The 51,840-nt window shown below is 44.1% G+C and carries 39 protein-coding genes and 3 pseudogenes (1 of these 42 running past the window's edge); 30 read left to right on the top strand and 12 right to left on the bottom strand.

From position 1 onward, the window contains the following. The 6 genes from ACESTK_RS02755 to ACESTK_RS02780 all read left to right on the top strand — a co-directional run. Positions 1–227 carry the 3' end of a carbohydrate ABC transporter permease gene (locus ACESTK_RS02755; protein ID WP_270413668.1) on the top strand. Its footprint begins 634 nt before the window's first position, so the window shows 227 of its 861 coding nt (coding positions 635–861); its start codon lies beyond the left edge, outside the window; the stop codon is at positions 225–227. 97 nt (positions 228–324) lie between these two features. Next, a complete protein-coding gene (locus ACESTK_RS02760) occupies positions 325–1,818 on the top strand; it encodes a glycoside hydrolase family 32 protein (protein ID WP_347160917.1) in 1,494 nt (497 codons plus the stop codon). 73 nt (positions 1,819–1,891) lie between these two features. After that, positions 1,892–3,700, top strand: a complete 1,809-nt coding sequence (locus ACESTK_RS02765) for an amylosucrase (RefSeq protein WP_373118576.1) — start codon at positions 1,892–1,894, stop codon at positions 3,698–3,700. Between the two features lie 297 nt (positions 3,701–3,997). Then, a complete protein-coding gene (locus ACESTK_RS02770) occupies positions 3,998–6,517 on the top strand; it encodes a glycoside hydrolase family 2 protein (RefSeq protein WP_373118526.1) in 2,520 nt (839 codons plus the stop codon). Between the two features lie 275 nt (positions 6,518–6,792). Beyond that, positions 6,793–8,157: a GH1 family beta-glucosidase gene (locus ACESTK_RS02775; RefSeq protein ID WP_373118529.1), complete on the top strand. Its 1,365-nt coding sequence runs from the start codon at positions 6,793–6,795 to the stop codon at positions 8,155–8,157. 132 nt (positions 8,158–8,289) lie between these two features. Then, on the top strand, positions 8,290–10,680 hold the full coding sequence (locus tag ACESTK_RS02780; RefSeq protein WP_373118532.1) for a TIM-barrel domain-containing protein: 2,391 nt from the start codon (positions 8,290–8,292) through the stop codon (positions 10,678–10,680). Between the two features lie 135 nt (positions 10,681–10,815). On the opposite strand, the gene ACESTK_RS02785 is transcribed toward ACESTK_RS02780, so the two are convergent. Next, complete coding sequence (locus tag ACESTK_RS02785) at positions 10,816–11,451, bottom strand: GNAT family N-acetyltransferase (RefSeq protein ID WP_204452393.1); 636 nt, start codon at positions 11,449–11,451, stop codon at positions 10,816–10,818. A 43-nt stretch (positions 11,452–11,494) separates the two neighbouring features. Continuing rightward, a complete protein-coding gene (fliB, locus tag ACESTK_RS02790; RefSeq protein ID WP_195590326.1) occupies positions 11,495–12,661 on the bottom strand; it encodes a flagellin lysine-N-methylase in 1,167 nt (388 codons plus the stop codon). A gap of 405 nt (positions 12,662–13,066) precedes the next feature. Here fliB and ACESTK_RS02795 point away from each other — a divergent pair, with 405 nt between their 5' ends. Then, on the top strand, positions 13,067–15,493 hold the full coding sequence (locus ACESTK_RS02795) for an HD domain-containing phosphohydrolase (protein ID WP_373118535.1): 2,427 nt from the start codon (positions 13,067–13,069) through the stop codon (positions 15,491–15,493). Positions 15,494–15,581: 88 nt separating this feature from the next. Here ACESTK_RS02795 and glgD read toward each other — a convergent pair whose 3' ends face one another. From glgD to ACESTK_RS02810, 3 genes are all read right to left on the bottom strand, one after another. Beyond that, entirely contained in the window at positions 15,582–16,697 is a 1,116-nt protein-coding gene (gene glgD / locus ACESTK_RS02800; protein ID WP_373118537.1) for a glucose-1-phosphate adenylyltransferase subunit GlgD, read from the bottom strand. Position 16,698: 1 nt separating this feature from the next. Then, positions 16,699–17,841, bottom strand: a complete 1,143-nt coding sequence (locus ACESTK_RS02805) for a glucose-1-phosphate adenylyltransferase (RefSeq protein ID WP_187565796.1) — start codon at positions 17,839–17,841, stop codon at positions 16,699–16,701. A gap of 155 nt (positions 17,842–17,996) precedes the next feature. Continuing rightward, entirely contained in the window at positions 17,997–18,227 is a 231-nt protein-coding gene (locus ACESTK_RS02810) for a hypothetical protein (protein WP_207728031.1), read from the bottom strand. Between the two features lie 340 nt (positions 18,228–18,567). On the opposite strand from ACESTK_RS02810, the gene ACESTK_RS02815 reads away from it, so the two are divergent. Next, positions 18,568–20,598, top strand: a complete 2,031-nt coding sequence (locus tag ACESTK_RS02815) for a diguanylate cyclase domain-containing protein (RefSeq protein ID WP_373118540.1) — start codon at positions 18,568–18,570, stop codon at positions 20,596–20,598. Positions 20,599–20,706: 108 nt separating this feature from the next. On the opposite strand, the gene ACESTK_RS02820 is transcribed toward ACESTK_RS02815, so the two are convergent. Then, positions 20,707–21,846, bottom strand: a complete 1,140-nt coding sequence (locus ACESTK_RS02820; RefSeq protein WP_373118543.1) for a glycosyltransferase family 2 protein — start codon at positions 21,844–21,846, stop codon at positions 20,707–20,709. A 38-nt stretch (positions 21,847–21,884) separates the two neighbouring features. Between ACESTK_RS02820 and ACESTK_RS02825 the strand changes: the two genes are divergently transcribed. Both ACESTK_RS02825 and ACESTK_RS02830 read left to right on the top strand, forming a co-directional pair. After that, the gene (locus ACESTK_RS02825; RefSeq protein ID WP_368072598.1) at positions 21,885–21,995 is read left to right on the top strand and encodes a DUF6783 domain-containing protein; all 111 of its coding nucleotides are present in this window, start codon (positions 21,885–21,887) and stop codon (positions 21,993–21,995) included. 898 nt (positions 21,996–22,893) lie between these two features. Continuing rightward, the gene (locus ACESTK_RS02830) at positions 22,894–23,376 is read left to right on the top strand and encodes a hypothetical protein (RefSeq protein ID WP_373118578.1); all 483 of its coding nucleotides are present in this window, start codon (positions 22,894–22,896) and stop codon (positions 23,374–23,376) included. A 1,266-nt stretch (positions 23,377–24,642) separates the two neighbouring features. Here ACESTK_RS02830 and ACESTK_RS02835 read toward each other — a convergent pair. Beyond that, positions 24,643–25,041 (bottom strand): annotated as a pseudogene (locus ACESTK_RS02835) (glycosyltransferase family 2 protein); the annotation flags it as partial. Between the two features lie 214 nt (positions 25,042–25,255). On the opposite strand from ACESTK_RS02835, the gene ACESTK_RS02840 reads away from it, so the two are divergent. Genes ACESTK_RS02840 through dprA form a run of 3 tightly spaced genes read left to right on the top strand, consistent with a single transcriptional unit; the run spans position 25,256 to position 27,188 of the window. Then, positions 25,256–25,858 (top strand): GTP pyrophosphokinase family protein, encoded by a 603-nt coding sequence (locus ACESTK_RS02840; protein WP_270413682.1) that lies wholly within the window; start codon positions 25,256–25,258, stop codon positions 25,856–25,858. 51 nt (positions 25,859–25,909) lie between these two features. After that, entirely contained in the window at positions 25,910–26,449 is a 540-nt protein-coding gene (locus tag ACESTK_RS02845) for a phosphoribosyltransferase (protein WP_173772530.1), read from the top strand. 13 nt (positions 26,450–26,462) lie between these two features. Then, the gene (gene dprA / locus ACESTK_RS02850) at positions 26,463–27,188 is read left to right on the top strand and encodes a DNA-processing protein DprA (protein ID WP_270413683.1); all 726 of its coding nucleotides are present in this window, start codon (positions 26,463–26,465) and stop codon (positions 27,186–27,188) included. Between the two features lie 290 nt (positions 27,189–27,478). Here the strand turns inward: dprA and ACESTK_RS02855 are convergent, their stop codons facing one another. Together ACESTK_RS02855 and ACESTK_RS02860 are read right to left on the bottom strand one after the other, a co-directional pair. Beyond that, entirely contained in the window at positions 27,479–27,997 is a 519-nt protein-coding gene (locus ACESTK_RS02855) for a transposase (RefSeq protein ID WP_187565857.1), read from the bottom strand. A gap of 230 nt (positions 27,998–28,227) precedes the next feature. Continuing rightward, a complete protein-coding gene (locus ACESTK_RS02860; RefSeq protein WP_373118546.1) occupies positions 28,228–29,193 on the bottom strand; it encodes a hypothetical protein in 966 nt (321 codons plus the stop codon). A 154-nt stretch (positions 29,194–29,347) separates the two neighbouring features. On the opposite strand from ACESTK_RS02860, the gene ACESTK_RS02865 reads away from it, so the two are divergent. The 8 genes from ACESTK_RS02865 (at position 29,348) to ACESTK_RS02900 (ending at position 38,156) form a co-directional block, all read left to right on the top strand. Then, a complete protein-coding gene (locus tag ACESTK_RS02865) occupies positions 29,348–29,782 on the top strand; it encodes a recombinase family protein (RefSeq protein WP_207748695.1) in 435 nt (144 codons plus the stop codon). A 525-nt stretch (positions 29,783–30,307) separates the two neighbouring features. Continuing rightward, the gene (locus ACESTK_RS02870) at positions 30,308–30,556 is read left to right on the top strand and encodes a hypothetical protein (protein ID WP_226854216.1); all 249 of its coding nucleotides are present in this window, start codon (positions 30,308–30,310) and stop codon (positions 30,554–30,556) included. After that, positions 30,553–32,655 (top strand): hypothetical protein, encoded by a 2,103-nt coding sequence (locus tag ACESTK_RS02875; RefSeq protein ID WP_373118550.1) that lies wholly within the window; start codon positions 30,553–30,555, stop codon positions 32,653–32,655. The genes ACESTK_RS02870 and ACESTK_RS02875 overlap by 4 nt, the downstream gene beginning before the upstream one ends. 368 nt (positions 32,656–33,023) lie before the next feature. Then, positions 33,024–33,896, top strand: a complete 873-nt coding sequence (locus ACESTK_RS02880; protein WP_373118553.1) for a hypothetical protein — start codon at positions 33,024–33,026, stop codon at positions 33,894–33,896. Between the two features lie 329 nt (positions 33,897–34,225). Further along, positions 34,226–35,041, top strand: a complete 816-nt coding sequence (locus ACESTK_RS02885; RefSeq protein ID WP_204452410.1) for a prepilin-type N-terminal cleavage/methylation domain-containing protein — start codon at positions 34,226–34,228, stop codon at positions 35,039–35,041. A 424-nt stretch (positions 35,042–35,465) separates the two neighbouring features. Then, the gene (locus ACESTK_RS02890) at positions 35,466–36,377 is read left to right on the top strand and encodes a type IV pilin protein (RefSeq protein ID WP_272066898.1); all 912 of its coding nucleotides are present in this window, start codon (positions 35,466–35,468) and stop codon (positions 36,375–36,377) included. Positions 36,378–36,635: 258 nt separating this feature from the next. Then, on the top strand, positions 36,636–37,268 hold the full coding sequence (locus tag ACESTK_RS02895) for a DUF5052 family protein (protein WP_173772516.1): 633 nt from the start codon (positions 36,636–36,638) through the stop codon (positions 37,266–37,268). Positions 37,269–37,337: 69 nt separating this feature from the next. After that, the gene (locus ACESTK_RS02900) at positions 37,338–38,156 is read left to right on the top strand and encodes a glycosyltransferase family 2 protein (protein ID WP_373118556.1); all 819 of its coding nucleotides are present in this window, start codon (positions 37,338–37,340) and stop codon (positions 38,154–38,156) included. Between the two features lie 4 nt (positions 38,157–38,160). Here the strand turns inward: ACESTK_RS02900 and ACESTK_RS02905 are convergent, their stop codons facing one another. After that, entirely contained in the window at positions 38,161–38,979 is an 819-nt protein-coding gene (locus ACESTK_RS02905; protein ID WP_226854220.1) for a helix-turn-helix transcriptional regulator, read from the bottom strand. Between the two features lie 164 nt (positions 38,980–39,143). Between ACESTK_RS02905 and ACESTK_RS02910 the strand changes: the two genes are divergently transcribed. Beyond that, on the top strand, positions 39,144–40,643 hold the full coding sequence (locus tag ACESTK_RS02910) for an alpha-N-arabinofuranosidase (RefSeq protein WP_373118558.1): 1,500 nt from the start codon (positions 39,144–39,146) through the stop codon (positions 40,641–40,643). Here the strand turns inward: ACESTK_RS02910 and ACESTK_RS02915 are convergent. After that, a pseudogene (locus ACESTK_RS02915) lies at positions 40,590–40,760 on the bottom strand (DUF6783 domain-containing protein); the annotation flags it as partial. The gene ACESTK_RS02910 and the pseudogene ACESTK_RS02915 sit on opposite strands and share 54 nt — an antisense overlap. Here ACESTK_RS02915 and ACESTK_RS02920 point away from each other — a divergent pair. Beyond that, positions 40,743–40,847: pseudogene (locus tag ACESTK_RS02920) on the top strand (DUF6783 domain-containing protein); the annotation flags it as partial. The pseudogenes ACESTK_RS02915 and ACESTK_RS02920 overlap by 18 nt on opposite strands. A 73-nt stretch (positions 40,848–40,920) precedes the next feature. Here the strand turns inward: ACESTK_RS02920 and tagD are convergent. Further along, a complete protein-coding gene (tagD, locus tag ACESTK_RS02925) occupies positions 40,921–41,310 on the bottom strand; it encodes a glycerol-3-phosphate cytidylyltransferase (RefSeq protein ID WP_118584161.1) in 390 nt (129 codons plus the stop codon). Positions 41,311–41,641: 331 nt separating this feature from the next. Here tagD and sdaAB point away from each other — a divergent pair, with 331 nt between their 5' ends. From sdaAB to ACESTK_RS02960, 7 genes are all read left to right on the top strand, one after another. Then, positions 41,642–42,301 carry an L-serine ammonia-lyase, iron-sulfur-dependent subunit beta gene (gene sdaAB / locus ACESTK_RS02930; protein WP_187566498.1) on the top strand — a complete coding sequence of 220 codons (660 nt, stop codon included), beginning with the start codon at positions 41,642–41,644 and terminating at the stop codon, positions 42,299–42,301. Positions 42,302–42,403: 102 nt separating this feature from the next. Next, positions 42,404–43,291 (top strand): L-serine ammonia-lyase, iron-sulfur-dependent, subunit alpha, encoded by an 888-nt coding sequence (gene sdaAA / locus ACESTK_RS02935; protein ID WP_187566496.1) that lies wholly within the window; start codon positions 42,404–42,406, stop codon positions 43,289–43,291. A 162-nt stretch (positions 43,292–43,453) separates the two neighbouring features. Continuing rightward, a complete protein-coding gene (locus ACESTK_RS02940; protein ID WP_373118560.1) occupies positions 43,454–44,623 on the top strand; it encodes an acyltransferase family protein in 1,170 nt (389 codons plus the stop codon). A 281-nt stretch (positions 44,624–44,904) separates the two neighbouring features. Next, the gene (locus tag ACESTK_RS02945) at positions 44,905–46,239 is read left to right on the top strand and encodes an adenylyltransferase/cytidyltransferase family protein (RefSeq protein ID WP_373118562.1); all 1,335 of its coding nucleotides are present in this window, start codon (positions 44,905–44,907) and stop codon (positions 46,237–46,239) included. A gap of 3 nt (positions 46,240–46,242) precedes the next feature. Continuing rightward, entirely contained in the window at positions 46,243–48,522 is a 2,280-nt protein-coding gene (locus ACESTK_RS02950) for a LicD family protein (RefSeq protein ID WP_373118565.1), read from the top strand. Positions 48,523–48,606: 84 nt separating this feature from the next. Then, positions 48,607–49,764 (top strand): LicD family protein, encoded by a 1,158-nt coding sequence (locus ACESTK_RS02955; protein ID WP_226854224.1) that lies wholly within the window; start codon positions 48,607–48,609, stop codon positions 49,762–49,764. Then, positions 49,761–51,647: a thiamine pyrophosphate-binding protein gene (locus ACESTK_RS02960; protein ID WP_373118569.1), complete on the top strand. Its 1,887-nt coding sequence runs from the start codon at positions 49,761–49,763 to the stop codon at positions 51,645–51,647. Before ACESTK_RS02955 ends, ACESTK_RS02960 begins: the two co-directional genes overlap by 4 nt. The last annotated feature ends 193 nt before the right edge of the window (positions 51,648–51,840 follow it).

Consider the following 51,840-nt stretch of genomic DNA (forward strand, 5'->3'; position numbering starts at 1 on the left):
ATGCAATGGCATTCTGGAATGATTACCTTCTTCCAAGCCTTGTTCTCGGACGTAAAGAACTGTATACTCTTCCGATTGCAACACAGGCATTCTATGGTACTTATTCAACAGACCTCGGACTGGTAATGGCCGCCCTCCTTCTGGCTATGCTTCCGATCCTGGTTCTGTATCTGTTCCTGCAGCGTTACATCGTTGAGGGTGTTACCTCCGGAGCAGTAAAAGGTTAAAACCAAAATGGGGTCCAATGATAGTAATATTTTTGGACCCCATAATTACTATCTTGAAATGTGTTTTGATTAATAAATAACAACAGGAGATATGATTATGATAAGTCAGACTTTAAGAGATGCCAGAAGATACGAAGATGCAATGGCTCAGAATATTACACCTTTGGAGAGACCGGAATTTCATTTATCTCCAAAAGTTGGATGGATGAATGACCCCAATGGTTTTTCTTATTACAAAGACAAATTTCATTTATTTTACCAGTATTATCCATATGATTCCCAGTGGGGACCAATGCACTGGGGACATGCGGTAAGTGATGACCTTCTTCACTGGGAATACCTTCCGGCAGCCATTGCCCCGGACATGCCATATGATTATGTGGGATGTTTTTCAGGAAGTGCCATTACGCTTCCAGATGGAAAACAGCTTTTTATGTACACCAGTGTGCGAAAAGAAGCACAGCCGGATGGAGGTGTCCGCGATATACAGACACAAAGCCTTGCAGTCGGTGATGGGATGGATTATGAAAAGGATGTACGAAATCCGATTCTTACAGCAGAAGACATGCCGGAAAACAGCAGCCCCTTTGATTTCCGTGATCCGAAAATGTGGAAATGCGAGGATGGCACTTACCGCTGCGTGATCGTAAATGACAGGGCGGACGGAACAGGCGGCCGTATTCTTCTGTATAGAAGTGAAGATGGGTTTAACTGGGAGTTTGAATCCGTAATGCTTTCTAATGATGGCAGATTCGGAAAAATGTGGGAGTGCCCGGATTTCTTTACCCTGGATGGAAAAGACGTAGTACTTGTAAGCCCTCAGGATATGCTTCCAAAAGGCTTTGAGTACCACAATGGCGATGGAACCCTTTGCCTGATTGGTAAATTTGATGAAGAGACCAAAACCTTTATTCCGGAAAAAGACCAGGCAGTGGACTATGGTATCGACTATTATGCAATGCAGACAGTGGAAGCACCAGACGGAAGAAGAATTATGATTGGCTGGATGCAGAACTGGGATACATGTGCGAATAACAGAATTCCGAAGGGAAAATGGTTTGGACAGATGAGCCTTCCAAGAGAGCTTTCCATTAAAGACGGCCGCCTGATCCAGAAACCGGTTCGGGAAATTGAGAAGCTTCGCACAAATAAGACAGAATATAAGAATGTTGCTTTTGAGGATGTAATTCGTCTGGATGGCATAGAGGGAAGATGCGTGGATATGGAAATCACTCTTCGCCCGGCAGATGCGCAGAATATTTATAAGAAATTTGCAGTGCGTTTTGCCCAGAATGATACGTACCATACAGCAGTAAGCTTTCGCCCTTATGAATCCGTATTAAAAATCGACCGCAAGTTCTCCGGCTCCAGACGCGCAATTATCCATCAGAGAAGAAGCCTTGTGAACAGTGAAAATGGAGAGATTAAGCTTCGTCTGATCCTGGATCGTTTTAGTGCTGAGATTTTTGTAAATGATGGAGAGCATGTGATGACTGCAACGATTTATACAGATCTGGAGGCAGATGGAATTTCCTTCTTTGCAGATGGGAAAGTGGAGATGGATGTTACGAAGTACGAGCTGAAGCTTTGAGAATTGCCGGCAGATACGAGGAGGATATAAAGTGAAGCAAAGAGAGAAAACAGATAAGATTTTTCAGGATCGTATGGCAAAAAAAACAGATGAATTACGCTGGCTGTACATGGAGCTTTATGGAAATGATTCCATGTTTTTCGAGTTATGCGATCAGCTGCACCGCTTCTATGAAGAACGAAGCAGCACATTGAAGGCACTGGATCAAAAGCGTGAAGCAGATCCGGGCTGGTATAAGAAAAATGACATGCTTGGCATGATGTTTTACATAGACAATTTTGCAGGAAACATGAAAGGTGTGGAAAGCAAGCTTGACTATCTGGAAAAAAACAACGTAAATTACATTCATCTGATGCCGTTTCTGGATACGCCGAAAGGCCGTTCTGATGGCGGTTATGCAGTGGCTGATTTCCGTAAAGTACAGGAAAATCTGGGAACGATGGATGATCTGGAGGCACTTGCCGGTGCCTGCCACAAAAAAGGCATCAGCCTGTGTATGGATTTTGTTATGAACCATACTTCGGAAGACCATGAATGGGCAAAAAAAGCCCGCCAGGGCGACGGGGAATATATGAGCCGTTATTTCTTCTACGACAATCCGTATATTCCGTCCCTCTATGAGAAAACAGTACCTCAGGTATTTCCAACTACTGCACCGGGTAATTTCACCTGGCTGCCGGAAATCGGGCATTATGTAATGACAACCTTTTACCCCTATCAGTGGGATCTGAACTATGGAAATCCGCGGGTTTTCAATGAGATGATGTATAATTTCCTTTTCCTTGCAAACAAGGGAATTGATGTAATCCGAATTGATGCAGTTCCCTATATCTGGAAAGAGCTGAACACACCATGCCGGAATCTTCCACAGGTACACACCATTGTGCGTATGATGCGTCTGATCAGCGAGATTGTATGCCCGGGAGTGATTCTTCTTGGAGAAGTAGTTATGGAGCCTGAAAAGGTTGTGCCATACTTTGGGACTGTAGAAAAACCGGAATGCCATATGCTTTACAATGTAACTACAATGGCAACTACATGGCATACCGTTGCCACAAGGGACGTGCGCCTTCTGAAAAAACAGCTTGATATTGTAAATGGTCTGCCGAAGGATTACGTATTCCTGAATTATCTGCGCTGCCACGATGATATTGGCTGGGGACTGGACTATGCTACACTTCAGCAGGAAGGCATTGAAGAACGTTCTCATAAGAAATATCTCAATGACTATTTCCAGGGCTTTGCAGGGGAGAGCAACAGTCGCGGAGTGCTTTACAATGAGGATCCGGTTACCGGAGATGCAAGATTCTGTGGAACCACCGCATCCATGTGCGGTATTGAGAAGGCAGGATTTGAGAAAAACAAAACGGCGATGGAAAAAGCAATCCAGCTGGATGTTATGCTTCATGCCTATATGTTCATGCAGTCAGGAATTCCTGTGATCTACAGTGGAGATGAAATCGGACAGGTAAATGATTATTCATACAAAAATGATCCGGACAAAGCACCGGATTCCCGATACATTCACAGAGGGGCTATGAATTGGGATCGCGCAGCCATGAGCGGCAACGCCAGAACTGTGGAGGGTAAATTGAACAAACGTCTGCTCCAGCTGGAAAAAATCCGCAAAACAGAGAAGGCATTTATGACAAATGCGGATACCTGGACTGTGGATACATGGGATAACAGTATTCTCTGCATTGGCCGTTATTATGAAGGAGAGAAAATTTACGGCCTGTTTAACTTCAGTGAATATGATAAGACCGCATGGATTAATGAACGTGATGGAATTTATAAGGATCTGATCACTGGACAGGAGATGGAGGCTGCAGGTGTAAATGTGCCTGCATATGGCTTCTTCTGGCTGAAAAAAATTAACTGATGAAGAAACACCCGGGAACAGAGGATTGTCTCTGTACTCCCGGGTGTTTTTTGTGAACAAAGTTCACAGAAAACATGAGGATTAAGTTTGCGCAGCAAATGCTACTTCTTGTGCTTGTCACAAGAAGGTTCGTCTTTCTGTGCATCGCGAAGCGTGTTACTGGTCGGCGTGAACAGTAAATCATAAACAGTAACAATCTCCACTGGTATATGGTTGACATTGCTTCATAGGACTGTTAAATTATATTTACATATCTTAATATTTTTGAACGGCTTGCTGACAAGAAAGGATAACCATATGATAAAGCGAGACTTAAAAGACAATTTTCAGATATCCATCAGCGGCCAGGACACCTGGTATGACATGAATGTGCCCGGCTCCGCCATGGAGACTTTTTGCAAAGAAGGAATTCTTCCGGATCCATATTATGGAATGAATGAGTACAAATGGACAGAATTCTGGAAAAATGATTTTGACATCAGAAGCACTTTTTCTGTAAGCGCAGAAGAGATTGCCAGTGAGGAGATTCTTCTTACCTTTTACGGAATTGATACTGTGGCAGATGTCTTTTTAAATGGAAAGAAGCTTGGACATACTGAGAACATGCACCGCACCTGGGTCTACCAGGTGAAAGAACTGGTAAAAGAAGGCGAGAACCTTCTGGAACTTCATATCGCCTCTCCGGTAAATTTTATTGAGACTTACAAGCCGGAGAAAGGAAGAGAGATTCATTTTACCAACACCGGAACTACCCCTGGAAGCCAGTACATTCGTAAAGCACACTCCATGTTCGGCTGGGACTGGGGCCCAAAGCTTCCAGATGCGGGACTTTTCCGCGGTGTGGAGCTTTGCTGCTTTGATACTGCAAGACTGGGCGAATCCCTGATCCGCCAGGAGCATGTGGATGGAGCCGTGACACTTCATATTGGAAGTGAAATTGAGAAAGCAGATGGACAGGTTGTAAAAGCTGGAAATACTGCTATGCAGTCAAATGGAAATTCAGCAGCACAGCCAGAATCTGGCGGCAGCGCACAGCCCGGAGTCAGCGGCTTACAGCTTTTCTACGAACTCCGTGACCCATCCGGTGCTCTCATCTACACTGGCACCGATTCTGATATAAAAGTAACAAACCCTGCTTTGTGGTGGCCAAACGGCTACGGCAAACAGCCTTTATACACCCTGACGATCCAGCTGAAAGCCGGCGAGACCGTTCTTGATACCAGGGAATACCGCATCGGTCTCCGCACTGTCACGGTATCCCGTGAGGATGACCAGTGGGGCCAGGAATTTGCCATTATGGTAAACGGCGTAAAGATTTTTGCCCGAGGTGCAGATTATATTCCGGATGACTGCTTCTACCCAAGAATTACCAGGGAAATCCTGGAGCGCGATGTAAATGCCTGCGTATTTGCAAACTTTAACTGTCTTCGCGTATGGGGCGGCGGATATTATCCATCCGACGAATTCTACGCTCTCTGCGATGAATACGGAATTCTCCTTTGGGAAGATCTGATGTACGCCTGCAACATTTACGACGTAACACCGGACTTTGCAGAGAATATTGCAATTGAAGCAAAAGACAATATCCTCCGTTTCCGCAATCATGCCTGCCTTGGCCTGATCTGTGGAAACAATGAGCTGGAATGTGCATGGACAGACTGGAAGGATGTCCAGGGACATGCACCGTCTCTTAAGAGAGACTACCTGTATCAGTTCGAATTCCTCCTTGCAGATGTGGTAAAAGAAAATGCACCAGATGCATTCTACTGGCCGTCTTCCCCATCATCAGGAGGAAGCTTTGACAATCCATGTGATGAGAACCGCGGCGATTGCCATTACTGGGATGTATGGCATGGTCAGAAACCATTCAGTGAGTACATGAAGCACTATTTCCGTTTCTGCTCCGAGTTCGGCTTCCAGTCTCTTCCATCTATCAAGACAGTAGAGACCTTTACCGGGGAGAAAGACCGCAACCTTTTCTCCAGAGTTATGGAGAGCCATCAGAAAAATCCGGCGGCAAACGGTAAGATTCTATATTATTTATCTGAGACCTTCCGTTATCCGAAAGACCTGGAAAGCCTGATCTTTCTAAGCCAGATTCTTCAGGGATACGCCATGAAGGAAGCAACGGAGCATTGGAGAAGAAACCGCGGCAGATGTATGGGAAGTATTTACTGGCAGTTCAATGATAACTGGCCGGTTGCGTCCTGGTCCAGTATGGACTATTACGGAAGATACAAGGCCCTCCATTATATGGCAAAAGGCTTCTGCGACAATGTGGCAGGAAGCATTGAGAAAAAAGAGACTCACATGGGCTTCTGGATTTCAAACGAGACACTTGACCTGATAACGGTAAAAGCGAAAATCGCGGTGAAAACACTGGACTTCCAGGTGATCGAGGAGCAGGAAGTATCCAAAAAAGTACCTGCACTCAGTGCGGAATGCCTGTTTGAGAAAGAATACAAGGAATTGATCGCAGGTCGTGATGACAGCGTATTCTTTGTTGCCGAATATGAGTATGAACAGAACGGACAGAAGGTTTCCAAGAAAGAATTCGAGACATTTGTCCCAGTCAAATATCTGGAACTGAAAGATCCTGCATTTAAGGTTACTGAGAATGCAGACGGAAGCGTTTCCATTCAGACAGATACTTTTGTTCCATATTGCATGCTGGAGGGAATCAGCGCGGATACCATCTGGAATGAGAATGTGGTTGCATTTACAGACAAGGAAGCAGTCACACTTGTGCCGGTGGAAAACCAGAAGATTTCCAGAGACGGCGTCCGGATTTACGATATTTATCATACATATCATTAATAAAATAATATGGGTGTCAAAAGGTCTTTTGCCACTCATTTGATACCCGGATTGCTACGCAGCTACGCTGCTCCCGCAATCCTCCAAATATTCGAAATCCGCAACAAAACGTCAGATACGTAATTTTTGCTGGTAGACAGAGGTTTGTAGAATTAAGCAAAAGTAAAAATAGAGCGATCGCATAAAATGTTACGAGACATAGATCAACCAATCAGGAGAATCGAAACACGCATTTGAAAAATTCTCCCCTACATAATAGAGAAAGGAATTACACCATGGGATTTAAGAAAGATTTTATCTGGGGCGGTGCAACCGCTTCCTACCAAGTAGAAGGCGCTGCTTATGAGGACGGAAAAGGCTTGAATATCTGGGATATTTTCTGCAAAGACGGCGGACACATTTATGAGAACCAGACAGGTGATGTAGCCTGCGACCAGTATCACCGCTACAAAGAAGACGTTCAGATCATGAAAGAAATGGGCATGAAAGCATACCGCTTTTCTCTTTCCTGGGCGCGCATCATGCCGGAAGGCACAGGCGCAGTCAATGAAAAAGGTCTGAAATACTACGACAACCTGATCAATGAACTTCTGGACAACGGAATTGAGCCATTTGTTACCTTATATCACTGGGATCTTCCATACGCACTTCATTTACAGGGCGGCTGGATGAATCCAAATTCTCCATCCTGGTTTTACGAGTATGCAAAAGTAGTGGCAGAGCATTTCTCAGACAGAGTAAAGAATTTCTTCACCATCAATGAGCCGCAGTGCATAGTTGGCCTTGGATATCAGACCGGTGAGCATGCACCAGGCCTGAAGGTTGGCCCATCCGATTATTTCCGTATCTGGCACAACGTACTGAAAGCCCATGGACGTGCAGTAGAAGCGCTTCGTGAGTTCAGCAAACAGCCTGTAAAGATCAGTATGGCACCATGTGGAGCCCTTTATGTTCCGGAAACAAACAAGCCGGAAGATATTGAAGCCGCAAGAAAAGCAAACTTCAGTCTCCCGGAGAACTCCATCGGAGCCTGCAGCTGGGACGTTGCTCTTTGCTGTGATCCGGTTTATCTGGGACAGTATCCAGAGGATATTCTGAAAGAATTTGGACAGTTTTTCCCGAAAGTAACAGATGCCGATATGAAGCTGATTTCACAGCCACTTGATTTTTTTGGACAGAACATTTACAATGCCGTAACTGTTCGTGCCGGTGAGGATGGAAAAGCAGTCCGCGCAGCACGTTACGATGGTTTCCCACAGACTGCAATTGGCTGGCCGGTAACTCCGGAGGTTCTGTACTGGGCGCCAAAATTTATGCAGGAGCGTTATAAGAAGCCGTTTATGATCACAGAGAATGGCATGGCTTCCCATGACTGGGTAGGTGTGGACGGAAAGGTTCACGACCAGGCCCGCGTAGATTTTATGGCTCGTTATCTTGGCGCTTACAAGCGTGCAGCTGAGGACGGTGTGGATCTGGCAGGATATTTCGCATGGTCCGTAATGGACAATTTCGAGTGGGCATACGGATATTCCCAGAGATTCGGACTTGTTTATACAGACTACAATACACAGAAGCGGATCTGGAAGGATTCCGCATATTTCTACAAAAATATTATCGAAACAAACGGAGAGAATCTGTAATTCAGGAGGTTGACCATGGCAAATCAGAGGGGCAGAAAGAAAAGTGTAGCAGCAGTTTTTACTGGTTGAAAAAGCAGTAGAAAACGTATATAGAAACAACTAAAAACCTTAAGAGTTTGAGAGGATACATATATGTTTGAGAATAATCTGTGGACGATGGAACCAATTGGCAGACCGGAGAACACCATCCAGGGTGATAAATACCGCTTCACCCTGCTGACTCCCTGCCTGATCCGAATGGAGTACCGGGAAGACGGCAAATTCGAAGACCGTCCAACCCAGATCGTATGGAACCGTAAATTTGATCCAGTGGAGTTTCGCATTGAGAAAAAGGGGGAAGGCTTCGAGCTTTTTACCGACAGAATGCATGTTACTTATGCCGGCGGACCTTTTACCAAAAACAGTCTGAACTTAAACGCAGTAGGCGGTCAGAACGCCTATGGTGCAGTATGGTATTATGGGGAAAAGGGTGACAATCTTGGCGGAACAGCAAGAACTTTGGATGAGGTAGATGGGGAATGCCAGCTTCAGGAGGGAATGATGTCCAGAAGCGGCTGTTCTCAGATCGATGACAGCCATTCTCTGGTTCTGGATGAAAACGGATGGACTCAGGTGCGCACAGGAGATGGGGTGGACATTTATGTTTTCGCTTATGGAAATGATTACAAAGAAGCTTTGAATGATTTTTACCGTCTCACAGGAAAAACTCCTATGCTCCCAAGATATGCCCTTGGAAACTGGTGGAGCCGTTATTACGCTTACACAGAAGACAGCTACAAGGCGCTTGTAACCCGCTTTGAGAAAGAGAAGATCCCATTTTCTGTTGGTGTTCTGGATATGGACTGGCACCTGGTAGAGGAAGTGGATCCCAAATATGGCAGTGGCTGGACCGGATATACCTGGAACAAAAAGTACTATCCGGATCCGGAGCGTTTTATGAACTGGCTTCATGACCATGGAATGAAAATCTCTGTAAACCTTCATCCAGCTGGTGGAATCCGCGCCTTCGAGGAAGCATATCCGGCTATGGCGAAGGAGCTGGGAGATGTAGATACCGAACACGAAGCTCCCATTGATTTTGACATCACAAGCCGCAAATTCCTGGAAGCATATTTCAAATGTGTGCTTCATCCAGAGGAAAACAAAGGCGTTGATTTCTGGTGGATCGACTGGCAGCAGGGCAATATCACGAAGGTCCCTGGTCTGGATCCACTGTGGATGCTGAACCACTATCATTACCTGGACAATGCCCGCGATGGAAAACGTCCTCTTACTTTTTCCAGATATGCAGGACCTGGTTCACACAGATATCCAGTAGGCTTCTCCGGTGATAGTATCGTAACCTGGGAGTCCCTGAATTTCCAGCCTTATTTTACCAGCACAGCTTCCAATATTGGATATGACTGGTGGAGCCACGATATCGGCGGGCATATGCTTGGCTATCGCGACAATGAGCTGGCACTTCGCTGGGTACAGCTTGGCGTATTTTCTCCAATTAACCGTCTGCACAGCAGCAAAAATGAGTTTATGGGAAAAGAACCGTGGCAGTTCCCTATGGAGATCGGTGAGGTTATGAAGGAGTTCTTAAGACTCCGTCACCAGATGCTTCCGTATCTGTATACTATGAACTACAGAGCATATAAAGAGAACACGCCTTTGATTCTGCCAATGTACTACACATATCCGGCAGAGCAGGTGGCTTACACAGTGAAGAATGAATATGAGTATGGAACCGCATTTATTGTAGCGCCTGTTACGGAGAAATCTGTCCAGGGCGTAGGAAGAGCCAGGACTCATGTATGGCTGCCAGAGGGTACTTACATTGATTTCTTCACAGGTCTGGTATACTCCGGCGACAGAGAGATGGATATGTACCGTGACCTTCATTCCATACCGGTTCTGGCAAAAGCAGGTGCCATTGTGCCGATGACTGAGGAAATCTTTGGACAGGAAGCAGCCAGAAATCCGGAAACTATGACCATCCGTGTATACGGCGGTGCAGACGGCAGCTTCCAGCTTTACGAAGACGACAACGAGTCCAACGCTTACCTGAAAGACGAGTGCGTTCTCACAGACATGGATCTGAAGTGGAGCACTGGCCGCTTCGTCATCCACAAGGCAGCGGGCAGGCTGGAACTGATCCCGCAGAAGAGAACCTGGACTGTAGAGTTCTGGGGTGTGAAGGACACCGAGGTTACCGTAGAAGTGGAAGGTACAGGGGTAGAAGCTTCTAAAAAGTACGATGAAGCACTTGGCTGCCTGGCGGTAAGTGTTCCGGAAACCGCTGCAACCTCTGAAATCATCATTACTCTGGGAGCTCCGGAGCTTCGTGAGAATGATGTGAAAACCCAGGTATTCAACCTTCTCAACCAGGCTGAAATCCCATACATGGAGAAAGTAGCCATTATGGAAATTCTGGACAAGAAGATTTCCAACGCCGCCAAACTCACCCAGCTTACCGCAATGCATCCGGAAGAAGGGATTGTGGGAGCAGTGGGAGAGATTTTGACTGCGATAGAGTAAGATATAAACAGAATATTGAAGACAGTGAAAAGCCCGGGAGTATTTGCTCCCGGGTGTTTTAATAAGCTGTTATTTAAGGGGGGAACAGTCCGCATACAGCATTGAAGTATTTTTCAATCTGTTAAGCATTTAAAATCAGCAGTAAATCTCTGGAGGAATCTGTGCAAAGGGAATCACATCGGGCTGTCTGTCAGGGTGATCGGCGATGATCTTCTCCATCCAGACCATATTGTACCAACGCCCGAACTTGTAAGCGCATTTGTGAAATTCTCCTACCATGGAATACCCCAGATGCTGATGAAACTGAATGCTGTTATGGTTCAGATATTCGTCATCCACTACAGGACTGGCGATGCAGGCATTCAGGTTGGTCATATTCTGGGCGGCAAGCGCTTTTTCCAGAGAAGCGTAAAGCGCCTTGCCGATTCCAGATTTTCTTTCGGATTCTCTTACATAGATGGAAGTTTCCACAGACCAGGCATAGGCTGCCCGGGCGTGGAGCGGTCCTGCGTAGGCGTAGCCTGCAATTTCAGTACATGCACTGCAGTTCCCTTCATCCTTGATGTCTGGTGCGGAGCTGTTTATTTCCCGTTCGGCTACAAGATAAGGATAATGCTGTAGTGTGTGTGCAATCCGCTTCCGGAATTCTTCTGCAGAGGGAACTTCATACTCGAAGGTAATTGCAGTGTGCTTTACATAAGGTGCATAAATGGAAAGGAGCGCCTCTGCATCTTCTGGGGATGCCGGGCGGATGATAACTGGTAATGACATGGCAAGATTCCTCCTTTGTAGTTGCAAACGAAAATTTTAGCTGTTAACAGATTTTCAGCATGTTTTCCAGAGCAAACAGCTTATCAGCAGCAAGTAAATCTTCAAACGCATTCAGGTTCAGATCCGAATGCTCCAGCTCTCTGGAGAAACGGTAACAAATATCTATCTGGTCTTCCAGACAGAACACCCGTCCGTTTTTCAGGTAAGCGCCCATATCCAGCTCATGAATCAGCAGGGTACAGACCACAGCCATTTTTACCTTTGCGAAAATTTCGCCGTCGTAAACAGCACCGCAGAAATATGTGTAAATCCAATACACAAGCAGCTGCTCTTCCTGAATATTCCAGTCAGGGTAAGCCTTTTCGAAATCAGCCCGGTTCTGAGAGTAAACAGAAGCGGGGGAGACACCGGAAGACTCTGCACTGCTATAAAGCGCCTGTAAATTTTTTTTCAGAAATTCCTGCCAGTCCGGTCTGAGAACCTCCATTTTGGGAACAACCGCCTTCCACATGGTCTTCAGAAGTTCATCTGGCGCAGCCTTTTTATTCATATGCTTCTGCACCTTGGAAGTAAAGGCTTCGCCATATGCAGAGGCTTTATGGCGCTCCCGGATCTCTTCCCATTTGAAAAGCTGGTTCCGGTCTGCACAGCGCTGGAAATCACTGGCTGCAGCCAGTATTTTCCACATACGAAGCCGCATGGGAATCTGCCGGTTCTGCAGCACCTCAAGAAAGTATTCCCTGGTATCTTCAAGGGCAGTGAAAAGCATATAGTCAAAATCATCATAAGTTTCTTCCGGGGAGGGAACCTCCGCTGTCTGGAAGGTTACCTTTTCCCTTCTGCCAAGCAGAATCTTGGCTGCCTCCGGACAGGAAAGAGACAGGGAATATTCCCGCAGACCTTCAAATTCTTCGATGTGCCGCGGATATTTCCGACAGGTGTCGCAAAGCATTCGTTTTCCAACCTCGCTGTAGATGTCGCAAAGGCTGTCCTCATTTAAAAATGCACACCGCTTCTCATACTGACGGAAAACCTTCTCCTTCCAGTCAATATCATTATGAAGGCGATTCCGGAAAGTACCCTTCACACGCTTATATTTTTTCAGGCTTTTGTCGTCAATGACGATCTGCCAGCCGGCACAGCAGGTGTCGGGACAGGCACCTGCAATACAGGAAAACTCTTTATAATAATCAGGTCTTGTAATCTCCATAAAAAACCTCCTGGTAACAGTGATCAGTATATTTCAAATACAACTATTGTAACGGTATTTCAAAGCTGTGTAAATCCTCTGGACAAAAAAAGTTATAGATGGTTGACATTCATGCGGTGGACTGTTAAACTCATATAGGTAAAGTTAGGATCGGAAAGAACTTAGGCAGCTATTGACCAGTCCGCGAACGATAGCTTTCTGATACCTGCACTGCGATAATTAAATCTTGACAGTTCTGTTGAAATTTCCAAAACAAATTTTAAGAATTTCAGACCGAAGAAAAATTCACATGAAACGACAGAAATATCAGGACATGATAGCACCCATATTATAAAAGCTGTCAGCTTAACAGTAAAACGGAAACTGGCGTGGGGGGGTACCTGCACCAGCGAGGGAAATTATAAAATGAGTGAAGTTATAACTAAACAAAAGATTCTTATAGCGGATGATTCAGAAATGAACCGCGAACTTTTAGCTGCAATTCTGGAAGAGGAATATGATATCATACAGGTGAACGACGGTGTGCAGGCAGTTGACTGCCTTCAGAGGCAGGCCGAGGAGATTTCCCTGCTTCTTCTGGATATTGTTATGCCCCACATGGATGGTTTCGAGGTTCTTTCTTATATGAATAAAGAACACTGGATTGATGCTATTCCGGTTGTGATTATTTCGTCAGAAAATTCACCTATTTACATAAAACGTGGGTATGATCTGGGCGCCACTGATTTTATCGGAAAGCCCTTTGATGCAAATATGGTATTACGCCGTTCGGCCAATGCCATACTTCTTGGAGCCAAGCAGCGCCGAATGACCAGTATTGTTTCCAATCAGATTTACGAGAGAGAAAAAAGCAGCAAGCTGATGATCAATATCCTCTCTCATATAGTGGAGTTCCGCAATGGGGAGAGCGGACTTCATGTGCTGCACATTCAGACAATCACAGAAATGCTCCTTCGCCAGCTGGTTCAGAAGGAAAATAACAGATATGCCCTGAGCAAGGAGCAGATCCGGATGATTACCACAGCCTCTGCGCTTCATGACATTGGCAAGATCAGTATTCCAGATGAAATCCTGAATAAGCCAGGCAGACTTACAGCCGAAGAATTTGCAGTAATAAAGGGACATTCCATGGCAGGAGCCAATATGCTGTCAGAACTGCCGCTTGACCAGAAGGAGGAGCCTCTTGTCAAGACTGCATACGAGATCTGCCGCTGGCATCATGAACGCTACGATGGAGGCGGATATCCGGATGGATTAAAAGGGGAAGAAATCCCTGTTTCAGCACAGGTTGTGGCGTTAGCTGACGTATATGACGCATTGACCAGTGAGAGATGCTATAAAGATGCTTATTCCCATGAGAAGGCCATCGAGATGATACTGGCAGGACAGTGCGGTGCATTTAATCCGTTGATGCTGGAGTGCCTTCTGGATATTTCTTCTTCCCTGAAGAAAAAAATGGGCTATAAATCCAAGGAAAGGTATGAACAGACAGACCTTTCTGATATTGCTAGCAGATTTCACGATTTTGAGATGGATTCCTCAGAGAAAATTGTGCAGCAGCTGGAATTTGAGAGAATGCGCTATAATTTCCTGGCGGAGGGCAGCAGAAATATTGTTTTTACTTATACCATTTCACCGCCGCTACTCACCTTTAACCAGGCTGGCTGTAAACGAAGCGGGATTACAGAACCTTCATTTTCTCCATTGCAGAGCGGTGTGCTGAAAGATCTTGTGGAGGAGCAATCCCTGAAACGGCTTATCCGGAAGATTACCCAGGCCACCCGGGAAACACCGGACGTGGTAAGCAATCTTTTGCTCACAGATGGAAAAAATCCCTGCCACTACCGGTGCCAATGCAGGGTAATCTGGACGGATGGTGCTGAAAAAGGCTATACAGGCATTGTTGGAAAGCTGACAGATATTACGGATGACTATATGGTTATGGAAAACGTCCGGGAGGAAGGTTTGAAAGTCCTGGAAAAAGACCGCAGCGCAGAATTTTCCAGTTTTTATGACCGATTTAAGAAATGCGGCTTCTCCACAGATGGAACGGAAGCGTGGCTTCTGCTTCAGTACCTGCAGATCTCCTATGATCTGGTCCGATATGTAGATCCTATAACGAATAAGGTTATCCATATAGAAAAAGACGGAAAAATGTGGGAGAGTGAAACTGCCTGCTCAGACATATGGAATTGTCTGGAAAAATGCAGCAACTGTATTTCCAGACTCAGCATGCAGACCAGGAAGCGCATGACAAAGCTTGAGGTTGCAGGGGATGATCCATATCAGGTGGTATCCATGTATGTAGAGATTGACGGGAAACCCTGCTGTCTGGAGATGGCTTCCAGGTTAGATGGTGATTTTATGCCAGATGGGTATTCCAGGGATGAGATCTTGTCATCTGTAAGGATTCATAAGGAGAAGGTTTATATAGACCCGGTAACCGGAGTTTATAATAAACGCTATTATGTGGAGAAGCTGAGCAAGATGGACAATGCAGCAGCTCTTATGTTTGCAGATATTAAGAACTTTAAAAGAATTAACGAGAATTTCGGACATCAGGCTGGAGATGATGTGCTTCGTCAGGTGGCTGGTGTGCTTCGGGATGTTGCGGCTGGCAAAGGCGATGTGCTCAGATATTCCGGAGATGATTTTGTGACAGTATTTTTTAAGGTTACGGAAGAGGAGCTTTCCGAAATCCAGAAGGAAATGTGCAGAAGGGTAGAGGCTCTGAGATTTCCGGAGCTGCCTGGAGTGCAGCTGAAGCTTGTTACTGCCGGTACCAGTATACCAGGCAGGGTAGAGGAAATGCTGGAGCAGGTAAGAATATAAAAAGAAAGTCCCGGCGGACAAAACCGCTCGGGACTTTTGTTTTTCCTAAGTGTGTTTGATTTTCCAAACAGGCTCTGGAATGCAATATTTACAGAATATCTCTTCTCTTAATGTAGCCAGGAAGTGCCGGATCTGAGACAACCTCCTTCACATGAAGGATTTTGACCATCTTGTCTACTACCTGGTTCTCTACATGTACGCCCTCACCAATTTCAGCACCGGAAAGAACCACACTGTTTTTGATCACGGCCTCCTTGTGAATGATGCAGCCACGACCGAGAATGGAATTCTCAATGGTTCCCTCCACCTGACAGCCGTTGGAAACGACAGAGTTGCGGATCTGGGCGGTCTCATAATAGTGAGTTGGACAGGAATCATTGGTACGGGTATAAATTGGCCATTCCGGATCGAAAAGTGTCTGCGCAGCCTTGATATCGATCAGATCCATATTGGCGTCGTAATAGCTCTGGAAATCTGTGATGGAAGCGAAGAAGCCGCGGTGGGAAACTCCTCTTACATCCAGCTCATTATGCAGCTCATTGATAATGTCTGCAAGAGTAAAGGCTGAAGAAATTGCCTTTGCCTTGCGGATCAGCTCGATAAACAGATCCTTCTTCATAATGTAAGTGTCCATGAAAATATTGCGGTTCTTGGCATTTCCGTGGTTTGGCTCAATGGAGAGCACACCCTTCTGCTTGTTCAGATTCAGGATATTACAGTTCAGATAAGCATCCTTCGCATTGTCTACTGCGTGATAAAGCAGGGTAATGTCAGCCTCAGACTGAATATGCTGATCGATCAGCTTGGAAAAATCAGCGGTATAAACCATGTAATCTGGTGTGATTACTACATACGGATGATGCATTTCTTCGATACATTCCATATTTTCGTAATAGGAAGCAATATCGGTGTTGTAGATATTGTTTCTCTGGTCGCTGTCAGTGAAAAGAACCTGCAGCCGTCCGCTCTTGGAGTTAATGTTATAATGACGTCCGGTGCCGATATGGGAAACCAGAGTTCTTGGTTTCTCTTTCACGTAGACCTGAATGCGGTCAATGCCGCTGTTGCTCAGGTTGGAAATCGGGAAGTCGACCATACGGTATCTGCCCAGGAATGAGAAAGCTCCGATTGGACGGTAGTCCTCAAGTCCCTCTACACGGATGTTTCTGGATGATGAGTTTACAATTCCAAATGCCTTATACATATTATTCGGCCCCCTTTACTCGTTTCGCGATCAGCTCGATGTGCTCACTGTCAGCACTTCCTACAAGAGCACCCTTGCCGATGTTTACGCCATTGGCAACAAGGGCACGTATTACGACAGCACCATCCTCCACAATAGCACCTGGCATAAGTACACTGTCAATTACCTTTGCACCTGGTCTTACCTTAGCTCCGGTAAAGACTACGGAATTGGTAACCTCGCCTTCAATTACACAGCCCTGGGTTATGTAAGCATTCTGGATCCTGGCCTCTGTGCCAATATACTGCGGAAGTGCGGTTACATCTTCGGTGTAAATTTTCCAGGTAAGGTCGCTTAAATCCAGCTCGTTATCCGGGCTGAGAAGATCCATATTTGCCTCCCAGAGAGAATCTATGGTTCCAACATCCTTCCAGTAGCCCTTGAAGCGGTAAGCGAAAAGACGCTTCTCATCGCCAAGAAGAGTAGGGATGATATCCTTTCCAAAGTCATGGTTGGAATCCGGGTTCTTCATATCTGCAAGAAGCAGCTTGCGAAGAAGCTTCCAGTTAAAAATATAGATACCCATAGAGGCAAGATTACTCTCAGGTACCGGAGGCTTTTCAACAAACTCGGTGATACGGTCTGTCTCGCCATCTGTGTTCATAATACCGAAACGGCTGGCTTCCTTAAGAGGAACCTCGATAACGGCGATGGTAGCATCTGCCTGTCTCTCTTTATGGAAGGCAAGCATCTTGTCATAATTCATTTTATAAATGTGGTCACCGGAAAGTACCAGAAGGTATTCCGGATCATACTGATCTATAAAATCAATGTTCTGGGAAATCGCGTCGGCTGTTCCGCGATATACGTCGAGTCCGGTGTCTGCTTTCTCACGAGGCGGAAGTACATATACACCGCTGTCCTTGGAATCCAGTCCCCAGCGTCCGCCAGCTGCAACATAACTGTTCAGCTCAACTGACTCATATTGTGTCAGTACGCCTACTACGTCGATGCCACTGTTGGCACAGTTACTGAGGGGGAAATCAATGATACGGTATTTACCGCCGTAGGAAACTGCCGGTTTAGCCACTTTGTTGGTAAGATCGTGAAGACGGCTGCCACGACCGCCTGCCAGAATCATTGCTAACATACTGTTCTGTTTCATGGTGAACCCTCACTTTCATTTCTTTAAGGCTGCTGTTCGCGGAAATGTATCTGCAAACAGGAATGCTTTAAGCTATATTATACAATATTTTCGATAAAAATACAATTTTTTTGTGCAAAAATATTGTAAAATCCAGATGAAATTTAGCCAAATATTTACTGGTAATTCTGTAGACTTTTCACAGCTTCAATGTCTTCCTGCTGTACTTTCAGGTTGGAAGTGAAAGTTCTGCCATCTGGTATGGTGATCTGAACTTCGATCACGGTTCCTTCGGAAATGCCGGCCTGCTGCACGGCTGAAATAAATTGTGGGAATTTCGGGTGACGCCTTGTAAAAGCGCTCCACAGGTTCTTAAGTTCAAGTAATTTCATGGGGTTAATTGCCATTTTTTTATCCTTCCTATCAGGCGCCAGAGTGTGTTTGGAAAATCATTCCTGCAAGCTGCCTCTATAACCGATAAAGTCCAATTCTTTACTGCTTTAATTTGCAGATGTGCGCTTGATGTCTAAAGTATACCAGAAAAAAATCTGCACTGCAATGAAGGGCTCAAATATTCACATATTTAGCGAAAGTTCACAAAAGCGACTTTACATGCTATAGGAAACATTGTTATAATAGACGAAAGCCAAAAGCTGATTTTGGATAAAAAAGAACGTGAAAAACAGATGAAGTGCGATATGAAGGAGAAAGAAAAAATATCAAATTTTTGCAGCGAGAGGTGTGAAGATGGAAGAAAAAAAGAGGTATAATCTTGGAGTTCTCATCGGAGGAGTGCATACCTATTTTCCAAAAGAGCATATCAAGGGGATTTCTGAGGCGGCGTCAGAGCTGGATGTAAATGTCTGTTTTTTCCTGGGAACCCGGACGAAGGACTTTTTTGAAGATGTCCTGGGCAGCAAACAGAAAAATTCCTATGACTATCAATTTAATACCATACATGACTACAGCCTGATCGGCGGACTGGATGGTCTGATCATTAATTATGGAACACTGGGAATCCAGCTGCGGGAGGTTGATCCCAACGAATTTGCCCGGAAATATAATGGGATCACCACGGTTTTTCTTACAGAAGTCGTGGATGTGCCCAATTGTCACTCCCTGATCTGTGACAACAAAGGTGGTATTGCGATGGTCATTTCTCATCTGGTGGAAGAGCATCATCTGTCCAGAATCCTGTTCATGGCAGGACCGGAGCATAACACAGATGCCATTGAGCGTAAGGAAGCTTATTTGGAAACCATGAAGAAATACGGGCTTCCTGTAACCCAGGGAATGATTGCCCAGGGGGACTATTCCGAGTTTGTGGACAAACAGGTGGAACGCCTTCTGGATAGCAACCCGGATGCTCAGGCCATTGTATTTGCCAATGATGAGATGGCTTTTGCCGGCTATCGTGTCTGCGAGAAGCGTGGGCTTGTGGTTGGCAAGGATATTATGATTACCGGATTTGATGACTGCGAGCGTGCATCCGGGATGGAACCGCCCCTTACTACAGTCCAGCAGGACGGAGAACTTATGGGTAAAATGGCAGTCTACGATCTGGTGAACCGCCTGGATGGAAAAGATCCCGGAAAAGAAGCGGTATCCAGACGCGTGCCGGTTTCTTTTGTAAAAAGAGAGTCCTGCGGCTGTGTGTCAGAGGATGTTTCGAAGAAAGAGACACCCGTGGGGCTTGGTGCCCAGGTGCACAGGCTGAATAAGACCATTGCCGGAATGAAGCTGGAGCTGATCAGTTTTCAGAGGAAATCCTGGTTTATTCCGGTTCTTGCCCGGGATTTAAACGACTGCATGGATGACGAGCAGGCTTTTCTGAAGGAAATTATGGAGAAAATGCGGGAGCTTCATACAAGATGTACTCATCTTTTTCTTCTGGATGAACCGATTGTTTACGATGGCAAACGGAAGTGGACCTGCCCTTATAACCTTCATCTTGCTGCCAGCTATGAGAATGGCAGGATCATTACCAAGGCGGCTTATGAAAGACCTCTGGTTATGAAGGAAAACGGAATCTGTGATCTGATGGAGGACGAAGAGCGCCACCAGTTTATGGTTTTTCTTCTTTTTTCCGGGGAGAAGCAGTATGGACTTCTGGCCTGTGACATTGACCAGGAGGATTTCCCGTTCTTCTATGTGATCAGCCTGCAGATTGGTCTGTCCCTGCATTATCTGGAGATAAGCAAGGCTGAGGCAGTCAGACGGCTGGAGATGTCCAGAGATATGGAAGAGATTAAGGAGAAAAACCGCGTTCTTGGTATTATTTCCGAGTATGATGAGCTGACCGGACTTCTGAATCTGCGCGGGTTTATGGAGCACACCAAGCGGGTTTGCCAGGCTGGGAATGGCCAGAGGGCATATATGATCTATGGTGATCTGGATCACTTAAAAGAGATTAACGACACCTGGGGGCATCCGGCAGGGAATTTTGCCCTTAGGAGTGTTGCCGAAATATTAAAGGGATGTCTGCGCAGCAATGATATTCTGGGCCGTGTGGGCGGTGATGAATATATTATCATGCTGGAATGCGAGGAAGCCGACTTCGGAGAGAAGTTCCGGGAGCGTGTGAAGATGGCATGTAAGCTGTTTAATGAAAAATCCGGCAAGCCTTTCTTGGTGGAAATTTCCCTTGGAATTGCCGAGTTTCGCCCCAATATTTCAACAGATATCCAGCAGGTGATTTCCCTTGCAGACCAGCAGCTTTATGAGGCAAAGAAGCACAGGAAGAAGTCGGTGAGCAGGGCGAATAATGAAGGTGCGTGAGAATTGGGAGCTTGTGATACCACCCTTTAGAGCGGTATCACAAGCCCCTTTGTTAAATCAAAGAGAAACCACCAGCTGAACTGGTGGCTTCTAAATTAGAGCGAAAATTCAATGTTTAAAATGAGAGAGCAGTTTTTTTAATACACCTGACCGTTTAGAGGTACTGTCTGTGGCGTGGGCTTCCTGGATGTGGTGGCGGAAGTCGGCTAGGGTGGCACACTGGGGCATGATTAGTCTGGCTTGTTTTTTGAATTGGGTAATATTGTTATAATTTTTTGTAAGGGTCTCAAATTCCGGAAGAAAAGTGAGATAATCGTAGTACCACTTGAAAGAAGGCGGGAATGCTTCAAGAGGCGAAATGTCAAGCTTCTGCGCAAACGCCTGGGTCTGCGCAGTAATCTCTTCTGAAATCTCCGGGATTTTTTTGTATTTGCGATACCAGATAAAAATGTCAATCAGCTCACGCTCCATTACGATGGCCAGCTCGCGGCCCTGAATATTGTATTTGGTACATTGGTTCATGATCAATTGCCAGGAATCAAATTCACAATGGAAGTTTCTGGCACGGTTTCCGACAAGGGATGCGCTGTTATTCACACGGTAACGGACAATCTGCTCGTGGGTGAGCCAGATCCTGTCGGCAGTGAATACGGCTTCACTGTAGAAGGAACGGTCGTTGACACAGACCAGGTTGTTGAAGCGAAGTCCCTTTTCCAAAATGAATTTTCGTTTGTAAATGGCATTCCATGGAACTACACTGATGTGGCTGAAAATTTCGGGAGCCTGGTGGAAATTCAGAACCTTATCGAAGCACTCAGCGGGCACATCAGACAGTGCAAAAAGCGGGGTATCGGAAAGCTCGCCGGTCTCATTGTCAAAGCAGACGGCGCAGCCCTTTACCATGTCGGCATCAGCCTGTTCAGCGATGGACAGATATTTCTGGTAGGCGCCTTTTTCTACAAGGTCATCTGCATCAAGAAAGTGAAGGTAATCACCATGGGCTTCTTCGATTCCTTTATTTCGGCAGGCTCCTGCAAACCGGGTCTTTTCGTTGAGGAAAAGGCGGATGCGGGAGTCTTTTTGCTGGTAATCTTTTATGAGGGCAACAGAAGCGTCGGTGGATGCGTCATCCACACAGATCACCTCCAGCTCCTCTGGATTTTCCAGATCCTGCTGCAATACACTGTCCAAAGTAGCTGTGATGTATTTCTCAGCATTGTGAACCGGGATGATAGTGGTTAATTTCATAGGTAAATCCTTTCGTAAGGAATGGGTTATAAAAAAGCATTCCCACAAATTGTGACGTACATCTTGCAGAAAGCCTTTTTCAAACACGCTCTAGAGCATTCCCTTATCTTTATTTTTGCCAGAGCTTTGCGTCAGCTTCAATCCGGTAAGCTCGGCAGGTAATTCCAGACTTCCTGTATCCTTTAACATTCTGCAAAGAAATGCAATCTGGTGTCTGTAAGGTCTTGAGGTACTGTAGCGCTCTGGGTTAAAGGTGTCAAAAGTATAGGACGCTTTTGGCGCAGCTGCCAGAAGCGTAGCAACCGTTTTTATACTATCTGTAGAAGTGATCACGACTTCGTCGAATCGTGTCTCTCCCATACATTTCTTATATTCTTCTTTCCCCAAGGCCAAAATATGGGACAATGGATAGAATGAGAAAAGTCCCATCCGGCTGGTGAGCACACTTGCCAGCTTCCAGCGGTTACCTTTCTCGGGATCCGGCTTCAATGGCAGGCTGGAACAGTCTGGTGATAACTGTGCCAGATATTTGGCAGAGTCTGTATTGCGGAAATCATTGTATGCAAGCCAGAATTCTTTTTCCGGTGCCTGTGCTGCCAGGGCATTAAAATCCCGAACCAGATTCTGGGAAAGCTTCCGCCCTGTAAAGAACAGGACGCGTGTGCGCGGTGCCGGTACATCATCGGAAGAAGCTGGAGCATAATAGGGCAGCGGTCGTCCGTTTAAGAGAGAATCTGCAATATCTGTGAGAAGATATTGTGGGGATTCCTCGAAAGTAGTGGCTTCTCCGGAGGAATTCTTTGTGGCCTGTAAATTATGATTATTTTCCATTTGCAGAGAGCTTTTTTTCGAAGAATTCCAATTGTGCTCCTGGGAATCGAACACACGGTCTGTATCAGAAGTAAACTGGTCAAAAAGTGCTGAATGTAAAGCTTCATTTGTGGCCATCTTCTCAGACATCAGTTCTAACTGTCCGATATATCGTACTAACTCCGGTACATTATCAAATGCAGGATATTCCGGGTGAAATATATCGCAAAGTGTGGAGTGCAGATTGCAGGAATGATTTTTCAAACAGGCTCCAGAGCTCTCGGGCAGACAGGAAGTGGTTTCCTGCAGGACAGGAGCAGCTGGTACAGTCTGATGGTCACTGGTTGCATTTTCGTGTCGAAGAAATGTACCGCACAGAAATCGCAGAATCTGTGTGCCTGTGGTGAATCTGGCAGAAAGTGCATTGTGATAATCCGATATAAAAATATCACACGCCGCAGCGAAATCCGGTACATCGAAATCTTTTGGCATTTCTTTTATATGTCTAAATTCAGAAAAATCAATTTCCCTCTCATGATCCAGATGCAGATACAAAACCTGATGATCGGAAAGTTCACAGTCAAATATGTAGAGGGCTGCCATGAAATTCCGGAATGTCTGCTCGGTGTCCGCAATATAGGACCCTGGAAGCAGCGGCGCATACAAAATAGTCTGCATGGAATCCATCTGCAAGCTGCGGCGGAGCTTTTCCCTGTGTGATTCATTGGGAATCACCGGAATGTGGGTGGAAGAACCGATAATGTAGGGCGTTTTGCAGATATTAGCTGTCATACATTCCTGCAGGTAAATATCCCGGTTCTGTACATTGTTAAAATACAGGCAGTCTGCCATAAATATAGTATGCTGCCAAAGCCCTGTATCAGCGGTGGAATCCGGTGTGTTCAGAACGGTTTCCGGATACAGATTGTGTCCGCAGTAAAGCAACACAAACTGCCCCTCTTCCTTCCGGAAATAGTAGGGCAAAGGTCCGTCTGTGATCACGTAGCCGGAGAGTGCAAGTGCCTTGCCGTATTCTTCGCTGTCCGGGCACACCAGAGTAATATTCTCAGACAGAGCTGTGCTGTCGGAAAGATAGCGGTTCAGAAGAGCCTGGAACAAGGCATGCTTCTCCTGAGTCAGGGAGACAATGATCTGGTGTTCTCCAAAATTCCTCAGAAGATGCACAAGCAATTTCAATATCCAGGTAGGAATTTCTTTTCCACGGCTGGCTTCCAGAAGAATCTGCTCCGGATCAGGAGCAAGGCTTCCGGTATAGGCAAAGCCATAAAACTGAGAGGAAGTTTTTTCCCGGTGGATCATCTCAGCAGGCTGATAGCTGGGAGATGTTTTGTGAGAAAGCTTGTAATCCTTTATCCAGGCTTTCTGCTGCTGTACGGTCATTCCGTTGCAGGCCTCTATGAAAGAAATCATTTCCTGTCTGGAACCATAAAGACAGAGCAACCGCCCAATATGTGGCGGAAGTGAATATCGGACATAATGATTGTTCTCCCAGTCCGGAATATTGGACTCCATATAATCGAAAAGCTCATTGATCAATTGCAGCTTCAGTTCTTTCTGGTCAGTCTCATAGTTGGTGAGAAGCTTCCAGAAACGGTAGAAAAAATGACGCACAGCAATGAAATCCAGCTCTGTCTGATATTGTTCAAACAGCCCCAGCTTCTCCATTTCTTCCTTCATAAAAATAATGGCATTCCGGATGTGAAGGGTGGAAGGCGTGAGACGGCTGAGGAATCCTACATTTTTTCTGTAATTATAGAAGCACTGATCCACGTATCCGATGGAACGGGCTTTCACAGCCAGAAGATAGGCCACCGGAAGATCTTCAAACCGGATTCCTTCCGGGAAACAAAGTCCGTTAAACAGGCCTCTGTGAATGAACTTGATCCATGGGTATGGAGAAATCGCAGGTAATTCATAGGGCTTGTCTGCAACGCGGAAATTCTGATTATGACAGGATGCAATGTATTCCTTACGGACTCCGGTCTCAGAATCTACATTATAGTAACGGAAAAGAACCAGGTCGTTTCCGTCAGCGGTAGCTTTTTCATAAAGAAGTCTGCAGGCGTCAGGCTCTACGAAGTCATCGCTGTCTACAAACCAGACATATTCTCCATGGGAATGGGCAAAACCGTAATTTCGTGCCCTGCTGACGCCGTGGTTCTCTGTGGAAAATATAAAAAGCTTCTCCGGATTTAACGACTGATAAGCCTGCAGAATCTGCAGGCTTCCATCTGTACTGCCATCATTGACAGCTACGATCTCTATTTCCTCAAGTGTCTGTGCCAATAAGCTGTCCAGGCACGCGCTCAGGTATTTTTCCACGTTATACACCGGTAAAATGATGCTGACTTTAAAAGACTTCATCAAAAACTCTCTACCCCATTCCTAATTCCGATATTTCAAGTCAAAATTACAGTTATTTCGTCAATCTTTTACCTATAATAGTACCAGTTCGACAGGGGGATTTCAAGGGGAAAAGGAAGGGAGTGAACAGTAATTTATTTTCTGTTTATTTCGTTCTCACCAAATGAACACATTTATATAGTACCATGGGAAACGAGAAGGAGGGTTTTTACTTATGACTGACAAGGAGTATTATGAGCTTATTCAGCCGTATGAGGATGCGATGAAGCTATTGCTGACACGTCTGGAAGTGCTGAACCACTCTATTTATAAAACAAAGACGGGGAAACCCGTTCATAACGTACAGTACCGGATCAAAAAGAAGGACAGCATTGAGGAAAAACTGGTGCGTCATGGCTTCGAGCCAACCTTGGAAAATGCCAAGGATCAGTTGCAGGATATTGCGGGGGTGCGTATTATCTGCTATTTTGTTGGTGATGTAAATAATCTGATAAACATGTTAAAGAAGCAGCTAGACCTTATTTTCATCCGTGAGAGAAACTATATTGAGAGCCCCAAGCCCAACGGTTATCGCAGCCATCATGTCATTCTCGGCGTAAATGTCTGCTGTCTGGATGCAAACGAATACTATCCGGTAGAAATCCAGCTGCGCACCATCTCCATGGACTTCTGGGCCGCCATGGAACACCGCGTCTCCTACAAGAAACAATACGACAACAAAGAACAACGTGTAGCCGAACTCCTCCAATACTCCAATATTCTGGAAAAGATGGAAAAGGAGTTTGAGAAATATAATGATCATCCGGTTGAAATGTGAGTAGCAATCTGATAAAATAAAGAAAACATTTGTTCGAAGGAGGCTATAAACATGGTGTTTGTAAATGAAGCATGGAACGGAACTGGTGAAATTGTAGTTTACAGTAACTATCATAAATATTGGCTGGACAGAGAACGAAAGATAAAGAATCCATTGTTTGATGTGTTTAGCGGGAAAATATTGGATTTGAAGGATAAGAAACCATCGGCGATTAAATATTTTTACAATTTACTGGATTGTGAGATATGCCCCGGAGTAACTATTTGTGTGGTACCTTCCAGTAATGCGGAAAAAAGAGAATCCGGAATTGGAAAACTAGGAGAAATGCTTGCTGCCAATGGAAGGGATAATAAAGTATATTTTTTAAGAAGAAGCCATTCAATCAACAAGCTTGCAACAGGAGGAAGCAGGAATCTGTCAGTTCATATGCAGTCTATTGATACGGTAGAGGATATAGACATAAGCGGAGACATTGTATTATTGATGGATGACGTAACTACAACTGGAAACTCTCTGTATGTCTGCAAAGAAATTTTATTAAATCGTGGAGCCGCTAATGTAGAAATGTTTGCATTGGGTAAGGCAATATAAAATGGAAAAGCTTATGGAAGAAAAGAAAACAACACTATGGCAGGAAATAAAAATCTGTCGAGTTGATGAAACAAATTATCCACATGATTTGAAAAAAATAAAAGACCGGCCAGAGGTTTTGTACTATAGAGGAAATATTGATATTTTGAATGAGCATAAAAGTATTGCGGTTGTAGGATCACGTAAGATATCGGCTGTAGGTGCTAAGTTGGCTTATAATGCGGGCAGTATTATAGGCAAAAATGGTTTTAATCTTGTAAATGGTCTTGCACTTGGCTGTGATACAGAAGCTCTAAAGGGGGCTCTGGCAGCAGGGGGGAAATGCGCAGTGGTTCTTCCTTGCGGAATAAATGAAATATATCCGAAATCTAATCAATGGATTGCAGAAGAAGTTTTAAAGCAGGGCGGATGTCTTATTAGCGAATATCCCGAAGGAACAAGACCTGAGAAATATCGTTTCGTGCAGCGCGACCGACTTCAAAGTGGCATGTCTCAGGGGGTTCTGGTAGTAGAAGCTATGGAAAAAAGTGGTACTATGCATACTGCAGAGTATGCAAAAAAACAGAATCGCCGCCTGGCTTGTTATTATCACGGTTTGTTGAAATATTCTACAGGAAATAATGTTTTGGAGAATTTATATCAGGCAGCAGTGATTAAAACCAATGAGGATTTAGAGAACTATTTATGTGAAATTGCAGATATAGAAGAATATACGCAATTGAGTTTTGATTTTGTATAACTATTTCCCCACGAGAAACAGAAAAGCAGCATTGTTTCTCGTGGGGATTTTTATGTTCTGTTTTAGTACAAATTTTATTGAAAAATATTCTACATCATTTCTACTTTTTTATCTTATTTTTCGTACGGAATAAATGGCAAAAATGCCGTAGTTCGCATACTCTTTTCATATTCTAACAGTTGCGAAAGACCCTGACTTTTGCAGCTAAATGGATATAAAACACCCGTCAAACCCAGTAAATACAGGGCTTGGCGGGCTTTCTGCTTTGTCAGATTTTCATGGTGTTTTTTCTATTTTTGGGTCTTTGCTAAAACTTTTTTTATTTCCCCTAGCGTACGGATACGTTTTCCAAAATCAATATCTGTAACTCTTTCGATATCTTTTAAAACTTCATCGTAATAATCAAACAGATAATAGTTTTGCTGGATTAGGCTGCATTTGGCTTTTGACAGAGATTCCAAAATAGTTCCGATGCTGTATTTTCGCTCCAGTTTATTTTCCAGTATTCTAGCGATTGTCAAAGCTACAAAACAGGTAAGGAAATGTGCTTCGATATGTTCTTTTGTCCAGACATACACGGGTCTGGCTTCCAGTTCACTTTTGGTTACTTTAAAAGATTCCTCAATTCTCCATAAACCTCGGTACATATCGATAATCTCGTCGTCAGATGTCTCCATTTCGCTGGTTAAGAGCATGTAGTAACCATCCAGTGATTCTTCCTCCCGGATTTTGTCCTCATCAATGTCCAGCCCAGAAGAGGCGGTAAGGATTTCTCCGGTTTCTTTGTCATAGTCTATTTTTTGACATATTTTGCAGCACCATAAGACGTGGCTCTTATATAATTCCCTGGATTTTTTGCCAGGTCTCTTGCTTTTGTCAGTGCAGCTTCACGCTCTGCTTTTGCTCGTTTGGCATATTTTTCACTCCAGAAGACAACCTGTTTCTCATTTACCTGCTTTTTTATTTTTTTGCCCGAAACAGAGGATACTTGGATTGTTCTTGGAGACTTGCGGGATTTCCGCTTGTATTCTGTACCAAGTCATTCATAACCTTCCTGTTCCAGAATATAGTCCTTGATGCTTTTTTCTGCGCCCCGGATGGACATACTGAAAACATATCCGTCATGAGTGGGCGTGTTGATCGTGTACCAGATGTTATCACCTGTTGTCATTCCTTTGTCAGCAACGGAAATGACTCTGCCAAGATCAAACTGCTTTTTGATGCGTCCAAAGTTAGGTCTGTAGGTCAGACAGTCATTGGTATTTCCGGGAAAAAGCTCATAAGTAATAGGAATTCCCTGATTATCCATGAAAAGTCCCATCTGCACAATTGGATTTGGACGATGTTCTTTTGAAACTCCTTTACGGAGAAAATCGGTTTGCTCATCTGTCTCAAAATAGTAGTTTGTAACATCATAATAGATGAGGCTGGTATCCCTGCCATAATTCTCTTTGATATGGTCATTTAGCCAGATCTGCAAGTTTTCTTTATATTTGTCAAGGAAAGACAGACAGCGGTAAACATCGTCTAAAGAGTAGTCTGTTTTCTCAAAGAAATGTTCCCGATCATCATAGGAAGATTTCTTTGAAGCAGGGAAAAGAAGTCTGGAATAGACCAGCATCTTCATGATGGTATTGGCATCATACTGTTCTTTTGAGCGGCGCTGCCGGTTCGTTAGGAAAGTATGGAGACCGAGCTCATGGTAGATCTGGCTCAGTGCAGCATAGCCAAAGTTTTTTCTCAGCTTGTCACCTAAACAAAGGCGATCAGAATCGTAAAAAGTAAAGTGGAGGGGAGCCTGTCTGGCTGCTTTTTCAGCTTTTAGCTGCTCGACTCTTTTTTGAAAGTGAGCAATAGGGTCATCATATTTTTTTTCTAATTCGTCTAGCCAGCCAATAGATTCTACTGTTTTCTGGCGGGAGCATTTCTTAGCTTTATCGTAATAGGTGTCAACAATGGAAAGGCGAATCCGGCCATTCAGGTTTGGTGTTTTTTTGAGGTACATAGCAAGCACTCCGTTTCGTATAATATTTATTGCACCACAAAACGATACAAAACGCTAGTAAAATATGACGAAATTTAAAAATAAAAAAAGCCTGAAAGCAAGGAAACAAAAGGTTTTCAAGCGATAAGTGAGCATATGTTACTGCAAAACTGTGGTGCATGGCGAATCTCGTTGGGCTGCGGTTTCGGTCGTTCGCATCCTTCAAAATGAAAAGTACAAGGGAGATCTGCTTATGCAGAAGTATTATATCCGGGATTTTCTTACGAAAGAGCTGGAAAAGAACGATGGAAAACTGACACAGTATTATGTGGAAAATGATCATGAAGCAATCATAGAGCGGGAAATATGGGACGCGGCACAGCTGGTATCCCAGAGAGAAAATCTTCTGTCAGGTTGGGAGAAAGATATTGCCCAGGGAAATGCCCTGGAGCGCTTACGCGCAGCACAGATGAAAGAGCTGACCGAAAAGTATCCTGACTGGTTCCAGGTGGCGAAGAATACGAGAATGGTGATTGGGGAAATTATAATTGGGGGTGATAAGGGGTGTGAGATTTTGTTTATGGATGGCGTAAGGCTGGTGACGGATTAGAGCGTGTTTGAAAAATCATTCCCGTTACCAGGGGAATAGGCTGTGAAGAAAGAAAGCAAAAGAATTTAGCAGACTTTCGAAAAATACTTGTAAATCAAGAACTTCAATGTTATTATGATAAAAAGCATATTTCTCATATAGTTCAAGGCATATCCGCCATCTGATTTATCTAATCACACATCAGAAATCCATGCTTTTTACCCATTAACGAAGAAGAGCAGGAGTTCTGAATGAAAGGTATGTATGCTTAGCTTGTCTTTTCTGACTCCTGCAAAGAAAAGGAGGACCAGCCTATGGTAAACAGAAACTACAAGGTCACGATATTCCGGATGCTATGAAGGCAGTAACAGGGAATTGATGGAACAGTGCCAGATACTAAGGGAATATGCAATATATGTAGCGCGGGTTCGTAAATATGCAAAATATATGCAACTGGAAACAGCTGTTCAAAAAGCTGTAGATGAATGTATTCAGGAGGAAATTCTGGAAGAATTTCTTCGGAAAAATAGAGCGGAGGTTATCGCAGTGAGTATATTTGAATATGACAAAGAAGAGGAAGAACGTAAATTGAGAAAAGCTGAGTTTGAGGCTGGGGAGCAAAGTGGAATACAAAAAGGAATACAAGAGGGAATACAGGAAGGAAAGGAATTGAAAACAAAAGAAATTGTCAATTCGTTACTTCAGGATGGAATGGGCATTGAAAAGATTGCGGCTTTACTGAAAATTAGCAAAGAACATGTTTTGGAATTAGCAGGAAGGAGCAAAAATTTATGAAAAAGAATCACCACCTTCATCGGCTGGTTCGTCTTTGCCTCATCATTTCCCTGCTTCTGCTGTGCAGTACAAGCCAGGTATTTGCCGCTGCAAAGGTAAATCTGAAAAACACCAAGATTAAACTATCAGCCACCAAACTCACCTACAATCAAAAAGTCCAGCGCCCGAAGGTAAGCGTCACCTATAAGGGCAAAGCCCTGAAAGAGAAGAAAAACTATGTTCTGAAGTATTCCAAGGGCTGCAAAAAGGTAGGCACCTATACGGTTCAGATTATTGGAAAAGGTGCTTATACCGGCAAAGTGAAAAAGCAGTTTACCATTTTGCCTCCAAAGACCCAGGTAATGGGTGGTTATGTTGGAAAAAAGACTGCCAGTGTGGTAATAAAAAGGCAAACCGCTCAGACCAGCGGTTACCAGCTGCGCTATGCCACAAATTCCAAATTAAAAAATGCGAAAACCATAACAGTCAAAGGAAACAAAAACAACACCGTTTCCCTCAATGGACTGAAAGCCGGAACTACATATTATATGCAAGCCCGTACCTACATGGCCATTAAAGGAAAGAAATATTATTCCAAATGGTCTTCCACAGAACATTGCAAAACAAGCGGAAAGTCAAAAGAAAATACTTCAAATACAACGCCTACCCCTAAGCCGGTTCCGAAATTAACGCTCGAAGAGGGAAAAGCAAATATAACCCTGGAAAGCGGAAGGTATTATGAGATTGAAATTTCAAATGGAATCAAAGACATTAATATTTCTGATCCGGCTGTTGTATATTCCACAGATGAAGCTGAAGGCGGAAACAGCCACTTATTTGCGACGCTTGAGCCTGGGAAATGCGTGATTACCATCACGGATATTTATGGACAAAAAATTACTTCCACGGTTTCAGTTACCCAGAAGCTATACAATCCGCATACTGAGACTTCTTATGTAGTGACATCTGAAACCGTTGACAGCACCCTTCCTGTTCCAGCCATCAAGTCAATAGATTATGGTGACGGATGGGTGGATTTGAACTGCCCGGGAACTTTTTCCCAGTCAGATCCTTATGTTGGTTACGAAGGTTATCTTTCTTACAATGATAAGTTTGCATACAGTGTTCAGGATATGCGAACAATCGGTGAAGATGACGGGATAGGAAGTGTGAGTTTCTATTATTTAGACTCAGGCCGCAGTTATTATGCAAAAGTACGTTCTTACACCATCCGCAATAATGTAAAAGTCGTTGGACCGTGGAGCGAAATTCGTAAAGTAGATTTGCCAATATATGATACGAAAGGCATAACACCTGCTAAATATACCTATGAAATTTATGGTTTGGACAAGCAGAAAGCAGATATTTACACACAGTGTATCAAACCTCTTTTTATAAAAACAGACAATCAGGATCTGAATTCTTTTAGACTGATCTGTGATGGAGAAAGCCCTTTGATAAATGTGTATTCAGGTGGAACAACGCACATATATGATGATATTCCTTATGAAAACGGCGATTCCGAGACCACTTCCCTGAAAAAAGTAAAAGGCGGTTATATCGGATATGTATATTTTGAAAAAGCAGGAACTTACGATATCGAATTCCGAGAATACTCCATGTCTGGTTACACGGTTGCAAAAACAGTGGCATTAAATGTTATGGATTATGACCAGGCTGAGAAAGCATGGATGACTGACATTATCAATAAAGTTACAACTTCCGATATGACTCCATTTGAAAAAATGGACGCTGTAAGTGATTATCTCACAGAGCCAGGTCGCTTCAAATATGTAACGGTACATGGAAATTATCTGGTATCTCTGGCTGCAGAACCTAATACTCCATTTTTTGTATCTTATCGTTGGGATTCCTGCACATCACCGGCAGCCCTTTGTGATTTTGCAAAGTTAATCGGTGGGTTTGATGATATTCACAATTGTTATGGTGATTATCAGAGAGGCACTGAGGAATGGTCTCGCTGGCATTATGTGGCTAAACTTACGATAGAAAGCGAAACACGAAATTACGCCGTATGCCCGATGAGCCCAACCGGTGAAGTCGGCGAAACACAGATGATCGACCTGACAGACTTTAGTAATATGAGGAAATTTGGGTGATTTCAATTTAAATAATTCTTTTTACCGGGCAGGCCAGAAGTCATTTCTGGTCTGCTTTTCTGCACAATTCTTATGAAAATCATATACATAATCCTCAATTTTTTTGATTGACATTGCCCTTCGTTAAGTCGTATACTTAATTTACTTTTACAAAAGAAAAATCTAAATCTGACCATTCGGTCAGGTAATTCCATTTCGTTATGAATATTTTGCGTGGGGATGAAATAGTTGTTGTAAAGTTGTACTTTTGTATACTAATACTTGAAAAATACAAAATATATGTATATACTAATGATAGTACAAAATGTTCGTTCTTGTATTGTACACATGACTTTATATAACTTTTTCATACCAAGAAAGGAGTGTGCATGCGGGAAAAGAACGCCACATCAATTGAGTACTTTAAGGATCCACGACGGATAGTGGATCTTCTGAATGGAATGGTTTTTCATGGCAGGCAGGTTATTACAGAAGATAATCTGTTGGAGAAAAATCCAGTGCTGCATAATGTCTATCGGGAAAAGAATAAAGTTGTCGCTATAGAAAATACACCAGATCTGTCTGTTGCAGTGACGTGGAAGAGTCTGAAATTTCAGTTTATGATTCAGATACAAACACTGGAGCATTATGCAATGCCGGTCAGACTTTTGCACGAGAAAGGAATTGACTATTATAATCAGTGGAAAAAACTGCAAAAGGATCATAAGAACTGTAATGATTTAAAAGATAATGCCGAGCGGCTTTCGGGAATGAAAAAGACCGATCATTTTTACCCTGTGCTTCAAATTGTAATCTATTTTGGACAAGAGCACTGGCGTGCAGCCTTCAAAATGGATGATCTGACCGGAGCAAATGATTTTCCAGAAGAACTGCAGAAATTATTTTTCGAGACACCAATGCTGCTTTTTGAAGTGTATTATTTCAAAAATATACACTGGTTCCAGACCGATTTACAACAGGTTTGTGGATTTTTGCAAAGAACGAATGACAAAACGGCTTTACGGGAGTATGTAAAGGCAAATGAAGAGGTTTTCTCCAAACTAGAAGAAGACACATTTGACCTACTTACTGTAATGTCGGGAATTAGGGCCATGAAACTTATAAAGAGAGATGTTGAAACGGTGGGAGGTGAATTTGATATGTGCAAGGCGTTTGATGATATGATGAGAGACAGCAAACAGGAAGGTATTCGTGAGGGCAGACGTGAGGGCGAACGTAAGACAGAAGAACGAATGAATTAATTCAAAAGTTAGTCTCTGCTGGGCGTATTAATGATTTATTGCAGGCAAGTAATAATAAAAAGTATCGAAAAAAACTGATGGCGGAGTTGGGAATTGCATAAGGGTAAAATTGGGTGGCAGCCTTTGATAGCAGCCACCCAATTTAATTCCAGAAGAATTACAATTCTTTGGGTAAATATAGTTCAACCTCAGTATTTTCATTTATTACATTGTACTTCACGAGCTTATATGTTACTCTATTCTAAGAATCGCAATTGTATTTGACTAATTCAGGCATATACAGTACTGTCGCCGATAGGAGACATGTTCGTTTATGGAGCAAAGGAACTATGAAGAAAAAAAGAAAAGGTTTTACACTGGCAGAGCTTCTCATTGTTGTTGCCATAATAGCAGTATTGGTGGCAATAGGTATTCCCATATTTACCAGCCTGCTTGAAAAAAGCCGAGAAGCAGCCGATGCTGCAAATATAAGGGCACAGTATGCACAGGTTATGGATGAAGCAATTACAGTCGATGGAAATGTGAATATTGATGGAAAAGATTTTGAAAAAATCAATCTTAGGCAAAAACAGCCAGACTGGCAAACGGAGACAATCCCCAATAGTCTGGGAAATTTTTCTGTTATTGAAGGAATTCCCGGGACACAGGCGTGGGTAGAATATCATGCTGATACAGAAACGGTTTACATTAAGTTTGAGGGGGAAAGCCAAAATGGTGATAGCGACTCAAATGGGGAAAATAATATCCTGATAGATAGCAGTTCCTGGGATAGCACATCCGGTTGGGAGGTAATAAATGCGAAGTTTGAGAATGGAAAGGCAATTCTAACGCCTTTTTCTCATAAGGATAGTGTGCTAAAACAGGGTGGCGATGGAACGATTATGTTACAGGCGAATAAAAAATACAAACTTGTTGTTAATATAGAAGAGTGTGGCGCGAATCTAAAGGTTAGATTGTCAAATAGAAATGGCAATAATACCTACCTTGAACAAAATGTTCAAAATTGGGGGAAATATGAATTTGATTATACGCATGAAAAAGGGCGCGATGATGATGTGCGAATTTCTTTTGAAGTCCCGAAAGGTCAAGAAAGAAAAGATTCGGTATGCATTACATCAGTCTCTTTTATGCAGGTAAATAATTGAAAACACAGTCTGTGCGGATATTGAATAATTGCGAACATAATCGAAAAGAGGAAGAAGAGCTCCGGTATAGGGAGGAATATGATGTTGGAAAAATTGCTGGAGTTGAAATGGAGCGCAAAAATACGAAAAAGAAAGTAACAGAGCTAATCTTGTCAAGTTGAGGACGTCTTGTTAATCAATTCATAGAAAAAAGAATTTCTCGCAAGGTAGAAGGCAAACAAGTCTCGTCCTTGTTGGGATACTTTTAATTACTGCTGGAAATGCCGAAATGTGGTATTAACTGACATCCCCTTTTCAGCGCAATTCTTACGAAAATTATATGGTATTTTGTCGAAAATGCAGGTGGATTTCTTCATATCTATATGCTATCATTAAAAAGAAAAAGTATGTTTTTTGCAAAAAAACATAAGAAAAAGGGATGTTTATGAGAAGTAAAATGAAATCTGTTAGGGGGTTTACTCTGGCGGAACTTTTGATTGTTGTGGCAATAATTGGCGTTTTAGTTGCAATCGCTATTCCCGTTTTTACCAGTCAGTTGGAACGGAGCCGCGAAGCGGTGGATCTTTCAGATGTTAGGTCGGCTTATGCAGAAGTAATGATGGCTGCAATTACAGGGGATACTATGGCTACATATACTAAGAATAGTAGTGAAACAATATGGAAAAATAACGGTGATTATTCCATTACTGTAAAACCCTTAAAACAGCAAAAAGATGGCTGGCAAACACCGCTTCCAATTACCATTGGTGGAGTATCGTCAGGCACAGGAGAACCCCAATGGGTTGGAAATCCAGGACCTAATGGATCTTGTGTAATTACATATCATCCAGCGGAAGGGACAAATTCAGAATATGTTTCGTTTGTGTGGAGTGGTGGAACTGTTGGGGATAATGGAAGTAATAATCCAAGCGAAAATCCCGGAACAGATCCATCAAATCCAGATAATTCTAATCAAAATATTCCGCCTACGAACATAATAGGAGGTTTAACAGCACCTATACATTCTTATCCAGAAATTGCATTTAATGGTATTAGAGGAAATGTTTATTCTTATAATGGGAAATTATATGTTTGTATTAATAATCAAAAATATGATGCAAAGGGTAGTCCGACAGGAAATTATCAATGGCAATTTCCAGAACTTAAAAAGATTGAACCATTAACATCTGCCAATTTAAAAGAAAATGATAATCATCAAAATTGTCTTGAAAATTTACAACGAGGACAATTGTACTTTGATGGAACTGATTATTATATATGTCATATAGACTCTAAGTATGAGATTGCTCCACCAACAAATACGTGGAACTGGACTAAAATTAATAGTAGTAAATAGATTTTTATTAGTAATGGGTTGAAGTTAGAAGTTTTAAGCGTAGTAGTTTAATTTGCTACTACGCTATTTTCAACTATTTTTTCAAACACAACTATTAAGCTTAAAAAAACGATATAATGTATAAAAATTTAGAGTATGTGGTACAGTGATTCATCTTGTATTCTGTGATTTGTCATGCTACTATAAATCTGTAACTATCTTTTGATTCAAGTTATAGCGGAAGCATATCAAACATAAAAACACATGGAGAGAAGAAAAATGCAAAAGAAAAAGAAGAGGATATTTGCAGTCCTTTTGTCCGCAATTCTGGTAGTTGCGCTCACCGGCTGCAGTAAGCTGGGTTCCATTATTAATGAAATTCATGGCTCATTGATCGGAAACAATTATACCGTATATACCTATGATAATTATGGGAATCAGACCTTGAAAACTTCTGGAAAGAAAATCAGCATTACCGGAAATAAAATCGAAACTGTCAGCTATGACAGCGATGGAAGAGCAGTAACCGGCTATGATCTGTCTTCAGTAATCACGATTACCATTGATGGAAAAGAAATCGAAAGCTGCGGAGACACCTGTGTATTTGTTCAGAAGGGGCTGGAACCGGAGGTGGATTTCTCATTGGACGAGGTCAACAGTAACGGTGGGAACGGAATCACGGATAATGCAGCTCTGGCAAGGGTTTTGAACCGGTACAAAAATGATTTCGGCAAATCCAGGGTTGTGGTCATCAAATCCCAGCTTGGACAGCCTATCGCTGCATTTTCCGGGGATAATGTTTATTGGGAAATTCCGGACGATCTGCCGAAAATGACAAAGCTTATGGTCGATGGGAAGGCACTGTATATACACCGGGCGAACTACCAGATTATTGATAAAGACCTTCTTTAAAGATAAGTGCGTATTTAAGAAATCGGATGTTTTATAATGATAGAAAGTGAAAGATAAGAGGAGTTACAAATGGAACTTACAGAACCAGGGCTACGAGTGAAAAATGCAGAAAAAATGCAGCAATCCAAGAGGGCATCAGGGGAAGAAATGCGACCAGCGGTATCTGTAATCATGCCCGTATATAATGGAGAGAAATACATCGCCCGGGCAGTGCAGTCTGTTTATGCACAGGATGTACCACTGGAGCTGATTGTTATTGATGACGGCTCTGTTGATGGAACCCGGGAAGCGCTCATTCCATGGGAAAACAGACCGGATTTTGTTTATATAAAAAATGAGCGCAATCTCGGTGCTGCCGGTTCCCGTAACCGTGGTGTGTCTGTTGCGAAAGGCAGATATGTGGCATTTCTGGATGCAGATGACTGGTGGGAAGAGGGAAAGCTGGCGGCACAGCTGGCCGCTCTTGAAATGACCGGTGATGTAATCTGCTCCACAGGACGTGATCTCATGAATCCGGACGGAACCTTTACAGGCAAGTATATTCCGGTTAAATCCAGGCTGGATTATCATGAGCTTCTGAAACATAACAGCATTAACTGTTCTTCCGTTCTGATTCTCCGTGAGGTGGCACTGGAATTTCCCATGGAGCATGATGATAGCCATGAGGATTATATCACCTGGCTGAAGGTGGTGCGAAAATACGGACATGCCACAGGAATTAATAGGCCCTATCTGAAATATCGTCTGTCCCAGGGCGGAAAGTCAAGAAACAAAGCCAAATCTGCCATCATGACCTATCAGGTGTACCGTTACGTTGGCTATGGACCGCTGAGAAGTGCCTGTTTCTTTTTGTCCTATGCATTTCACGGAATCTGGAAATATCGTTAAAGTATCAATGGGGCTCTCCCATTTTCCTACGCCATTGCAGGGGAGAGCATCCTGCCTGTTTCCTGAAATATCTGCTGAAATGGGAAAAATCTGAAAATCCGCACATCTGCGCAATCTGCTGGACAGTCAGTGCTTCATTTGTCAGCAGGTTCTTTGCCTTATCCATACGGATCTGAAGCAAATCTGCATGAGGGGTACTCTGGAAAAATTTCTGATAGCAGGAATAGAACTGGCTTTTTTCCAGGCTGACCGTTTTACAAAGCTCTGTGGTGTCCCATGGCTTAGCGTAGTTCGTGAGCATTTCCAGCCGAAGCTTTCGAAATGCAGAATAAAGATTGTCTCCTTCTGTTCCACTTCCATGTATCTGATGGCTTTTAAGTCCCCTTGCAATCGTAATCATAAGCTGCTGAAAGAGAGTATACTCGTATTCATCGGAAAATAAATCATTTGCTATATGTTCTTTGTGAAGGAGCCGGATGCAGGCATCGATCTCTTCACAGTTTCCCGGATAAAAAACAGTGTTAAGTGGGATTCCATACTGTTTTTTCAGATCTGCCTTACAGGAAAAATGAAGGTAGCTGTTCCGGAACCTGTGAACAGCCTTATAATACTGCTCATATCCGGGGGCATAGAGAATACAGGCATTTTCCTTGGAAATACTGAGTTTTTTATCCAGATAAACCTTCATGGGTGTCTTAAAAAGCAAAAACAGATAGTCTCCGCTTCCGTTGGGACGGTAGATCTGATCATAATCAGGGTTTGAATAGTTGTATTCGCAGAACTGAATGGAAAAATCCCTGTCTGCAGATTCGTGAAAATTCATGCTCTGGACTCCTTTCACCATTTTTTTTACTGTAATCATTATCGGAAAAAAAGTCAACTATATCGGAAGAAAAAAACTGGTAAAAAAATCGTATGCCATTAAAATAATAGATACATAAAGAGCAGAAAAATGCCATACAATTGGCACCATATAAGGAGGACACCATGAAAAAAGCACAGATCATCATCGATAAATATTTCCTCACCGGCAAGGTGGATAAGCGGATTTTCGGTTCTTTTATTGAACAGCTGGGACGTGCTGTTTATGAAGGAATCTATCAGGAGGGCAGCCCGCTGTCTGACGAGCAGGGCTTTCGTAAAGATACTCTGGAACTGGTAAGGGAGCTTCAGGTTCCGATTGTCCGTTATCCGGGAGGCAACTTTGTTTCCGGCTTTAAATGGGAAGACAGTGTTGGACCGAAGGATCTAAGACCTGCCAGACCGGAACTTGCCTGGGGTGTGATCGAGAACAATCACTTTGGCCTGGACGAGTTCGTGGACTGGGCGAAGAAAGCAGACACAGATATCATGATGGCAGTGAATCTTGGAACAAGAGGACCGGAGGAAGCCAGAAATCTTCTGGAATACTGTAATTTTAAGGGCGGTACCTATTACAGCGACATGCGTAAGGCCAACGGCCATGCAGAGCCGCATAACATTAAGACCTGGTGTCTGGGAAATGAAATGGATGGTCCATGGCAGATGGGACATAAGACTGCATATGAATATGGAAGAACTGCAGCGGAGACTTCCCGCATTATGAAAATGCTGGATCCGGAGATTGAGACTGTTGCCTGCGGAAGCTCCAATCTGATGATGCCGACATTTGGAGATTGGGAGTACACGGTTCTGGACGAGTGCTATGATCTGGTGGATTATATGTCCCTTCACCAGTATTACGGCAATGCTGCTGATGACACCCCTGATTTTCTTGCAAATTCCAAAGGGATGGATGACTTTATTTCCGGCGTAGTCAGCATCTGCGACGCTGTCCGTGCGAAAAAGCATGGCAAAAAGCGCATTAATCTTTCCTTTGATGAGTGGAATGTGTGGTATCACAGCAATGCGGCCGACGAGAAACTGGAAAAATGGGGACAGGCTCCACATCAGCTTGAGGATATTTATAATTTCGAAGATGCCCTTCTGGTTGGAAGCATGCTGATCACTTTACTTCGCCATGCAGACCGTGTGAAAATGGCATGCCTGGCACAGCTGGTAAATGTAATCGCGCCGATCATGACCTCCGATACAGGTGCATGGCGCCAGACTATCTTTTATCCATATATGTACACAAGCATTTTCGGAAGAGGAACTGTGTTGAATACACAGGTACTGGCTCCGGTATATGACAGCAGGAATTACTGTGATGTTTCGTATCTGGATTCTGTGTGCGTATGGAATGAGGAGAAAGATACTCTTACAATTTTTGCAGTGAATAAAAGTCTTGAGGAAGATCTGGAGGTAAGCTGCGATTTGCGCCAGTTTGAAGGCTATCAGGTGAAAGAACACATTGTACTTACTAATGACGATATGAAAGCTGTAAATACAGAAGCGGATCCCGAAAAGGTTGTGCCTGTGGAATCCGCTGCAAGCCGGATTGACGGCGGTAAATTAAGTACTGTGCTTGGAAAACACAGCTGGAATATGATCCGTCTTGCTAAGTAGTCCGGGATAAATATTTGCAGATGCTGTGTTAGAGCGTGTTTGAAAAATCATTCCCGCAATCTGCACGCCCCACTTTGCGGTATATTTTGCCCGAATTCAGTTGCCGTAGCCCGCTACGGCGCCTTCATCCGGACAAAATCTCCAATAAATTGTGACGCACATCCTGCAAATTGTTTTTGGGAAGTGTGCACATTGTTGTCATGAAATAAAAAAGTCAGAGATTTCGTAACCTGCATGAATCATACGAAATCTCTGACTATATAATTACCAATGCTTCCTACTTCTGCAGATCCGCCTTAATCTGCGTAGTAGAAATCTCCGGTGTCCTCGGAAGGTACACCACGTCGCAGTAAGGCTTCAGAAAGTCAAACTTCCCTTCCCAATCGTCACCCATAACAAAGGTATCTACGTGGTATTCTTTAATATCACTTACCTTCTGCTCCCAGTTCTCCTCCGGAATTACCAGATCTACGTAGCGGATGGCTTCCAGCAGGGATTTTCTTTTTTCATAAGAGAAATAGCATTTTTTATGCTTCTCGTTCCAGTTAAATTCATCTGTAGATAAAGCTACGATCAGGTAGTCACCATAAGCTTTCGCCCTGCGCAGCAGATTAATGTGCCCATAGTGAAGTAAATCAAAGGTACCGTAAGTAATCACTCGTTTCATGAATTGTGTGCCTTTCATAAAGAAATCTGAAAATAGTCTTGCCGGAATGGTTCCAGGCGATTTACATAGAACTATTTTACCACAGTCTAGGTAGAAAGGAAACATAAGATTATTTATCGGGAGTATTGTGCATTGCGAAGCGCGTTACTGTGAATGGAGTGAACAGTAAACAAGAAGTAAACAGTTACCCTTTATCCATGTTGTAAAAGGTATGTTTTAATGTTAAGATGGAACAATAACAGTGCAGATGTGAGCGGTAACGTGAAAACATCTGTAGGCTGCCGAAAACGAAAAATGGCAGTGGATGAATAAAAGGAAGAGGAAAATAAGTATGAATGTATTTGACATTCTGGGGCCGGTTATGATCGGACCGTCCAGCTCACATACTGCGGGAGCAGCCCGGATCGGTCTGATGACAAGGGCTCTTCTTGGAAAAACTCCGGTGAAAGCGCACATATTTTTGCATGGTTCTTTTGCGAAAACCTATAAGGGACACGGCACGGATAAGGCTCTTGTAGCGGGAATACTGGGAATGCAGACAGATGATGAGCGTATCCGTTTTTCCCTTGATGTGGCGAAAAAGGAGGGGCTGGAAATCCAGATCGAGACTGGTGAACTGGAGGATACGCACCCGAATACTGCGGAGATCACTTTGACTGCAGCAGATGGGGAAAAGGTGTCTCTTCGGGGCAGCAGTATTGGCGGGGGGAATATCTTGATCACCCGGGTGAATGGAATGGAGGTTGCCCTTACCGGGCAGAATCCTGCTTTGATCGTGCTTCACAAGGATGCACCAGGGACGATTGCTGCGGTTACAGAGCTGATGGCAGAGTATGGGGTGAATATCTGCAATTTCCACCTGGCGCGTGAGACCAAGGGCGGCGTAGCAGTAATGACAATCGAGAGCGACAGCCACTTTGTCCCGGAACTCAATGAGAAGATTAACCGGCTGGAGAATATATATTCTAGTACGATGTTAGAGCGTGTATAAATTGCTAGTTAGTGGGTCGAAGTTCCAGCCGACATTGCCCAAATGCGTCCCTTTTTGAAAAACATCTCACCCCACTAAAAATACGGTAAAGGAGAATTCACTGTGGATCTAAACTACCACTCAATAGAATCCCTGCTGAAGGCAGCGAAGGAGAACAACTGTCGTCTGTCCGCTTTGGTTCTGGAGCAGCAGGCGGAGCAGATGGAACTGCCGAAGCAGGAAATATATGAAAAAATGAGGGAAAACTATCGGGTTATGGCATCCTGTATCCAGCCTGGCAGCGCCCCGGATCTGAAAAGCACAAGCGGCCTCACTGGTGGAGATGCCTATCGCATGCGCACTGCTGTAGAGCAAGGGAAAAATCTTACAGGTCCCCTTCTTGGAGGTGCCCTCTATCGTGCCCTTGCAGTATCAGAACTGAACGCTTCCATGGGAAGAATCGTAGCAGCGCCTACAGCAGGAAGCTGCGGCATTGTACCGGCAGCTGTACTCACCATGCAGGAGCAGTACCAGCTTACAGAAGAGGAATGCGTCATGTCCCTTTTCACAGCATCTGCAGTGGGAATGGTAATTGCCAATAATGCGTCACTTGCAGGAGCGCAGGGAGGTTGTCAGGCTGAGTGCGGTTCTGCATCTGCCATGGCAGCGGCGGCAATTGTGGAACTTGCCGGCGGCACACCTGATATGATCCAGTCGGCAGTAGCCACTGCCCTAAAAAATATTCTGGGTCTTGTATGTGACCCTGTTGCAGGGCTGGTTGAAATTCCATGCATTAAGAGAAATGCATCAGGCGTAGCTGGGGCATTTGTGGCAGCAGAACTGGCTCTGGCCGGAATCCGAAGTGCAATTCCGGCTGACGAGGTGATCTGGACTATGAAAAAGGTAGGAGATGTGATGCCCACTGCCCTTAAAGAAACAGCAGAGGGTGGCCTGGCGGCAACACCTACAGGGCGCAAACTGCACCAGCAGGTTTTTGGAGAAATGAAATAATACATTATTGCGGTTCATCAGTAACACAAAACCACAGGAAAATATTTCAAAACACGTTAAAATATTAAAAAGTTATTCCAAAAACCACAAAAATATGTTATCCTTTATTCATAAAACTGACATGTCTGAAAATAATTATGTCAAAGTATAAAGGTGGCTAAAATGAGCAAGAATACGAAGGAACAGGAAATTCCATATTCCTACCTTGTGGATAATATAAAAATATTTTTGATTTTTCTGGTGGTTTTTAATCATATCATTGCATTCCAGCTGGTTAAAGCACATCAGGTTGTGCGTTTTGTGTGGTATGGAATTACCATATTTCATATGCCGGCGTTCATATTTATTTCCGGTTATCTGTCCAAGAAGCCTCAGGATGTGATGAAGAATGTTAAGAATTTATTGATTCCATATATTCTGGGTTATACACTTACCTGGGCAGCGCAGATCTGGCTGGGAAATAAAATGGATTATGAACTGCTCCGTCCTTCCGGAACCGTTATGTGGTATGTGCTTGCGTTGTTTGCATACCGTCTGACCATAGAAGCATTTGGAAAAATAAGGTTTATTGTACCTCTCAGCATTATTTTTGCGCTGTGGGCAGGAACCAGAATGGAATTCAGTACATTTTTATCAGCTTCAAGAATTGTGGTATTTTTCCCGTTTTTTGTGGCAGGATATTTATGGAAGAGTGAATACACCAAGGTGATCCGCAAATTTAAAGGCAAGATCGTGGTTGCACTTTTCGTGATCATTCTTCTGTTTGTGGCGACCAATTATATGATCGGAAATAATATTCCGGTAGACCTTTTCCGAGGCAATCATTCCTATCTTGCAAGTGGAATGGACAATGTGCAGGGAATGGTAGTCAGAGGAATGATGTATCTGATTTCCTTTACGGTTATTTTTGCATTGCTGGTGCTGATGCCAGATAAACGCCATCCATTTATTTTCCTGGGAAGAAACACAATGGGAATTTACTTTTTCCATTATCCCATCATGATTCTGATGAACGGACTTATGATCCTGAATATTCCGCAGCTGATGAATGTATGGGCGTTGTTTGGAGTGTCAGTTCTGTTTGTACTGATACTTGGAAGTCTTCCGGTGGACTGGGTCTATACCAATGTTATGGGACTGATCACCTTCATTCTTTTTAAACGTGAGAAGAAGGTTGAGGATGAAGGCCTGGAAGACGAATATGATAGTGAAGAGGAAGACCGGTTTGCAGTACTGGCTCAGCGAAGAATGGCTATCGAAGAGCTGGCTGCCACATGGGATACCTCCTTTGATGCAGAAGAGAAAGAAGATCATGAAGAAGGGCAGTCCTGACGGATTGTCTTTCTTTTCTTATTAAGAAAGAGACAGCAGTTCAGTGGTTTCACAGTAAAAAAAGAGTTATATTTTTGTTAAACCCGGGAATATTTTTGTAAAGCAGATATTCTTTCATAATGACTTACTATGCAAACTGTGTTATACTAAATGTATTTATTAGTCCCGGACGGCAGCTGGTTCGGATTTGTTGCTGCTCAGGCTATGAACAGTAACCGGGGGAATGAAAGGGAGTATTTTACTGCAGGGTGAAGCTGACAGCAGGGGTTTTAAGGGGAAATATGATGAAAAAAGTAATCACTTACGGAACTTTTGACCTGTTCCACGAGGGACATTATAATATTTTAAAAAGAGCGAAAGCATTGGGCGATTATCTGATCGTGGGCGTGACCAGCGAGAGCTACGATATTGAGCGTGGTAAGCTGAACGTGCGGGACAGCCTTCTGAAAAGGATTGAGAACGTACGCCGTACCGGTTTTGCAGATGAGATCATCATCGAGGAGTACCAGGGGCAGAAGCTCAGCGATATCATCAAGTATAAGGTAGACCTTCTGGTACTTGGTTCTGACTGGCGCGGCAAATTTGACTACCTTAAGAATTACTGTGATGTTGTGTACCTGGAGCGTACCAAGAATATTTCCAGCACCAAGCTGCGCGGTGAGGGAACCACTTACACCGTGGGTGTAGTTACAGATAATGACCAGGATAATGGGATTGTGTGGGAGACAAAATATGTCAGCGGTCTTCATGTGGAGTGCGTTTTTTCTGAGAATGCAGAGGCAGCGGAGTCGTTTTGTGACAAATATGAATTGGATTCCTACTACAGTGTGGAGGCAGATAATGGGGAATGGCAGCAGGGATTTGACTGCTTTTTGTCCCAGGTAGATATAGTTTATATCAAGACCGAGCAGCCTAAGAGGGAGAAATACATCCGCAGATCCCTGGAGCTTGGAAAATATGTGATAAGTGACGCTCCTATGACGAATAATAAGGAGAAGCTGAAGGATCTGTTTGCACTTGCAGCAGCCCGTCATGTACTTCTTGTGGAGAAAATAAATCTGGTGTATCTGCGGGCCTTTAACCAGCTTGTCTGGCAGACACACAGCGCCTTGGTGGGCGATATTGTGTGTGTGAAATGCTCTATTTCCCAGGACCATTTCGAAGGAGGAAGAAGTTTTTCCGAAACTGCAGTTCTGCCTTTGTGTGCTATTATCAAGATACTGGGCAGAAATTACCAGGAAGTGAATTCCAATGTGGTGAAGGACAGATCTGGAAACTGCATTTACGACATGATCACCATGAAATATCAGGATGCTCTTGCCACAATCGAGATTGGCACCACAGTAGATGTGGAGGATGAGTTTGTTGTGATCGGTACGAAAGGCCGTGTGACCATCCCGGGAGACTGGTGGAATACAGGATATTTTGAGGCAAAGATAGACGACAGCAAGGGACTGAAGCGGTACTGCTTTAACTTCGAAGGCAATGGCCTCCGTTACCTTTTGCAGGAGCTGCTTATTATGATCAGTGATGAGAGAACGGAATGTACCAGACTTTTTAATGAGGAATCAGAGACTCTGGCAGACATTCTGGAAATCATAAACCAGAGAGGATAACCAATGACAGAGAAACAGGAACATCTGCTGCAGCTTTTCCGTGAGCTGGATGAGATCTGTAAAAAGAATAATCTGAGATATGTAATGGCGGGAGGAACGGCCATCGGGGTTGTGCGAAACGAGGGATTTATTCCCTGGGATGATGATGTGGACATCTATATGCCCAGAGACGACTGGAACAAACTGGTGGAAATTTCCGGATCCGTGCTTCCGGAGCACCGCGCCCTTCAGTGTGTGGACGTAGACCGCAGCTATACCAATACTTTTCCAAGGTATGTTGCTACGGACAGCTGCGCCCTTCACAAGCATCAGATTATCGGCAGGGACAGTGCCGGTGAGATCATCGACGTGCTCACTCTGGATCCCATTCCCGCAGATGATAAGGAATATGAGAAATACAGAACTCATATGATGATCTACTCTGAGCTGGTAAATATGGTAGTTGTATATGGTGCCCGCTGGGAAATTCCAGTGACAGCCTATCTGCGCTGGCTTTTTTCCTATACATTTCTGGGAAAAGACCGCACATTGAAGAAACTGGAGAAGATCATGTATTCCTATAAGGAAGAGGATTGTCCGCGCTATGCAATGCGCTGGGGCGGCTGTCCGTTCCTTTTTGACAAGGACATGATGTTTCCTGTGAAATATATGAACTTTGAGAACACAAAGGTAATGGTGCCGCACAGAATGAGTGACTATCTGATCTGGCATTACGGAGATGAATGGTCCTATATTCCACCCCATGGGGAAAGAGAATCCCACGATGCGGTTACGGTAGAGGGAATTACCTATAAAGAGCTTCGGGATGATTATCTGCCGGGAATCCGCAAGGGCAGGCTTCGCAGAGATTCCATCTGGCGCAAGATCTATTCTCTTGCAGGTGCGAAGCGGAACCACCGCCTTCAGTATAAGCGCAATCTTCTGCTGGCAAAAAGTACGGTGATGGATCTGGAGGCGCGCATTTCAGAAAGCAGACACGGCCTGAAGGAATTGGTAGAAAAGCGTGACTTTTCCCAATTAAATGAAATCTTTACAAAATATTACCAGGTTCAGCTGAGCTCTGCGTTTATCGGCAGGGAGGATTTTGGCGGAATCTATGCTTTTTATCATCCTGTTTTGCTGGAAGTCAGCGATGTGACTTTTTATGCAGCAATGCTGACGCTGGTTTATACAGAACGGATCGGGAAAGCATGGAGAATGCTGGTGGTGAAAGAGCAGACCGGTACATTCCCTTCTGAACTGGCCCAGTTGAAATCTGATATTGAACTGTTTCGAAGAGCAGTCTGCGATTATGAATTTAAGCGTTATCAGGAAGCGGAGGATACAATGGTGCCGCTGATGGAACGGTATCCGGAAGTGCCGGGATTTGTGAAATTTAAGAGCCGTTTTCTTATGGAACGCGCCCGCAATGGAATTGATATGGTGGAAGCGGAGCTTTATATTGATGAGGCACTGCGGCTTTTCCCGGAGGACGGGTATTTCCTGAAGTACCAGGGAGAACTGCTCTGGATGAAGGGCAAATGTGCGGATGCTCTGGAAGTTTTTGCAGATGCCCGTGAGAAAACAAATAATGGAATTACCCAACTGGAGTTGGATAAGTTTTTGAATCCTTATGGCAGGGAGACGGTGAAGACTTGTCAGCAGCTTCTGGATGTTGGACAGAAGGATGGAGCGATGAAGCTTATGGCTTTGTGGTACAGACTTCTGCCGGAGAATCCTTCTGTGCGGGAATATTATTATCTGGCCCGCGCAAGTGTTGCGAAAAAGCGTTCTGAGGTGGAGGAACTGATCGGGGAAATTCTAAAGCGCATTGATGCAGAGCGTGCAGAGAGCCCAGGTGAGAACAATGACATCCAGATTTATAAGCGTGCACTGACAAAGGCATGGGAGCGCCTGGGCTATCCAGGTGAGCTGGCAAGGGTTCGCACAGATCTGATTTACACCAGTGAGGCGGATGATCTGGAGTGGCTGGCAGAACGTGCCAAGGACGGACAGATCCGCAAGGAAAAACGAGCCCAGGTGTACAAGGTAATTGGAGATGTGAGAAGAAAACAGGGACAGACGGAGGCTGCGTTCCAGAACTATCTGGAGGCACTGCGGCAGAATGGAAGCGGTTTTGTGCGAACGGAGCTTTCCAGAATATTTCTCACAGATCTGTATGAAGGAAGCAAGAGAGCAGCTGTATATGCAAAAGCCGGAGATGCTTCTGAGTTTTTGAATCAGTGGCTTGGAAAGTATGGAAGTATAGAAGAGATACAGCAGCTTGTGAAAGAATGCTTGTGACACACATCTCGCAGAAAGCCTTTTTCAAACAGGCGCTGGTAACAGTGTGATCACTATGAACAGACAGATGGGAGCAGACGTAGCTTGAACAGAGAAATAAAAGAAGTTGTAAAGCTTCTGGCCGAAATAGATAAAATATGTAAAAGAGAAGGAATTCCTTATTATCTGGGACCACAGCTTACTTTATGCTGTGTTACCGGGCAGGAGATCACCAGCCCTCATGCAGGTGTGGTCTATATGCGGACTGCGGATATGGAGCGCTTTCGTCTGGCTGTGGAGAAGGAGGCTCCGGATGGCAGAATTGTAGAATCCATGAATAACAATAAGCGTTTTTATGGATTTTTCCTTCGCTATACAGATCTGGATACGTTGTGCTTCCGGCTGAATGAAGGCAGGAACTACAAATATCCGGGTATGGGAGTGGATATTCTGCCCTTGCGTGGAAAACAGCGTTCCAGACTTGCTCATTTGTGGACAAGAGCCCAGGAAGTGGGATGGAATGAGCTGGCTGATTATTACGGAGACCGAAAAGGCAGGAAAAAAGCAATCTGCCGTTTTGTCATGAGGCTTCGTCTGGTCACAGGACGTGCCCGTCTGGGAAAAAGCCTTTACCGCATGCTTTGTAAAAGGATGAATGTGGAGGATACCCAGGAATATGTAGTTCGCCTAAAGAAAAAGGCAGTGTATTTTCCAAAGGAAATTTTCGATGAGACAGAAACTGTAGTGATCGATGGCAGGAGATTTCCGGTGCCAGGAGATACTTATACGTATCTTCAGAAGTATTATGGGGAAGACTACCAGGAGAAGGTTCTGGATAATTATACAGTGAAGCTGTCGGAAATGGTCAGTGCCAGGATCCGATTCGAGGATTATTTTCAGGAAGTGGGAAGTCAGAAGAGTCTGATCCGGAAGCGCAGCCGTGCCCGACGGAAGCAGGGACATGCCAACCAGAAAAAGGAATATCTGAACTGGAGCTGGAATTATGTGAAATTCTGTGCGTCCAAGATTGAATTGGAGAAATATTATCTGGATAACAAAGAGTATATTATAAATCTTTATAAGAATAAAGATTATCCGGCTTTGGAAAAAGTTTTTGTCCCATATACAAAGGCTATGGTGAAGAGCCTTAAGAATGACGAAGTGTTTATTCCAGATGAGGAGCTTCAGCATATTTATCTGGATATGTTGGGAGTAGCAGGAAGGACAAATCTGAAGAAAAAGGTGGAGAAATTCTGGAAATGAAAGTAACGGATTATATTGTTGAGTTTTTACAGAGAAAAGGGATTCATGATTTCTTTGGATACCAGGGAACCATGATCGCCCATCTGGTTGATTCTATAGAGAAAAATCCTCATACCAGAAGCCATTCCAGCTATCATGAGCAGGGAGCGGCTTTTGCAGCATGTGGATATGCCCAGGCGGGGGAACGGTGTGCATGTGCTTATGCGACCAGCGGCCCGGGTGCTGCGAATCTGATTTCAGGAATCGCAGATGCTTATTTTGATTCCCTTCCGGTTATTTTTCTTACTGGTCAGCTGAATACTTATGAGTATTCCGGCATCCCGGGACTTCGGCAGCAGGGCTTTCAGGAGATTGATATTGTTGCCATGGCGAAGCCTGTGACCAAGTATGCAGTACAGATCCGGGAAGACGAGGATATTGTAAAAGAACTGAATAAAGCTTATCATATTGCTAACTCTGGCCGGAAAGGACCGGTATTGATTGATCTTCCTATGAATATACAGCGGGGGGATGTAAAAAATCCGGTTTATGACATAAGTCTGGATGAGATGGGATTTGGTGCAGCTTGCGAGAGCAGCATGGAAGCAACTGCAAACAGCTGCGGAGCAGCAGGCGTGGACATGGCAATGAAGCCGGACGACAGTGGAGTATTAGAGTCTGCAAAAATGGCAGACTGTGAAATATCAGCTTGTGCTGTTTCTGCAGCAGATGCAATCCGTGAAGCACTGGATAAAGCACAGCGTCCCGTAATCATGTTAGGACATGGAGTCAGCGACAAAGCAGTCCGCGACCAGTTATTTACTCTGGCACGTCAGTGGAAAATCCCGGTAATCACAAGCGTATTGGAAATGTCAGCACTACCGTGGGACGACCCGCTGAATTTTGGATGCATCGGAGGCGCTTACGGACATCGCTATGCCAATATGATCGCCAATGCGAAAAGTGACTTGCTGATTTGTCTTGGCATTTCCCTTTGCACCCGTCAGATTGGTACGAAAGTTCATGAGTTCGCGAAAAATGCGAAAATCATCCGAGTAGATATTGATAACTATAATTTGCAGCGAAATATTCACGAAAATGGAATTGATGAAATGAAATTCTGTGCAGATGCTGCCGAGGTGATTCGGGCAATGGCAGAAAATGCGGAAAGTGCAGAATCTGATGGCTCGACGGTTTATGATTTCAGTGAATGGCTGGCTGTGTGCGCCGATATAAAGAAATCTTTGCGCGCAGTAGATGATTCCACCCCGGAACGTTATCCGAACCGTATGATCGCAGCTTTAAGCGACGCTCTTGCAGACACTTCCGCAGTAGCAGTTGACGTAGGACAGCATATGGTATGGAGCTACCAGTCCTTCCATAACCAGAAAGACCAGAAGCTTCTTTTCTCCGGCGGACACGGAGCAATGGGCTATGCTCTTCCAGCAGCAATCGGAGCTTATTACGCCACCGGAAAGCCAGTAGCCTGCATTTGCGGTGACGGCGCATTCCAGATGAACATTCAGGAACTGGAGTGGGTCAAGCGTGAGAATCTTCCTATTACCATGATGGTAATGAACAACCACGCCCTGGGAATGATCCGCCACCTCCAGCGCGACTACTTTGAGCAGGTCTATGCTGATACCTCAGAAGGCAGCGGCTTCTCGTCCTGCAACTTCACAGAGGTAGCCAAAGCTTATGGAATCAGCAGTGCCTGTATGGAAGCTAATGAGGTTGCTGAAAAAGCGGCAGACTTTTTACATGGCACCGAAGCGCCGAAACTCCTTGAAATCCGCCTGGAGCCCGGCACCTTCGCTTATCCCAAGACCTGCCTGGGCGAACCCATCCACAACCAGCAGCCGTATATCCCGAAGGACGTCTACGACAGACTGATGGATTTATAAAAAATAAATTTATAAGAACCGGGCTATTTTCAATAACACATTGAAAGTATGACCTGGTTCTTGTTATCATAGAGAATAACGAAATTGCTATTTAGTGTGTTGAAAAGTTCTTTAGGAGGGACGCATTTGGACAATGTGTATTACTCACTCGCCGGCGCAACGCTCCAGCGAACTAATCGCTAACTGCGACTAA

Source organism: Ruminococcus sp. Marseille-P328 (genome assembly GCF_964249465.1).
In the GTDB taxonomy this organism is placed as follows: domain Bacteria; phylum Bacillota; class Clostridia; order Lachnospirales; family Lachnospiraceae; genus Blautia_A; species Blautia_A faecis.

Coding starts and splice junctions, on each gene's coding strand:
- ACESTK_RS02760 (WP_347160917.1), top strand. CDS start 325: ATGATAAGTCAGACTTTAAGAGATGCCAGAAGATACGAAGATGCAATG.
- ACESTK_RS02765 (WP_373118576.1), top strand. CDS start 1,892: ATGGCAAAAAAAACAGATGAATTACGCTGGCTGTACATGGAGCTTTAT.
- ACESTK_RS02770 (WP_373118526.1), top strand. CDS start 3,998: ATGATAAAGCGAGACTTAAAAGACAATTTTCAGATATCCATCAGCGGC.
- ACESTK_RS02775 (WP_373118529.1), top strand. CDS start 6,793: ATGGGATTTAAGAAAGATTTTATCTGGGGCGGTGCAACCGCTTCCTAC.
- ACESTK_RS02780 (WP_373118532.1), top strand. CDS start 8,290: ATGTTTGAGAATAATCTGTGGACGATGGAACCAATTGGCAGACCGGAG.
- ACESTK_RS02785 (WP_204452393.1), bottom strand. CDS start 11,451: ATGTCATTACCAGTTATCATCCGCCCGGCATCCCCAGAAGATGCAGAG.
- fliB (WP_195590326.1), bottom strand. CDS start 12,661: ATGGAGATTACAAGACCTGATTATTATAAAGAGTTTTCCTGTATTGCA.
- ACESTK_RS02795 (WP_373118535.1), top strand. CDS start 13,067: ATGAGTGAAGTTATAACTAAACAAAAGATTCTTATAGCGGATGATTCA.
- glgD (WP_373118537.1), bottom strand. CDS start 16,697: ATGTATAAGGCATTTGGAATTGTAAACTCATCATCCAGAAACATCCGT.
- ACESTK_RS02805 (WP_187565796.1), bottom strand. CDS start 17,841: ATGAAACAGAACAGTATGTTAGCAATGATTCTGGCAGGCGGTCGTGGC.
- ACESTK_RS02810 (WP_207728031.1), bottom strand. CDS start 18,227: ATGGCAATTAACCCCATGAAATTACTTGAACTTAAGAACCTGTGGAGC.
- ACESTK_RS02815 (WP_373118540.1), top strand. CDS start 18,568: ATGGAAGAAAAAAAGAGGTATAATCTTGGAGTTCTCATCGGAGGAGTG.
- ACESTK_RS02820 (WP_373118543.1), bottom strand. CDS start 21,846: ATGAAATTAACCACTATCATCCCGGTTCACAATGCTGAGAAATACATC.
- ACESTK_RS02840 (WP_270413682.1), top strand. CDS start 25,256: ATGACTGACAAGGAGTATTATGAGCTTATTCAGCCGTATGAGGATGCG.
- ACESTK_RS02845 (WP_173772530.1), top strand. CDS start 25,910: ATGGTGTTTGTAAATGAAGCATGGAACGGAACTGGTGAAATTGTAGTT.
- dprA (WP_270413683.1), top strand. CDS start 26,463: ATGGAAGAAAAGAAAACAACACTATGGCAGGAAATAAAAATCTGTCGA.
- ACESTK_RS02860 (WP_373118546.1), bottom strand. CDS start 29,193: ATGTACCTCAAAAAAACACCAAACCTGAATGGCCGGATTCGCCTTTCC.
- ACESTK_RS02875 (WP_373118550.1), top strand. CDS start 30,553: ATGAAAAAGAATCACCACCTTCATCGGCTGGTTCGTCTTTGCCTCATC.
- ACESTK_RS02880 (WP_373118553.1), top strand. CDS start 33,024: ATGCGGGAAAAGAACGCCACATCAATTGAGTACTTTAAGGATCCACGA.
- ACESTK_RS02885 (WP_204452410.1), top strand. CDS start 34,226: ATGAAGAAAAAAAGAAAAGGTTTTACACTGGCAGAGCTTCTCATTGTT.
- ACESTK_RS02890 (WP_272066898.1), top strand. CDS start 35,466: ATGAGAAGTAAAATGAAATCTGTTAGGGGGTTTACTCTGGCGGAACTT.
- ACESTK_RS02895 (WP_173772516.1), top strand. CDS start 36,636: ATGCAAAAGAAAAAGAAGAGGATATTTGCAGTCCTTTTGTCCGCAATT.
- ACESTK_RS02900 (WP_373118556.1), top strand. CDS start 37,338: ATGGAACTTACAGAACCAGGGCTACGAGTGAAAAATGCAGAAAAAATG.
- ACESTK_RS02905 (WP_226854220.1), bottom strand. CDS start 38,979: ATGAATTTTCACGAATCTGCAGACAGGGATTTTTCCATTCAGTTCTGC.
- ACESTK_RS02910 (WP_373118558.1), top strand. CDS start 39,144: ATGAAAAAAGCACAGATCATCATCGATAAATATTTCCTCACCGGCAAG.
- tagD (WP_118584161.1), bottom strand. CDS start 41,310: ATGAAACGAGTGATTACTTACGGTACCTTTGATTTACTTCACTATGGG.
- sdaAB (WP_187566498.1), top strand. CDS start 41,642: ATGAATGTATTTGACATTCTGGGGCCGGTTATGATCGGACCGTCCAGC.
- ACESTK_RS02940 (WP_373118560.1), top strand. CDS start 43,454: ATGAGCAAGAATACGAAGGAACAGGAAATTCCATATTCCTACCTTGTG.
- ACESTK_RS02945 (WP_373118562.1), top strand. CDS start 44,905: ATGATGAAAAAAGTAATCACTTACGGAACTTTTGACCTGTTCCACGAG.
- ACESTK_RS02950 (WP_373118565.1), top strand. CDS start 46,243: ATGACAGAGAAACAGGAACATCTGCTGCAGCTTTTCCGTGAGCTGGAT.
- ACESTK_RS02960 (WP_373118569.1), top strand. CDS start 49,761: ATGAAAGTAACGGATTATATTGTTGAGTTTTTACAGAGAAAAGGGATT.